This window comes from Marivivens sp. JLT3646, from assembly GCF_001908835.1.
In the GTDB taxonomy this organism is placed as follows: Bacteria; Pseudomonadota; Alphaproteobacteria; order Rhodobacterales; family Rhodobacteraceae; genus Marivivens; species Marivivens geojensis.
On the sequence record NZ_CP018572.1, the window covers coordinates 1,779,909 to 1,835,401 of the forward strand.

At 57.3% G+C, this 55,493-nt stretch carries 59 protein-coding genes (2 of these 59 cut by a window edge); 34 read left to right on the top strand and 25 right to left on the bottom strand.

All coding sequences use genetic code 11. From position 1 onward, the window contains the following. On the bottom strand, positions 1 to 1,201 hold the 5' portion of the coding sequence (locus BSK21_RS08865; RefSeq protein ID WP_067546246.1) for an aspartate aminotransferase family protein. 191 nt of this gene lie to the left of the window's left edge; 1,201 of the gene's 1,392 nt are visible here — the first part of the coding sequence; it begins with the start codon at positions 1,199 to 1,201; its stop codon lies beyond the left edge, outside the window. Positions 1,202 to 1,668: 467 nt separating this feature from the next. Between BSK21_RS08865 and BSK21_RS08870 the strand changes: the two genes are divergently transcribed. From BSK21_RS08870 to BSK21_RS08885, 4 genes are all read left to right on the top strand, one after another. Then, positions 1,669 to 2,754 carry a polyamine ABC transporter substrate-binding protein gene (locus BSK21_RS08870; protein ID WP_067546250.1) on the top strand — a complete coding sequence of 362 codons (1,086 nt, stop codon included), beginning with the start codon at positions 1,669 to 1,671 and terminating at the stop codon, positions 2,752 to 2,754. A gap of 69 nt (positions 2,755 to 2,823) precedes the next feature. Further along, positions 2,824 to 3,975, top strand: a complete 1,152-nt coding sequence (locus tag BSK21_RS08875) for an ABC transporter ATP-binding protein (protein ID WP_067546253.1) — start codon at positions 2,824 to 2,826, stop codon at positions 3,973 to 3,975. Between the two features lie 5 nt (positions 3,976 to 3,980). Then, entirely contained in the window at positions 3,981 to 4,877 is an 897-nt protein-coding gene (locus tag BSK21_RS08880) for an ABC transporter permease subunit (protein ID WP_067546256.1), read from the top strand. Next, positions 4,874 to 5,683: an ABC transporter permease gene (locus BSK21_RS08885; protein ID WP_067546259.1), complete on the top strand. Its 810-nt coding sequence runs from the start codon at positions 4,874 to 4,876 to the stop codon at positions 5,681 to 5,683. Before BSK21_RS08880 ends, BSK21_RS08885 begins: the two co-directional genes overlap by 4 nt. Here BSK21_RS08885 and BSK21_RS08890 read toward each other — a convergent pair. Continuing rightward, positions 5,680 to 6,186, bottom strand: coding sequence for a DUF2478 domain-containing protein (locus BSK21_RS08890; protein ID WP_074039002.1), 507 nt, complete (start codon positions 6,184 to 6,186; stop codon positions 5,680 to 5,682). The genes BSK21_RS08885 and BSK21_RS08890 overlap by 4 nt on opposite strands. A 62-nt stretch (positions 6,187 to 6,248) precedes the next feature. Here BSK21_RS08890 and mobA point away from each other — a divergent pair, with 62 nt between their 5' ends. Next, the gene (gene mobA / locus BSK21_RS08895; RefSeq protein WP_067546265.1) at positions 6,249 to 6,806 is read left to right on the top strand and encodes a molybdenum cofactor guanylyltransferase MobA; all 558 of its coding nucleotides are present in this window, start codon (positions 6,249 to 6,251) and stop codon (positions 6,804 to 6,806) included. On the opposite strand, the gene BSK21_RS08900 is transcribed toward mobA, so the two are convergent. The 3 genes from BSK21_RS08900 to BSK21_RS08910 are packed head-to-tail and all read right to left on the bottom strand — an operon-like array spanning position 6,803 to position 8,360. After that, a complete protein-coding gene (locus tag BSK21_RS08900; protein ID WP_067546268.1) occupies positions 6,803 to 7,027 on the bottom strand; it encodes a sulfurtransferase TusA family protein in 225 nt (74 codons plus the stop codon). The two genes, mobA and BSK21_RS08900, sit on opposite strands and share 4 nt — an antisense overlap. Further along, positions 7,020 to 8,066 carry a DUF475 domain-containing protein gene (locus tag BSK21_RS08905; RefSeq protein WP_067546271.1) on the bottom strand — a complete coding sequence of 349 codons (1,047 nt, stop codon included), beginning with the start codon at positions 8,064 to 8,066 and terminating at the stop codon, positions 7,020 to 7,022. The genes BSK21_RS08900 and BSK21_RS08905 overlap by 8 nt, the downstream gene beginning before the upstream one ends. Before the next feature lie 51 nt (positions 8,067 to 8,117). After that, positions 8,118 to 8,360, bottom strand: a complete 243-nt coding sequence (locus BSK21_RS08910; protein WP_067546274.1) for an accessory factor UbiK family protein — start codon at positions 8,358 to 8,360, stop codon at positions 8,118 to 8,120. 103 nt (positions 8,361 to 8,463) lie between these two features. Here BSK21_RS08910 and lgt point away from each other — a divergent pair, with 103 nt between their 5' ends. The 5 genes from lgt to BSK21_RS08930 all read left to right on the top strand — a co-directional run bounded on the left by lgt (position 8,464) and on the right by BSK21_RS08930 (position 12,552). Continuing rightward, entirely contained in the window at positions 8,464 to 9,345 is an 882-nt protein-coding gene (lgt, locus tag BSK21_RS08915; protein ID WP_067546278.1) for a prolipoprotein diacylglyceryl transferase, read from the top strand. Beyond that, on the top strand, positions 9,342 to 10,397 hold the full coding sequence (locus BSK21_RS08920) for a class I SAM-dependent methyltransferase (protein ID WP_067546281.1): 1,056 nt from the start codon (positions 9,342 to 9,344) through the stop codon (positions 10,395 to 10,397). Before lgt ends, BSK21_RS08920 begins: the two co-directional genes overlap by 4 nt. Next, positions 10,394 to 11,152 (top strand): peptidoglycan editing factor PgeF, encoded by a 759-nt coding sequence (pgeF, locus tag BSK21_RS08925; RefSeq protein WP_067546283.1) that lies wholly within the window; start codon positions 10,394 to 10,396, stop codon positions 11,150 to 11,152. Before BSK21_RS08920 ends, pgeF begins: the two co-directional genes overlap by 4 nt. A 193-nt stretch (positions 11,153 to 11,345) precedes the next feature. Beyond that, positions 11,346 to 11,495 carry a hypothetical protein gene (locus BSK21_RS15905; protein ID WP_156529507.1) on the top strand — a complete coding sequence of 50 codons (150 nt, stop codon included), beginning with the start codon at positions 11,346 to 11,348 and terminating at the stop codon, positions 11,493 to 11,495. Between the two features lie 274 nt (positions 11,496 to 11,769). Beyond that, the gene (locus BSK21_RS08930) at positions 11,770 to 12,552 is read left to right on the top strand and encodes a Hint domain-containing protein (protein ID WP_067546288.1); all 783 of its coding nucleotides are present in this window, start codon (positions 11,770 to 11,772) and stop codon (positions 12,550 to 12,552) included. Here BSK21_RS08930 and BSK21_RS08935 read toward each other — a convergent pair. Continuing rightward, positions 12,549 to 13,049, bottom strand: coding sequence for an Lrp/AsnC family transcriptional regulator (locus BSK21_RS08935; RefSeq protein ID WP_067546291.1), 501 nt, complete (start codon positions 13,047 to 13,049; stop codon positions 12,549 to 12,551). The genes BSK21_RS08930 and BSK21_RS08935 overlap by 4 nt on opposite strands. Before the next feature lie 192 nt (positions 13,050 to 13,241). On the opposite strand from BSK21_RS08935, the gene trxB reads away from it, so the two are divergent. Next, positions 13,242 to 14,183 carry a thioredoxin-disulfide reductase gene (trxB, locus tag BSK21_RS08940; protein ID WP_067546295.1) on the top strand — a complete coding sequence of 314 codons (942 nt, stop codon included), beginning with the start codon at positions 13,242 to 13,244 and terminating at the stop codon, positions 14,181 to 14,183. A gap of 41 nt (positions 14,184 to 14,224) precedes the next feature. On the opposite strand, the gene BSK21_RS08945 is transcribed toward trxB, so the two are convergent. The 3 genes from BSK21_RS08945 to BSK21_RS08955 all read right to left on the bottom strand — a co-directional run bounded on the left by BSK21_RS08945 (position 14,225) and on the right by BSK21_RS08955 (position 15,449). After that, positions 14,225 to 14,704: a cytochrome b gene (locus BSK21_RS08945; protein ID WP_067546298.1), complete on the bottom strand. Its 480-nt coding sequence runs from the start codon at positions 14,702 to 14,704 to the stop codon at positions 14,225 to 14,227. Between the two features lie 101 nt (positions 14,705 to 14,805). Beyond that, the gene (locus BSK21_RS08950; RefSeq protein WP_067546305.1) at positions 14,806 to 15,030 is read right to left on the bottom strand and encodes a DUF1150 family protein; all 225 of its coding nucleotides are present in this window, start codon (positions 15,028 to 15,030) and stop codon (positions 14,806 to 14,808) included. Further along, the gene (locus BSK21_RS08955; RefSeq protein WP_067546308.1) at positions 15,030 to 15,449 is read right to left on the bottom strand and encodes an Hsp20 family protein; all 420 of its coding nucleotides are present in this window, start codon (positions 15,447 to 15,449) and stop codon (positions 15,030 to 15,032) included. The genes BSK21_RS08950 and BSK21_RS08955 overlap by 1 nt, the downstream gene beginning before the upstream one ends. 158 nt (positions 15,450 to 15,607) lie before the next feature. On the opposite strand from BSK21_RS08955, the gene BSK21_RS08960 reads away from it, so the two are divergent. From BSK21_RS08960 to BSK21_RS08970, 3 genes are all read left to right on the top strand, one after another. Further along, entirely contained in the window at positions 15,608 to 15,826 is a 219-nt protein-coding gene (locus BSK21_RS08960; protein ID WP_067546311.1) for a YdcH family protein, read from the top strand. Between the two features lie 73 nt (positions 15,827 to 15,899). Next, entirely contained in the window at positions 15,900 to 16,388 is a 489-nt protein-coding gene (purE, locus tag BSK21_RS08965) for a 5-(carboxyamino)imidazole ribonucleotide mutase (RefSeq protein ID WP_067546314.1), read from the top strand. Further along, entirely contained in the window at positions 16,381 to 17,457 is a 1,077-nt protein-coding gene (locus BSK21_RS08970) for a 5-(carboxyamino)imidazole ribonucleotide synthase (protein ID WP_074039003.1), read from the top strand. Before purE ends, BSK21_RS08970 begins: the two co-directional genes overlap by 8 nt. Here the strand turns inward: BSK21_RS08970 and BSK21_RS08975 are convergent. Then, a complete protein-coding gene (locus BSK21_RS08975) occupies positions 17,435 to 18,169 on the bottom strand; it encodes an alpha/beta fold hydrolase (RefSeq protein WP_067546317.1) in 735 nt (244 codons plus the stop codon). The two genes, BSK21_RS08970 and BSK21_RS08975, sit on opposite strands and share 23 nt — an antisense overlap. A gap of 77 nt (positions 18,170 to 18,246) precedes the next feature. Between BSK21_RS08975 and BSK21_RS08980 the strand changes: the two genes are divergently transcribed. Then, positions 18,247 to 18,693, top strand: a complete 447-nt coding sequence (locus BSK21_RS08980) for an NUDIX hydrolase (RefSeq protein WP_067546320.1) — start codon at positions 18,247 to 18,249, stop codon at positions 18,691 to 18,693. Here BSK21_RS08980 and BSK21_RS08985 read toward each other — a convergent pair. Both BSK21_RS08985 and BSK21_RS08990 read right to left on the bottom strand, forming a co-directional pair. After that, the gene (locus tag BSK21_RS08985) at positions 18,690 to 19,748 is read right to left on the bottom strand and encodes a CaiB/BaiF CoA-transferase family protein (protein ID WP_067546323.1); all 1,059 of its coding nucleotides are present in this window, start codon (positions 19,746 to 19,748) and stop codon (positions 18,690 to 18,692) included. The genes BSK21_RS08980 and BSK21_RS08985 overlap by 4 nt on opposite strands. Continuing rightward, positions 19,748 to 20,959: an acyl-CoA dehydrogenase gene (locus BSK21_RS08990; protein ID WP_067546326.1), complete on the bottom strand. Its 1,212-nt coding sequence runs from the start codon at positions 20,957 to 20,959 to the stop codon at positions 19,748 to 19,750. The genes BSK21_RS08985 and BSK21_RS08990 overlap by 1 nt, the downstream gene beginning before the upstream one ends. A 99-nt stretch (positions 20,960 to 21,058) precedes the next feature. On the opposite strand from BSK21_RS08990, the gene BSK21_RS08995 reads away from it, so the two are divergent. From BSK21_RS08995 to BSK21_RS09010, 4 genes are read left to right on the top strand one after another with little or no spacing between them, the layout of a single operon-like run. After that, positions 21,059 to 21,949 (top strand): LysR substrate-binding domain-containing protein, encoded by an 891-nt coding sequence (locus BSK21_RS08995; RefSeq protein WP_067546328.1) that lies wholly within the window; start codon positions 21,059 to 21,061, stop codon positions 21,947 to 21,949. A 46-nt stretch (positions 21,950 to 21,995) separates the two neighbouring features. Beyond that, entirely contained in the window at positions 21,996 to 22,706 is a 711-nt protein-coding gene (modB, locus tag BSK21_RS09000) for a molybdate ABC transporter permease subunit (protein WP_067546330.1), read from the top strand. Next, the gene (modC, locus tag BSK21_RS09005) at positions 22,703 to 23,761 is read left to right on the top strand and encodes a molybdenum ABC transporter ATP-binding protein (RefSeq protein ID WP_067546332.1); all 1,059 of its coding nucleotides are present in this window, start codon (positions 22,703 to 22,705) and stop codon (positions 23,759 to 23,761) included. Before modB ends, modC begins: the two co-directional genes overlap by 4 nt. A 49-nt stretch (positions 23,762 to 23,810) precedes the next feature. Continuing rightward, entirely contained in the window at positions 23,811 to 25,022 is a 1,212-nt protein-coding gene (locus BSK21_RS09010; protein ID WP_067546334.1) for an AGE family epimerase/isomerase, read from the top strand. 4 nt (positions 25,023 to 25,026) lie between these two features. On the opposite strand, the gene BSK21_RS09015 is transcribed toward BSK21_RS09010, so the two are convergent. The 3 genes from BSK21_RS09015 to BSK21_RS09025 are packed head-to-tail and all read right to left on the bottom strand — an operon-like array spanning position 25,027 to position 27,977. Next, a complete protein-coding gene (locus tag BSK21_RS09015; RefSeq protein ID WP_067546337.1) occupies positions 25,027 to 25,773 on the bottom strand; it encodes an aspartate/glutamate racemase family protein in 747 nt (248 codons plus the stop codon). 1 nt (position 25,774) lies between these two features. Beyond that, complete coding sequence (locus BSK21_RS09020; protein WP_067546340.1) at positions 25,775 to 26,935, bottom strand: Xaa-Pro peptidase family protein; 1,161 nt, start codon at positions 26,933 to 26,935, stop codon at positions 25,775 to 25,777. Beyond that, entirely contained in the window at positions 26,928 to 27,977 is a 1,050-nt protein-coding gene (locus BSK21_RS09025; protein ID WP_067546343.1) for a pyridoxal-phosphate dependent enzyme, read from the bottom strand. The genes BSK21_RS09020 and BSK21_RS09025 overlap by 8 nt, the downstream gene beginning before the upstream one ends. Positions 27,978 to 28,147: 170 nt before the next feature. Between BSK21_RS09025 and BSK21_RS09030 the strand changes: the two genes are divergently transcribed. After that, complete coding sequence (locus tag BSK21_RS09030; protein ID WP_067546346.1) at positions 28,148 to 28,603, top strand: Lrp/AsnC family transcriptional regulator; 456 nt, start codon at positions 28,148 to 28,150, stop codon at positions 28,601 to 28,603. On the opposite strand, the gene hpbA is transcribed toward BSK21_RS09030, so the two are convergent. Continuing rightward, entirely contained in the window at positions 28,600 to 30,636 is a 2,037-nt protein-coding gene (gene hpbA / locus BSK21_RS09035) for an N-methyl-L-proline N-demethylase HpbA (RefSeq protein ID WP_067546349.1), read from the bottom strand. The two genes, BSK21_RS09030 and hpbA, sit on opposite strands and share 4 nt — an antisense overlap. Positions 30,637 to 30,754: 118 nt before the next feature. Here hpbA and BSK21_RS09040 point away from each other — a divergent pair, with 118 nt between their 5' ends. Both BSK21_RS09040 and BSK21_RS09045 read left to right on the top strand, forming a co-directional pair. Beyond that, the gene (locus tag BSK21_RS09040) at positions 30,755 to 31,384 is read left to right on the top strand and encodes a TetR/AcrR family transcriptional regulator (protein ID WP_067546352.1); all 630 of its coding nucleotides are present in this window, start codon (positions 30,755 to 30,757) and stop codon (positions 31,382 to 31,384) included. After that, positions 31,381 to 32,148: a pyrroline-5-carboxylate reductase gene (locus tag BSK21_RS09045; protein ID WP_067546355.1), complete on the top strand. Its 768-nt coding sequence runs from the start codon at positions 31,381 to 31,383 to the stop codon at positions 32,146 to 32,148. The genes BSK21_RS09040 and BSK21_RS09045 overlap by 4 nt, the downstream gene beginning before the upstream one ends. On the opposite strand, the gene BSK21_RS09050 is transcribed toward BSK21_RS09045, so the two are convergent. Together BSK21_RS09050 and BSK21_RS09055 are read right to left on the bottom strand one after the other, a co-directional pair. Further along, positions 32,145 to 33,218, bottom strand: coding sequence for a hybrid-cluster NAD(P)-dependent oxidoreductase (locus tag BSK21_RS09050; RefSeq protein WP_067546358.1), 1,074 nt, complete (start codon positions 33,216 to 33,218; stop codon positions 32,145 to 32,147). The two genes, BSK21_RS09045 and BSK21_RS09050, sit on opposite strands and share 4 nt — an antisense overlap. Further along, on the bottom strand, positions 33,215 to 34,432 hold the full coding sequence (locus BSK21_RS09055; protein WP_067546361.1) for an SRPBCC family protein: 1,218 nt from the start codon (positions 34,430 to 34,432) through the stop codon (positions 33,215 to 33,217). Before BSK21_RS09055 ends, BSK21_RS09050 begins: the two co-directional genes overlap by 4 nt. Before the next feature lie 129 nt (positions 34,433 to 34,561). Between BSK21_RS09055 and BSK21_RS09060 the strand changes: the two genes are divergently transcribed. Both BSK21_RS09060 and BSK21_RS09065 read left to right on the top strand, forming a co-directional pair. Further along, entirely contained in the window at positions 34,562 to 35,443 is an 882-nt protein-coding gene (locus BSK21_RS09060) for a LysR family transcriptional regulator (RefSeq protein WP_067546363.1), read from the top strand. A 105-nt stretch (positions 35,444 to 35,548) separates the two neighbouring features. Continuing rightward, a complete protein-coding gene (locus BSK21_RS09065) occupies positions 35,549 to 36,382 on the top strand; it encodes a bifunctional allantoicase/(S)-ureidoglycine aminohydrolase (protein WP_067546365.1) in 834 nt (277 codons plus the stop codon). Positions 36,383 to 36,461: 79 nt separating this feature from the next. Here the strand turns inward: BSK21_RS09065 and BSK21_RS09070 are convergent, their stop codons facing one another. Genes BSK21_RS09070 through puuE form a run of 3 tightly spaced genes read right to left on the bottom strand, consistent with a single transcriptional unit; the run spans position 36,462 to position 39,813 of the window. Next, positions 36,462 to 37,859 carry a uracil-xanthine permease family protein gene (locus BSK21_RS09070; RefSeq protein WP_067546368.1) on the bottom strand — a complete coding sequence of 466 codons (1,398 nt, stop codon included), beginning with the start codon at positions 37,857 to 37,859 and terminating at the stop codon, positions 36,462 to 36,464. 53 nt (positions 37,860 to 37,912) lie between these two features. Further along, a complete protein-coding gene (locus tag BSK21_RS09075) occupies positions 37,913 to 38,401 on the bottom strand; it encodes an ureidoglycolate lyase (RefSeq protein ID WP_067546371.1) in 489 nt (162 codons plus the stop codon). Then, positions 38,398 to 39,813: an allantoinase PuuE gene (gene puuE, locus BSK21_RS09080; protein ID WP_067546374.1), complete on the bottom strand. Its 1,416-nt coding sequence runs from the start codon at positions 39,811 to 39,813 to the stop codon at positions 38,398 to 38,400. Before puuE ends, BSK21_RS09075 begins: the two co-directional genes overlap by 4 nt. A 138-nt stretch (positions 39,814 to 39,951) precedes the next feature. On the opposite strand from puuE, the gene uraH reads away from it, so the two are divergent. Then, the gene (gene uraH / locus BSK21_RS09085; RefSeq protein ID WP_067546378.1) at positions 39,952 to 40,305 is read left to right on the top strand and encodes a hydroxyisourate hydrolase; all 354 of its coding nucleotides are present in this window, start codon (positions 39,952 to 39,954) and stop codon (positions 40,303 to 40,305) included. Here the strand turns inward: uraH and BSK21_RS09090 are convergent. After that, the gene (locus BSK21_RS09090) at positions 40,302 to 41,207 is read right to left on the bottom strand and encodes a LysR family transcriptional regulator (RefSeq protein WP_067546381.1); all 906 of its coding nucleotides are present in this window, start codon (positions 41,205 to 41,207) and stop codon (positions 40,302 to 40,304) included. The two genes, uraH and BSK21_RS09090, sit on opposite strands and share 4 nt — an antisense overlap. A 101-nt stretch (positions 41,208 to 41,308) precedes the next feature. Between BSK21_RS09090 and BSK21_RS09095 the strand changes: the two genes are divergently transcribed. After that, on the top strand, positions 41,309 to 42,544 hold the full coding sequence (locus tag BSK21_RS09095) for a urate hydroxylase PuuD (RefSeq protein ID WP_067546384.1): 1,236 nt from the start codon (positions 41,309 to 41,311) through the stop codon (positions 42,542 to 42,544). A gap of 153 nt (positions 42,545 to 42,697) precedes the next feature. Then, positions 42,698 to 44,014: a cytochrome-c peroxidase gene (locus tag BSK21_RS09100; RefSeq protein WP_067546387.1), complete on the top strand. Its 1,317-nt coding sequence runs from the start codon at positions 42,698 to 42,700 to the stop codon at positions 44,012 to 44,014. On the opposite strand, the gene BSK21_RS09105 is transcribed toward BSK21_RS09100, so the two are convergent. Both BSK21_RS09105 and BSK21_RS09110 read right to left on the bottom strand, forming a co-directional pair. Further along, on the bottom strand, positions 44,011 to 45,489 hold the full coding sequence (locus tag BSK21_RS09105) for a CRTAC1 family protein (RefSeq protein ID WP_067546390.1): 1,479 nt from the start codon (positions 45,487 to 45,489) through the stop codon (positions 44,011 to 44,013). The genes BSK21_RS09100 and BSK21_RS09105 overlap by 4 nt on opposite strands. Next, on the bottom strand, positions 45,486 to 46,760 hold the full coding sequence (locus tag BSK21_RS09110; RefSeq protein WP_067546393.1) for an ROK family protein: 1,275 nt from the start codon (positions 46,758 to 46,760) through the stop codon (positions 45,486 to 45,488). Before BSK21_RS09110 ends, BSK21_RS09105 begins: the two co-directional genes overlap by 4 nt. Before the next feature lie 214 nt (positions 46,761 to 46,974). Between BSK21_RS09110 and BSK21_RS09115 the strand changes: the two genes are divergently transcribed. The 5 genes from BSK21_RS09115 (at position 46,975) to xylA (ending at position 53,005) form a co-directional block, all read left to right on the top strand. Then, entirely contained in the window at positions 46,975 to 48,003 is a 1,029-nt protein-coding gene (locus BSK21_RS09115; protein WP_067546395.1) for a substrate-binding domain-containing protein, read from the top strand. A 159-nt stretch (positions 48,004 to 48,162) separates the two neighbouring features. Beyond that, positions 48,163 to 49,482, top strand: coding sequence for a sugar ABC transporter permease (locus BSK21_RS09120; RefSeq protein WP_074039004.1), 1,320 nt, complete (start codon positions 48,163 to 48,165; stop codon positions 49,480 to 49,482). A 12-nt stretch (positions 49,483 to 49,494) separates the two neighbouring features. Further along, on the top strand, positions 49,495 to 50,256 hold the full coding sequence (locus BSK21_RS09125) for an ATP-binding cassette domain-containing protein (RefSeq protein ID WP_067546399.1): 762 nt from the start codon (positions 49,495 to 49,497) through the stop codon (positions 50,254 to 50,256). Next, complete coding sequence (gene xylB, locus BSK21_RS09130) at positions 50,256 to 51,695, top strand: xylulokinase (RefSeq protein ID WP_067546402.1); 1,440 nt, start codon at positions 50,256 to 50,258, stop codon at positions 51,693 to 51,695. The genes BSK21_RS09125 and xylB overlap by 1 nt, the downstream gene beginning before the upstream one ends. Before the next feature lie 8 nt (positions 51,696 to 51,703). Further along, entirely contained in the window at positions 51,704 to 53,005 is a 1,302-nt protein-coding gene (gene xylA, locus BSK21_RS09135; RefSeq protein WP_067546405.1) for a xylose isomerase, read from the top strand. A 53-nt stretch (positions 53,006 to 53,058) separates the two neighbouring features. Here xylA and BSK21_RS09140 read toward each other — a convergent pair whose 3' ends face one another. Then, positions 53,059 to 54,069, bottom strand: coding sequence for a LacI family DNA-binding transcriptional regulator (locus tag BSK21_RS09140; protein WP_067546407.1), 1,011 nt, complete (start codon positions 54,067 to 54,069; stop codon positions 53,059 to 53,061). A gap of 87 nt (positions 54,070 to 54,156) precedes the next feature. Between BSK21_RS09140 and BSK21_RS09145 the strand changes: the two genes are divergently transcribed. Both BSK21_RS09145 and BSK21_RS09150 read left to right on the top strand, forming a co-directional pair. Beyond that, entirely contained in the window at positions 54,157 to 55,323 is a 1,167-nt protein-coding gene (locus BSK21_RS09145; RefSeq protein WP_067546411.1) for a phytanoyl-CoA dioxygenase family protein, read from the top strand. A 9-nt stretch (positions 55,324 to 55,332) separates the two neighbouring features. Then, positions 55,333 to 55,493, top strand: the beginning of a protein-coding gene (locus BSK21_RS09150) for an SDR family oxidoreductase (RefSeq protein WP_067546414.1). It continues 655 nt past the right edge of the window; the window shows 161 of its 816 coding nt (coding positions 1–161); it begins with the start codon at positions 55,333 to 55,335; its stop codon lies off the right edge, out of view.

Below are 55,493 nucleotides of genomic sequence, written 5' to 3' on the forward strand. Positions count from 1 at the left end.
CGGTGCCCGGAGCGGACTCGAACGGTTTGCGGCTTCCTTTTTCAGGAACCAGCGCGAGCGACGCCATCATACCAACAATCTTGGTCTCACCAACAAACGGGTGATCGCCGAGGCTGTGCCACTTCTCTGCCAGATACGGTGCGATGTCGTTCTTTACGTAATCAACGAGGTTCAGTTCCTCCATGATACGCAGGTTTTCCAGAGCAACCGCACAGGCCACAGGGTGACCCGAGTAGGTGTAGCCATGGTTGAACTCTACGCTATCAATCGCAGCTGCGACTTTGTCGTTCACAATCGACGCAGCGATCGGAATGTAACCCGAGGACAGGCCTTTTGCGGTGGTGATGATGTCAGGTTTGGTGCCCATTGCTTGGAAGCCGAACCATTCACCTGTGCGACCAAACCCACAAATCACTTCGTCAGAGATGAACAGGATACCGTATTTATCAACGATACGCTGAATTTCCGGCCAGTAGGTTTCAGGCGCAACGATCACGCCGCCAGCGCCTTGCACAGGTTCACCGATAAATGCCGCAACCTTTTCAGGGCCAATTTCAAGGATCGCGTCTTCGAGTTCGCGTGCGCGAGCGAGACCAAATTCTTCGGGCGACATGTCGCCGCCTTCGGTCCACCAGTTCGGCTGGTTGATGTGGTGAATGCCAGGGATCACGCCGCCCTGCTTGTGCATGCCAGCCATACCGCCGAGGCTCATGCCCGCCATGGTCGAGCCGTGGTAGCCGTTCTTACGACCAATCACGACCTGACGGTCTGGTTCGCCCTTCGCTTGCCAGTAAGCACGGACCATACGCAGGTTGGTGTCGTTCGCTTCAGAACCCGAAGATGCAAAGAACACGTGGTTCAGATCACCTGGTGCGATTTCAGCGAGCTTATTGGCAAGCTGGATCACCGGCACGTGCGTGGTCATGAAGAAGGTGTTGTAATACGGCAGTTCCTTCATCTGCTTTGCAGCAACTTCGGCAAGGCTGTCATGGCCGTAGCCGATGTTCACGCACCACAGACCCGACATCGCGTCGAGGATACGGTGGTTTTCGCTGTCGGTCAGCCAAACGCCTTCGGCGCGGGTCACAACGCGGGCGCCGCGCTTTGCCAGAACATCACCATTGGTGAATGGGTGCATGTGGTGAGCGGAATCGAGCGCCTGAAGCTCTGCTGTGGGGGTTTGGGTGCTGATCATATTCATGAGGGCGCTCCTTTCGGCGCGAAACGCGCGCGGGGTTGAAGGCAAAGGTTACACGCAAAATCTGCGTTCTGCAGCAGGATAGAAATACGGTTCCGCCCCGTCAAGCAAGTTTGATCAAATTCCGCGCTCACATCACCCTCTCTGGTCCATAGAATCGTCTTCGGACTCCATCCGAAGTAGCGCCTAATCCCTTGACCACGCACCCAAAGCCCATTCGGACCCCAAGATTCGCACAACTGCTAAGCAACCAGATCAACTGGCCTTTCTTTCTTTGATCAATAAACGCCTTATTTTTGACCAGCGACATTCCACATAGCAAAACATTTACGCAGTCCCGCTTGTTTTTTGCCCTCAGTCGTGGCGGGATGATTTCACCCCCTGCGACACAGAAAGGTTGCACTGTAGGCTACTTTTGATCAAATTGGGGAAAAAGGTCCGAATGGGCCACCAACTCGGGAGAAAGAAATATGACAAAAACCTGGTTGCCGATGACGGCTGCAATTGCGCTCGTCGCTGGCTCTGCGATGGCAGAAGAGGTGCGCGTATACAACTGGTCGGACTACATCGACGAAGCGCTCTTGGAAAAGTTCGAAGCCGAAACTGGCTATGACCTCATCTACGACGTGTTCGACTCGAACGAAGTTCTTGAGACCAAAATGCTGGCTGGTGGTTCGGGCTACGACGTCGTTGTGCCGACAGGCACCTTCCTTCAGCGTCAGATCGTAGCTGGCGCGTTCCAGCCGCTCGACATGTCGAAACTGCCGAACGCTGGCAACCTGTGGGACGTGATCAAAGATCGCACTGCGCAGTATGACCCCGGCAACGCTTATTCGATCAACTACATGTGGGGCACAACCGGTATCGGCGTAAACACCGGCAAGGTGGCTGAGCTTCTGGGCGACGACGCCCCGATCAACAGCCTCGAACTGGTGTTCAACCCTGCCAACATGGAAAAGCTGGCTGAGTGTGGTGTTCACTTCCTCGACGCACCGACCGAGATGGTTCCAGCCGCTTTGGCCTACGCTGGCCTCGACCCAGACGCTAAAGACGCTGACTCGCTCGCCAAAGCCGAAGAAGTGCTGATGGCGGTTCGTCCGTACATCCAAAAATTCCACTCTTCGGAATACATCAACGCTCTGGCAAACGGCGAAATCTGCGTGGCCTTCGGCTGGTCGGGCGACATACTTCAGGCTCGTGACCGCGCAGCAGAAGCTGAAAATGGCGTAGAAGTCGCTTATAACGCTCCGACTGAGGGCGCACTGATGTGGTTCGACCAAATGGCGATCCCCGCGGACGCTCCGAACCCAGAAGGCGCACATGCATTCCTGAACTTTATCATGGATGCGCAGAACATGGCTGATGCGTCGAACTACGTTTACTACGCGAACGGCAATAAAGCGTCCCAAGAGCTGCTGATCGAAGACGTGATCGGCGACACAGCGATCTATCCGGACGAAGCAACGCTGGAAAACCTCTACACCGTGACCCCGTTCGGTCCGGCAGAGCAGCGTCTACTGACCCGTCTGTGGACCCGCGTTAAATCCGGCGTCTAATCGCGCCTGACCTGCCCCGCGCCGTTTTTGTCGGCGCGGGGATTTTCATTTTATGCCGGAGTTCATTTGATGGCTCAGTCCCCTCGCCCGTCCAGTAGTCCAACCAATGTTTTTGCACCTTGGAATGACCCAAACGCCAAACCATTGATCCAGTTTAAGAACGTGACGAAAAGGTTCGGGGATTTCACCGCTGTCGATGATCTGACAATCGACATTTACGAACGCGAATTCTTTGCTCTTCTGGGCCCGTCTGGTTGCGGCAAAACCACGTTGATGCGGATGCTCGCTGGTTTCGAAAGCCCGACGGAGGGCAGCATTCTGCTGGGCGGTCAGGATATCGTTCCTGTGCCCCCGAACAAACGCCCCGTAAACATGATGTTTCAGAGCTACGCGCTCTTCCCGCACCTGACCGTTTGGGACAATATCGCCTTCGGTCTGCGCCGTGATGGGCTGGGCAAAGATGCCATCAATGATCGCGTCAAAGAGATGCTTCGCCTCACGCGCCTCGACAAGTTCGCGAAACGCAAACCGCACCAGATTTCAGGCGGTCAGAGACAGCGTGTGGCCCTTGCCCGCTCCCTGGCGAAAGCACCGAAACTACTGCTGCTCGACGAACCGCTGGGCGCATTGGACAAAAAACTGCGCAACGAGACGCAGTTCGAACTGATGGACATTCAGGAAAAAACTGGCACGACCTTTGTGATCGTGACCCACGACCAAGAAGAGGCGATGACTGTTGCCTCCCGCGTCGCAGTCATGGATCACGGTAAGATGGTTCAGGTCGACACGCCCGCTGGCATTTATGAAGCGCCGAACAGCGTTTACGTCGCGGACTTTATCGGTGACGTGAACCTGATCGAAGGCAATGCAAAGGTCGACGGCAACACCGTCACGATCCATTTTGCAGAGGGCACCGCACCCATCACTGCGGTCTGCGAACGTCCCATCGCGGACGGACAACGCGTGTCTTATGCGATCCGCCCCGAAAAGATTTCGGTGAACCGCGAACCCCTCGACGACCGCGCAAACCACGTTAAAGGCAAGATCGAAGACATCGGCTACCTTGGCAACGTGTCAACCTATCACGTTCGCCTGCCCTCTGGTGAACTGGTCAGCGCCTTGATGACCAACTCTCGTCGCCTTGCCCGCCGTGATTTCACATGGGAAGACGAAGTGTGGCTTAGCTGGACGGACACCGCTGGTGTCGTCCTGACGGAGTGAGCGGCATGAACCTACGCCGCCTTATCGTCATCGGAGTTCCGTTCACGTGGTTGCTTCTGTTCTTCCTCGTGCCCTTCGTGATCGTAATCAAGATCTCGCTCTCTGATCCTGCCATCGCGATCCCGCCCTATTCGCCAACCCTTGAATTGTCTGGCGGCTGGGCGGGGCTAAAGGCGTTCTTTAGCCAGCTGGATTTCGAGAACTTCACCTTCCTGACGCTCGACCCACTCTATTACACGGCCTATCTGTCGTCGCTCAAGATTGCCACGATTTCGACCCTCCTGACGCTCGGCGTGGCCTTCCCGATGGCCTACGGCATGGCCCGAGCACCAGAGGAATGGCGCGCCACGCTGATGATGCTCGTGATCCTGCCGTTTTGGACCTCATTCCTGATCCGCGTATATTCGTGGATGGGAATTTTGGGCAAAGAAGGCTTCTTGAACATGATCCTTCTATGGCTCGGCATTATCGACGAACCACTAACGATCCTGAACACCAACACGGCGGTTTATATCGGTATCGTCTACACTTACCTGCCGTTCATGATCCTGCCGATCTATTCGACGTTGGAAAAACTGGACCTCTCGCTGATCGAAGCGGCAGAGGACCTCGGCTGCACGCGCACCTCCGCCTTCTGGCTCGTCACTGTGCCGCTCTCGGTGCCGGGTGTGGTTGCAGGCTGTTTCCTCGTCTTTATCCCTGCATTGGGCGAATTCGTGATCCCATCCCTCTTGGGCGGATCGGACACGCTGATGATCGGTAAGGTCCTGTGGGAAGAGTTCTTCTCGAACCGCGACTGGCCTGTGGCCTCTGCGGTGGCTGTGATCCTGCTCGCGATCCTCATCATCCCGATCATCCTGTTCCAGCGGAACCAACAAAAGCAGTTGGAGGGCGACCAATGAAAAAGCTGAGCTGGTTCAACCTGACCACCCTCACCCTTGGGTTTGCCTTCCTCTACATCCCGATGATCGTCCTGATCGTCTATTCCTTCAACGGCGGGCGGCTGGTGACAGTTTGGGCGGGATTCTCGACCAAATGGTACGGCACACTGTTCCATAACGAGGCCTTCCTCGATGCCGCTTGGGTGACGATCCGCGTGGCCGTCGCCACTGCAACACTTGCGACGATCCTCGGTACCTTGGCGGGATACGTGCTGGTGCGCGGCGGACGGTTCTGGGGCCGCACGCTGTTTTCAGGCATGGCTTATGCGCCGCTCGTGATGCCTGACGTGATCCTTGGTCTGTCACTATTGCTGTTGTTCAAGGTGATGTTCGGCAGCATGGGCATGACCACGATTATCCTCGCGCATACGACCTTTGCGATGTGCTATGTGTCGGTCGTCGTCTCCTCGCGCCTTCTGTCCTTTGACAAATCACTGGAAGAAGCCGCATCCGACCTCGGTGCGACACCCTTCGATACGTTCATGTCGGTCACGCTGCCGATCATCTTTCCAGCGGTTCTATCGGGCTGGCTTTTGGCCTTTACCCTGTCGCTCGACGATCTGGTGATTGCGTCCTTTGTGACAGGTCCGGGGGCAACGACCCTCCCGATCAAGATCTACTCAGCCGTGCGCTTGGGCGTTTCGCCCGAGATCAACGCGCTCTCGACCATCATGATCGGGATCGTAACGGTCGGCGTTCTGACCGCATCGCTGATCAACAAACGCAAAGTTGTTCAGCGCCTCAAGGACGAGAAAGCCGCGAATTAAGCGAGTTCAGCGACCGTGCGGCGAGCCCAATCAAGGATCGCCGCCGGATCGTTGGGCAGTTCCTCGCCCAAGCCTTCGGTAAAGGCGTGGAACGCCGGCAAGGTTTCATCACGAACGGCCAAGAGCACGGGAATCCCCGCCGCCAATGCCGCACCTATGACTGGACGGAACCCGCGACCTTCGGCCTCTTGCTTGCCGAACTTATTTGCCAACAACAGCTCTGCCCCATCCAGCGAAGCCTCAACCAGCCCCACAGCCTCTTCCAATGCGGTCGGGTCCAAACGACACCCCGATGACAAGGCGCCAAGGTTCTGGCTGATGCGGATCACACGCCCTGACGGGATCATATGCAGGTCCATGTGATAGGGGCTTCCGTCCTGCGGATCATCGTTGATCTGACAGGCGCCTGCGACCACGACGCCCTCGGCCCGCAACTGGCGGATCGCCTCTGTCAGGGTTGGGTTTGCGGTGCTGGTTTTGGTCGCGATTACGTAGCCTAGCATTATGCCCTCTTGTGCAAGTCACACCACGATGACAGCCTGTTGTGCGAAAGAAAAGGGACACAATGCAGCAAACACCAGTCATGATCCTCGCGGGCGGTCGGGCCACCCGAATGGGCGGAGGCGATAAGCCCCTGATGTTGTGGCGGGACCGGCCTTTGATCGAATGGCTGCTAGACGATCTGCGCAAACACTCCCCCAAAATAGCGATCAACGCGAATGGGGACCCACAGCGGTTCGCGAAATACTGGCTATCTGTTGTGCCCGATGATCTGCCCGATTGCGGCCCGCTCTCGGGTATCCTGACTGCGATGGAATGGGCTGCAGCCTCTGGGTTTTCGCATGTTGGGGTCATTGCTGGGGATACCGTTGGGCTGCCCGACGACCTCTTGGAACGATTGGGCGCAGGACCCTCCTACGCCGCTTCACGGGTCGACAGCGAATGGCGCGCCCATCCAACGGTCGGTGTCTGGCCTATCGTTCTAGCAACGGGATTGCGCGACTACCTTCGGTCAGGAGAACGCCGTGTCATGGGCTGGGCAAAATCTGTTGGCGCGACCGAGGTACGGTTTGACGGCGAGGTCTTCCGCAATTTCAACACACCAGCAGACCTAAAGGGCTAGCCCCTGCGGATCAGATAGGCCTGCCCGCGGTCGACCTCTTCCATGCCGAGGAACTCATGCCCCGCCTCGCGGCAAAACACGGGCATGTCGATCTGCGCCATCGCATCGGACGCAAGGATACGGAGCACCTGCCCCACCTTCATCGACGCCAAAACCTTGCGCGCTTTCAACACGGGCAAAGGGCACAAAAGCCCAATTGCATCGACTTCTACGTCAGCCATGGAGTTTGCGATCCCGCAGAGACGCCACAAAGGACGCGCCGATTAGAGCCGCCCCGATCAACCCCGTTACGGCTTCGGGCACGTGGAATTCGACGTGCAAGAACATGACGATAGCCAGAACGAGGATCGACCAGAACGCGCCGTTTTCAAGGTAACGATATTCGTTCAAGGTGCCCTTTTCGACCAGCATGACCGTCATCGAACGCACATACATCGCGCCGATCCCAAGGCCGATCGCGATGATGAACAGATTCTGCGTCAAGGCAAAGGCGCCAATCACACCATCAAAGCTGAACGAGGCATCAAGCACTTCGAGGTACAGGAACGCCCCCAGCCCCGCCTGCCCGACGGCACGACCTGCTTTTTGTGCGTCGAGATAGTGACCCAACACATCGACCAACAGGAACGTCAGCAAACCCCAGATCGCCGATTGCAGAAATGCGCGCCCCGTCGCTGGATCAAAAAGGTTGGACACCAAAGTGATCACGCCAATTACAATCGTGACCACCAATAGCTTTGCCCCAGACATGCGACACATCATCCGTTCAACACCGGGGAGCCAATGGACGGTCTTTTCGGGGTCAAAGAAATATGACAGCGCGACCATCAATAGGAACGTCCCACCAAAGGCGCTGATCGGAACCCGCGCACCGTCCATGATCTGCGCATATCGGTCAGGATGTGCCCAAGCGAGCTCTACCGCCGCCCATGGTCCGATCTTGGCAGCGATACAGACAACGGCCAGCGGAAAAATGATCCGCATGCCAAAGACCGCGATGAGGATACCCCACGTCAGGAACCGCCGCTGCCAGACCGCAGTCATCTCACGCAGTTTGTTCGCGTTCACGATCGCGTTGTCGAATGAAAGCGAAATTTCCAGAACCGAAAGCACGGCAGTGATGAACAGCACGTTCAACATACCTGCCACGGTGCCAAAGATGCTCCACCCCAAAACCAAGCTAAGGATAAGACCGCCAGCGGTCACACCGAATGCCAGCGTGAAATAACGCAGCGCGGGTTTCGAACACGGTTCTGCCAATTCAGACCACCATAAAAAAGGACCGCCGCCCGATGTGGGCGGCGACGGTGATTATTTCTGCGCTTCGAGCGCGTCGAGCCGCGCCTTGAGCGCTTCGTTCTCTTCGCGGGCTTTTTGCGCCATCGCACGAACGGCGTCGAACTCTTCACGGGTGACAAAGTCGCGATCCGCAAGCCAGCGATCCAGCATGGATTTCATCGCATTTTGCGCTTCGTCCTTGGCCCCTTGCGCCACGCCCATAGCGTTGGTCATCAATTGGGAAAAGTCGTCTAGAATTTTATTGCGGGTCTGCATTGTCAGCCTCCGTTCAGTGTTAAGCCCTATATGGGGGGCGAACCTCAAAGGGGCAAGTCGCAACCTGTTGACTCTGACTATTCGTCCCATCAAACCTGCGGCTATGATCGCTCTTTCTGCTCTCGCCTTTCCGAATGTGTCACCGGAAATCTTCACCATCTCGCTCTTCGGGATGGAGTTTGCGCTGCGTTGGTATGCCCTCGCTTACATCACTGGAATCGCTCTGGGCTGGTGGATGATCGCAAAGTCCCTCAAACAGCCAGCGTTTTGGCCCGCGAACAGCGCGCCGATGACCGCTAAACAGCTCGAAGATCTGATGACGTGGATCATCGCGGGTGTGATTTTGGGCGGGCGATTTGGCTATGTGCTGTTCTACCGTTTTAGCTACTACGCCCAAAACCCGCTTGAGGTTCTGCAGGTCTGGGAAGGCGGAATGTCCTTTCACGGTGGGTTCCTTGGTGTGATTGTGGCGACCTACCTCTATTCCCGTCATCAAAAGCTGCCGCTCGGGTCGGTGGCGGATTGTCTGGCGATGGTTGCGCCTTTGGGCCTCTTGCTCGGGCGATTGGCGAATTTCATCAATGGCGAACTTTGGGGCCGTGTGAGCGATGTGCCATGGGCCGTCGTCTTCCCATCTGAAGCGGCCCAACAGTGCCTTTTGACCATCTGCGCCCGCCACCCCTCGCAGCTCTATGAGGCCGCGATGGAGGGCGTGATCCTCGGCCTTATCATGCTCTGGCTTGTGCTGCGTGCAGGCGCGTTGAAACGTCCGTGGACCTTGGCAGGGACTTTTTTCGCAGGCTACGGCGTGTCACGGTTTATCGTTGAATTCTTCCGCCAACCTGACGCGCAGTTCATCAGCGAAGGAAACCCTCTTGGCCTCGCGTTTCATGTGAACGGCTGGGGTCTGACCATGGGACAAACGCTATCGCTGCCGATGATCCTGATCGGCCTCGTTCTGATCGCACGGGCGAAACGCACATGACGACGCTGGCGGACCTCCTCAAGCGCAGGATTGCGACCACAGGGCCGATCACGCTTGCTGATTATATGTCAGAGGCGCTTTTGCACCCAGAGCACGGCTATTACACCACCCGCGATCCGCTGGGGGCGACGGGGGACTTTGTCACCTCGCCCGAGATTTCGCAGATGTTTGGCGAAATGATCGGGTTGTGTTTGGCGCAGGCGTGGATGGATCAAGGTCGCCCGAACGGCGTTCTGGCGGAGCTCGGCCCCGGCCGCGGCACGCTGATGCAAGACATCCTTCGCGCCACCAAAGGCGTCGCAGGGTTCCATGATGCACTCGCCCTGCACCTTGTCGAAGCCTCGCCCGTCCTGCGCGCAGCCCAATCCGCGCGCCTGCCGAACCCAACGTTCCATGCGGATGTATCGACGCTGCCCGATGCGCCCTTGTTCCTTGTCGCAAACGAATTCTTTGACGCCCTCCCCGTGCGTCAATTCCAGCGCGACGGCACAGGCTGGCGTGAACGGATGGTCGGGCTAGACAGCGACACCCTCACCATGGGCCTATCTGCGGCCGCCCCGCTCGCTTTGCTGGAGCACCGCCTCGCGGATACCAAGGACGGCGATATTGTCGAAGTATGCCCAGCCCTCCCCGCTATCATGGGGCAAATCGGCGAACGGATCGGCACACATGGCGGCGCTGCCCTCATCATCGACTATGGCGATTGGCGGTCCCAAGGTGACACGCTCCAAGCCCTGCGCGGACATCAACCTGTTGACCCGCTCCATGCACCGGGAACGGCGGACCTCACCACCCATGTGGATTTTGAGGTCATCACACAATCCGCGGCCCCTGCCCGCTTTACCCGTATCACGCCTCAAGGCGTCTTTCTCGAACGCCTCGGGATCACGCAACGGGCGCAAAGTTTGGCGCAGTCAATGTCGGGCGATGCGTTAGAGTCTCACATCGCAGCACATAGACGCTTGACCCACCCGTCAGAAATGGGTGACCTCTTTAAAGTGGTCGGGATTTACCCCGATGCCCACACACCGCCCGCAGGTCTGGAACCATGACGCTCGAAATTATCACCCATGATGACCTTATGCCGATCCGCCACGGGTTCTTTACCCGAAGGGGCGGTGCATCATCTGGCGTGTTTGCGGGCTTGAACTGTGGTGGTGGCAGCAGCGATCAATCCGATATTGTCGTGATCAACCGTGGCCGTGTGGCCGCCGCAATGGATGTGGCGCCTGAGGCTCTTATTGGTGTGCATCAGGTGCATTCCGCTGATGTTGTGACCGTGTCTGACATCACCACCCCCCGCGCCCAAGCCGACGCATTGGTCACGGACGTTCCCGGCATCGCCTTGTCCATCCTCACCGCCGATTGCCAGCCTGTTCTCTTTGCCGACCATGACGCAGGTGTCATCGGTGCCGCCCACGCGGGCTGGAAAGGTGCACTGAGCGGTATCCTTGAGGAAACGATCGTAGCGATGGAAGACCTCGGCGCGGACCGTGGAAACATGGTTGCTGTCATTGGCCCAACCATCAGCCAACGCGCCTACGAGGTTGGTCAGGAATTCTTTGACGCGTTTCTGGACGAAGACCCCGCCTTTGCCCGCTTCTTTGTGAATGGCAAAGAAGACGGGAAGTTCATGTTCGATCTTCCTGCCTTTGGTCTGTTCCGCCTGCGCACCGCTGGTGTGGGCACCGCAGAATGGACACGACACTGCACCTACTCGGACCCAGACCGATTCTACAGCTACCGTCGGACCTGCCATCAAAAAGAGGCCGATTATGGCCGTCTGATTGCGTCGATCCGCCTTTGACCTGCCACAATCGGGTCACTTCCGCTCAGCGTTAGCCTCTCGCACCCCTTTTTCCAAAAGGGTTTCACCGTTCCAAGACGGTTTCCCCACGAACAGGGCAAAGTTTCACAACTTCGCCCAACTCTTGCCGCCTGTGCCCTTGATAGTGGGATCAACGCCGAAACTGGCACCGACTATCCAAGAGGACAGAGCAATGAAAAATAAACGCTGGCTCACCACTATGATCGAAGACGCCAAAGCCTGTGACACTCAGATGCCTTGGGCGCGTGGCCTGCGGCGCGAGGCAATGATTGCCCGCCGCACAGAAACAACCTCCCCCGAATTAGAGGCCAAGGCGGCCTGATTTCTCCCTCGGAAGCAGACACTTCCAAGACCTCAAGGCGGCCACTGGCCGCCTTTTTCTTTGCGATTCGGGGTGAGGGGCGTGAAATTAAGGCCAGATTAACGCCTTAAAGGTGAACAATCTGAGGTTGCCAACCCCGCTTTGTTACCCGTTACTCCACAATACATTGATTTCTTTGACAAGTCTGGCCAACTTCTGCCACATTCTGGTCAAGTTGAACGACCCGATGTTGTCGGTGGGGGCCGACAGAAGGTCAACCGAAAGGTGGACCAGTATGCATATGCCCCGTTCGGCAGCCGCTCTAGGCGTGTCAAATAACCTACCGGTTTCTCAGGACCGGATCGCTCGGAAAGACGGGCGACTTCAGCGCAACCAGCCTCTCATGCGCAAATACGAAGTCGCCCATCTGACCAAAGATGGCCTTTGCCACGAATTCCAGAAAACAGCGCCCGCGCACCCTCTGTTCGAGGAAGCCTTTTCTGCCTTTGCCCGTGGCCTATTGTTTCAGACCGAAAACGGCCCCATAGCGGTCGAAGATCTCTGGCCTGGGGATCGCATCCGCACAGCCAACGGACGCCTCCGCACGCTCATGTGGAAGGGATCGATGATGATCGTGCCGCATGTGGCGAGTGAAACGACATCCATGATCCGCGTTGGTACAGAGGCGTTGGGCCTTCATCGTCCATCACACGACACGATGTTCGGACCATCAGCACGTGTGTTTCATACGTCCCCCCGCATCAGGGCGTTCAACGGGCAAGATGGCGCCTTTGTTCCGCTGGCCGATCTCGTCGATGGGGATGGCATCATAGAGATCACACCGATGGCACCCGTGCAGGTGTTCCACTTGGGTTTTGCGACCCACGAACGTCTCAGCGTCGCGGGGTTAGAGGTCGAAAGCTACCACCCCGGCGCACCGCATCGGTTCCCCTTGCGCGGCGAACTCCTCGACATGTTCATGCCGCTCTTCCCGCATATGCGGGATCTCGGGGATTTCGGGATGGATTGCCAGCCGCGCTTGCGGATGGCTGATCTTACGGTGTTTGACGTCGCTTAGGCATCGCGAGCAAGGCGTTCCTCAAGAACATCGAACGGCACACCCGGTTCGTCCTTGGCACAGCGGATAACAAGCGATGTTTTCACATGCGCCACGTTGTCCGCAGTGAGCAGTTCACCCGTCAAGAAGCTCTGGAAGCTACGCAAATCAGGGGCCACGCATTTGAGGATAAAGTCGACCTCACCGTTGAGCATGTGACATTCGCGAACGAGCGGCCAGTTGCGGCACCGTTCTTCAAACGCGGAGAGGTCAGCTTCGGCTTGTTTGTGCAGACCGACCATCGCGAACACCTGCACTTCAAAACCCAATTCGCGGCTGTCCACATCAGCGTGATACCCACGGATATAGCCCTGCTCTTCGAGCGTGCGCACACGGCGCAGACACGGCGGCGCGGAAATGCCCACTCGTTTTGCCAATTCGACGTTGGTCATGCGACCATCCGCCTGCAATTCGGCAAGGATCATGCGATCGATTTCATCGAGTTTGCTGCCCGGCATTGGTATCCCCAAAGAAAGTTTCGCGAACCTTACGTCGAATGAACTATATGCGCAACAATATTTCAAAGTTGCGCAATTTCATTTCTCATTCGCATGCATAAAATTCTTGCAATGTTTTAATCCCGCTCGCCTCTTTCCCGCAGCGGGCGGCGTGGCTATATCGGGGGGAATGGATATTGAAAAGAGGCTGACATGTCTGACGCACGCCACACGAAGGTTTTGATCATTGGCTCTGGCCCTGCAGGCTATACCGCAGGCGTTTACGCAAGCCGCGCCATGCTGAACCCGATTCTGGTTCAGGGGATGGAACCGGGCGGTCAGCTGACCACCACGACCGAAGTTGAAAACTGGCCGGGTGAAAAAGAAATCCAAGGCCCGCAACTGATGGTCAACATGGAAGAACACGCCAAGGCGATGGGCTGTGAGATCATCATGGACCTGATTTCCGACCTAGACCTGTCCCAGCGTCCTTTCGTTGCCAAAGGCGACAGCGGAACCACCTATACCGCCGATGCAATCATCCTTGCGACGGGCGCGCGTGCAAAATGGTTGGGTCTGGAGTCGGAAGAGGCCTACAAAGGCTTTGGCGTATCGGCCTGCGCGACCTGTGACGGGTTCTTCTATCGTGGACAGGAAATCGTTGTGATCGGCGGCGGCAACACCGCTGTCGAAGAGGCGCTCTTCCTCACCAACTTTGCGACCAAGGTGACCCTGATCCACCGCCGCGACTCGCTTCGGTCGGAAAAGATCCTGCAAGAACGTCTGTTGAAGCATGAAAAGATCGAAGTGCTCTGGAACCACGAACTAGAAGAAGTCGTTGGCGAAGGCGATCCCAAAGGCGTAACAGGCGTGCGTGCGAAACACGTTGAAACGGGCGAAATCACCGAAGTCCCAGCCAAAGGCGTCTTTATCGCCATCGGCCACGCGCCTGCGAGCGAACTGGTCAAAGACCAGCTGGAACTGCACTCTGGCGGCTACGTAAAGGTGAAACCGGGATCGACCGAGACCTCGATCCCTGGCGTCTTTGCCGCGGGCGACTTGACCGACGCGAAATACCGTCAGGCGGTCACCTCTGCGGGCATGGGCTGCATGGCAGCACTGGACGCCGAACACTGGCTCGCTGCACAAGAGTAAGATTAAAAAAGCCCCGCACTCGCGGGGCTTTTTCTTTGGGGTTAGCGCAGTTTCATCCGCGCCATCAGGTTATCCTTGAACACGAACTGGTGGACCAACGCACCGAGGATATGTAGACCCAGAAGGCCGAGGCCCAAGGTGAACATGACCTCATGCACCTCGCCCGCATCGCGGATGCCACCGAACCACACAGCGATGCCCGACAGCGGGATCGTGATCATCACGACGTAAAGACCGAGCTTCACCGCCTTAGCGAGCAAAGCCTGCGCACCACTGCCCATTTCCGAAGGTGCAGGACGGGTGAAGCGCATCACAATACGCACCACGGCAAGCGCCAAAATCACGATACCGACAATCACATGGATACGCGTTCCTACGCCAATATCGGTCACGCCTTCGCGGACAAAGGCACGGTAGCTATCCTTGATCGCATCATGGCTAAAGAAGCTCGCGAAAAAGAGCAGGAACATCAACCAATGCAGAATAATTTGTGGTTTTGAGAATTTTTCGGGATGTGCCACGACAGGCCTCCATATCTATACATAACAAAATTATAATTTAATCTTAACTGCACATGCAATCGCCAAACAAAAAAGGCGCCCGCTTGGGCGCCTTTGTCACATCAATGCACCGCCATCGGTGTCATGTCGTTTTGCCGGGCCAACACAAAGGCCATCTGACGATCCGCAACCAAAGCGATCTGTTCGCCCTGTTCCGTGTGAACCGAAAACAACTGTTTGCGGCCCCCTGCCTGTTCCTGCAAATCCTCGGGCAGATCAGCGACATCGACCGACTTTACATAAACAATCCGGTCTTGGCCGTTTCGGAAGTCGTATTTTGCATTCATCACTCGGTCCCTTTCCTGATCTTAATGGTCTGGACAACCGTTTCGGGGAGTTTGCGTGTCAAATCGACGTGCAGCAAACCGTTTTCCATCACCGCCTCACCAACATCGACACCATCTGCCAAAACGAACGACCGTTGGAATTGGCGGGCCGCGATACCGCGATGCAAGAAGATACGACCATCACTGTCGTCCGATTGGCGACCACGGATGACAAGGCTACTGTCCTCAACGGTGATCTGCAAATCGTCCTCGGAAAAACCGGCCACCGCCAGCGTGATCCGATACGACCGTTCCGATGTTTGTTCTATATTATAGGGCGGATATCCATCGTTGCCGGATTTCGCCGTGCGTTCAACCAGCCGTTCCAGCTGTTCAAAGCCCAGAAGGTAGGGATGCGCCCCCAGTGTAAGTTTCGTCATACGACACGTCCTCGTCCAAGCGACCGTCAAATTGGCCCCGATCACGGCAGCCACCCCTTGAATATGGTCTTTCAATCCGACCGCTGCAAGGGCTAGGCGGAATCGATCAAACCGCCTATGTTAAGAACTCGCGGCGCGAGAAAGTATCGGGTGAGTCCATGAATAAATCCGCACGGATGGAACAGATTGAGGTCCTTCGTTTCGAACTTGAGGTTCTCAAGCGCGAACACCGTGACTTGGATGAGGCTATTCATGCCCTCGAAGATCGCGGCACCGGCGATATGCTGACCCTGCGTCGCTTGAAAAAGCAGAAACTGAACCTCAAGGATAAAATCGTCGTCCTAGAGGACCGTATTTTCCCCGATATCATCGCCTGAGTGCATCGCGGGCAATTGCACCCTGCCCCATGCTCGCTATAGTGCCGCTTCCTATTCCAAGCGGGGACACATCATGACCACACCGCAAGTCGGTATCATCATGGGCAGCCAGTCCGACTGGCCGACAATGAAACTAGCCGCCGATATTCTCGACGAACTGGGTATCACCTACGAGAAAAAGATCGTCAGTGCGCACCGCACGCCAGATCGCCTGTGGGCTTATGGTAAGGCGGCAGCAGATCGCGGCCTTCAGGTGATTATCGCTGGTGCAGGTGGCGCGGCGCACCTTCCGGGCATGATGGCATCTAAAACCCGCGTTCCTGTGGTTGGCGTTCCTGTTCAGACTAAGGCGCTGTCGGGCGTTGATAGCCTCTACTCCATCGTTCAGATGCCCAAGGGCTACCCCGTTGCCACCATGGCAATCGGTGCGGCGGGTGCGTCGAATGCGGGCCTAATGGCCGCTGGTATCCTCGCCCTCCAAGACGCCGATCTTGCTGCCCGCCTCGATGCGTGGCGCGAGGCGCTTTCTGCTTCTATTCCTGATGAGCCTGTCGATGAGTGATATGTTGAAACCTGGTTCGACGATTGGCATCCTTGGTGGTGGTCAATTGGGGCGTATGCTCTCTGTCGCGGCATCGCGGCTGGGCTTTAAAACCCACATCTATGAACCCAGCGCAAACCCGCCCGCAGGCCATGTTGCGGACCGCGTAACCACTGCGCCCTATGACGACGCAGAGGCGCTCGCTGATTTCGCGGCCTCTGTCGATGTGATCACCTACGAATTTGAAAACATCCCGACCGAAGCGCTGGACCTCCTCGAATCCGTGCGCCCGATCCGCCCGAACCGCAAGGCATTGGCCGTGTCGCAGGACCGTCTTGTCGAAAAAGCGTTCTTGAACGATCTGGGTCTGAAAACCGCTCCCTTTGCGGCGGTCGATGATGAGGTCGATCTGGCCGAAGCGATCGCCGAGATTGGCACCCCTGCCATCCTGAAAACCCGTCGGTTCGGCTATGACGGCAAAGGTCAGGCGCGTCTGAAATCCGCTGATGATGTGAGCCAAGCACTGGCTGACATGAACGGCGCACCCTCAATCCTTGAGGGTTTTGTGAACTTCACCCACGAGGTTTCGGTGATTGCCGCTCGCGGCACCAACGGAGAAGTAGCCTGCTACGATCCGGGTGAAAACGTCCACAAGGACGGCATCCTCGACACCACCACCGTTCCTGCGAACCTGACGGGCATGCAGGGCGTTGATGCGGTTCTCCTCGCGGGGAAAATCCTGAACGCGTTGGATTACGTCGGTGTCATGGGCGTTGAACTGTTCGTCACACCTCAAGGGCTGATCGTCAACGAAATCGCGCCGCGCGTTCATAATTCTGGCCACTGGACCCAGAACGGCTGTGCGGTCGACCAGTTCGAACAGCACATCCGTGCGGTTGCGGGCTGGCCTTTGGGTGACGGGAAACGCCACTCGAACGTTGTTATGGAAAACCTGATCGGTGACGACGTGGATCGCATTCCCGAGATCGCGAAGTCAGGCGATGCCATCCATCTCTACGGTAAAGCTGACGCGAAACCCGGTCGCAAGATGGGTCACGTGAACCGCATCACTGGTCCTGCGGGTCAATAAGCCCTTCGATCACGTCGTAGACGACTTCTCCACTCCGATCGAAGTGGCCGTTTTTCAAAAAGGTGACAACCTCCGCGATGACTTGGGGGTTGTTCATCATAAAGGTGTGGGTCACGGGCAAAACCATGTGATCCGCGCCCTTTAATCGGGTCGACGCGACCGACACTTTGCCATCGTCAGGACCCTCAATCAGCGATGAATAGATCGGGTTAAGGCTCTGATCACCCGCGATAATCCCGACCTCAACGTTCAGATCTCCCAGCGACAATGGAACGCTTCCCGCCCCTGTGCCAAGCTGTTCACCTGCAGGTCCGTTGATCCATTCAAACGGTTCCCAATCGCCGAACACATCGACCAATTCCGATCCTTGGTTCGGTGGGGCCAGCATCACTACACGCCCCATATCAGCGGGCGTATGCCCCTGAAGCCACGCACGGATCAGGATGCCGCCCATCGAATGGGTCACGAAATGAACCTTGCGCGGGCCACAAGCCGCCACATCATCGGTGATCTGACCAACCAGCTCTTCAATCGGTTGTTTGGTCGATGGGTAGCCGCGATTGACGACCTTGTAGCCCTCAGCCTCTAACACCTCCCCCATCACAAACAGAGAGGCAGGCCCACGCGCCAGCCCATGCAGCAGAACAACGCAGTCCTCTGCCTTCGCTGGGGCAGCGGCGAGAAACAAAATTGAGGCGAGTAAAGTTTTCATTCACACCATATAAGCGCAAATACGCATATTCCAATCAACCACCTTGCGCGACGCTGCGGCACAGGCCACTGTAGCGCATGTCCAGATCGATCCGTCTTGCCACACGCGCCATTATTTTACACGAAAACAAATTGTTACTCGTGAACGCTTGGAAAAATCGCGATCACCTATGGTGTGCACCTGGTGGCGGTGCCGAAGCGCATCAGAGCTTGCCTGCGAACCTATCGCGTGAAGTGCACGAAGAAACTGGGCTGATCGTAAAGGTGGGCGAACCCTGCCTGATCAACGAATTCCACGACCCGAGGGGCGATTTCCATCAGGTTGATCTCTATTTCCGCTGTCAGATTATGGCGGGCGATCCTTTTGGCGATTGGACCGATCCTGAAGGTATCGTGAGCCACCGTCGTTGGGTCACGCGTGAAGAAATGTCGAAACTCAGGGTAAAGCCCGATAGCCTCGCGGCGGTAGCATGGGGGGACGCGGACGCCCCGCCCTATGACCCGCTAGAACCGATCCAGCGTTAACGGCGGAGCGGAGTCTCCGATAGACGAATGGGCGTTCGGATTGCAGGAATACCGTTTTCCATAACCTGCATCCCGCGTGCGACGACCTGCGGATCGGCAAAGACCTGATCGACGGAATTGATCGGCCCAGCTGGTACAGTCGCCTTTTCCAGCGATAACAATAGCTCTGCCCGATCCCAACGCGACAGAGCCACGACGATTTTGTCCCGCAAGGCTACCCTATTCGCCACACGCAGCGCATTCGTTGCAAAGCGCGGATCCTCCTCCAGACCCAGCACGTCGCAGAACCGACGGAATTGGCCATCGTTGCCCACGGCCACGATGATATCGCCATTCGACGTAGGTAGAACCTCATAAGGGGCGATGTTCGGATGCGCGTTACCCATACGACGCGGGGCATTTCCCGACACGAGGTAATTCATCCCCTGATTGGCCAATACCCCAACTGCACAGTCCAAGAGTGCCATATCGACATGCTGCCCGCGCCCCGTGGTTTCGCGTGCTTTCAGCGCGGCTTGAATGCCGATCACCGAATAGAGCCCCGTAAAGATATCAGCAAAGGCTACACCAACCTTTTGCGGCTCACCGTCTGGCGCACCCGTAAGGTCCATCCAGCCGGCCATGCCTTGGATCAGGAAATCATAGCCCGCGCGATCCGCATACGGCCCATCCTGTCCGAACCCCGTGATCGAACAATAGACCAGCCGTGGATTGATCGCCGACAGCCCCGCATAGTCGAGCCCGTATTTCGCCAGCCCTCCGACCTTGAAATTCTCAATCACCACATCGGCGTCGCGGATCAGGTCGATCACGATTTGCCGCCCTTCTTCGGTGCGGAAATCGGCAGTCACCACTGTTTTTCCAGCGTTCGTTGCATGATAATAGGCAGCGGTGCCGTCATCCATGAACGGTGGCCCCCACGTGCGGGTATCGTCGCCGTCAGGGCTTTCGACCTTAATGACCTCGGCCCCGAGGTCGGCCAGAACCTGACCGGCCCAAGGTCCAGCCAGAATCCGCGCCAACTCGACGACTTTCACACCGTTCAGGGGTTGCATCAGAAGAACGCCTGCAGACCAGTTTGCGCACGGCCAAGGATCAGCGCGTGGATGTCATGCGTGCCCTCATAGGTGTTTACCGTCTCTAGGTTGACCATGTGGCGGATCACGCCGAATTCAGCCGAAATCCCATTGCCGCCGTGCATGTCGCGTGCATGACGCGCCACATCCAATGCCTTGCCGCAGTTGTTGCGTTTGATCAGGCTGATCATCTCAGGCGCGGCCTCAGCCGTATCCATCAAACGACCGACCTGCAATGCAGCCTGAAGGCCAAGCGTGATCTCAGTCTGCATATCCGCGAGCTTTTTCTGGAACAGCTGGGTCTGTGCGATCGGCTTGTTGAACTGCTTGCGGTCCAGACCGTATTGGCGTGCCGCGTGCCAGCAGAACTCTGCCGCCCCCATAACGCCCCACGCGATGCCATAACGAGCGCGGTTCAGACAGCCGAACGGCCCCTTAAGGCCCGACACATTCGGCAAGAGCGCATCTTCGCCCACTTCAACGCCGTCCATGACGATCTCGCCCGTGATCGACGCCCGAAGGGATACCTTGTTTTCGATCTTCGGCGCCGACAGACCCTTCATCCCCTTTTCAAGGACGAAGCCTTTAATCTTACCGTCATGGGCTTCGGATTTTGCCCACACGACAAAAACATCCGCAATCGGCGAGTTGCTGATCCACATTTTGGAGCCAGTAATTTTATAGCCATTCGCGGTCTTTTCCGCGCGGGTTTTCATGCCGGCAGGGTCAGAGCCCGCATCGGGTTCGGTCAGGCCGAAACAGCCGATCCATTCGCCAGACGCCAGTTTCGGCAGGTATTTCATCCGCTGCTCTTCGGTGCCGTAGGCGTAGATCGGATACATAACGAGCGAGGACTGCACGGACATCATTGAACGGTAGCCGCTGTCCACACGCTCGATTTCCCGCGCGACGAGGCCGTAGGACACATACGACCCGCCGAGCCCGCCGTATTCCTCAGGCACGGTAACACCCAAAAGGCCCATCTCGCCCATCTCGCGGAAAATCGCGGGGTCGGTGTGTTCAGTCAGGAACGCGTCCTTCACCCGAGGCAGCAGTTTTTCGGTCGCATAGGCCCGCGCACTCTCTGCGATCATGCGTTCATCTTCGGTCAACTGACCAGACATACGCAGCGGATCGGTCCAATCAAAGGAACCAAGATCAGGGGCGTCTTTGGGCTTGAGTGCGGGCATAGGGAAAACCTTTCGTCTAAAGTTGCACAAAGAGTGCCCCTATGGGCGCCAAAAAACAAACGATTTAAAAATTGAATTTGATGAGTTATAGTCATCAACATGCGCCAGAGTTACACCCCATCCATTCCCGAACTGCAGTCTTTCACCGCCTGTGCACGGCTCGGCACGACGACGCTCGCGGCAGGGCATTTGAACCTCACGCAAAGCGCGGTATCGCGGTCACTTGCCACGCTTGAGGATCGGTTGGGCGTCGCCCTCTTTAATCGCGTCCGCAAACGGTTGGTACTGTCCCCTGCAGGTCATGCCTTTCTCGACAAGGCCGAAGCAATATTGGCGCAACTTGACGATGCCTCGGTTGGCGTGATGGCCTTTGGCGGGCGAACATCAATCCTACGGATCGCAGCCCTGCCCAGTTTCGTCCGCAGTTGGCTGATCCCTCGGCTTCCTGGATTTACGGCGATTGCGCCTGATATCAGCCTCGACATTTCTGCCCGCCTCGATCCCGTGGATTTCATCCGCGATCCCGTCGATCTGGCGATCATGCGCAAAACGCATCAACCGACAGGATCAACGGCAGAGATCATCTTGCCCGAAAATCTGGTGGTCGTGGCGTCCCCTGCGCTGCTCAAAGGCGCATCGAACCTCTCGGACACGGACCTATTGAACCTACCGCTATTACAGCAATCCACCCGCCCGACCCTTTGGCTTGATTGGTTTCGCGATGGCGATGCGGACCCACGACGGGCGCTGAGGGGCGCACGTCTAGATCACTTTGATATGGTGATTGATGCCGCGATTGCGGGGCTTGGCGTTGGGATCGTGCCGCATGTGATTGCGCGGCAGTCGCTAGATCGCGGCACTCTGGTTCTAGCCAGTGGTCGGAAGTTCGAAACCGGCGATGCATACGCACTGATACTTCCCGACGGTCAAGAGCCCAGCGCCGAGGTTCGGCTCTTTCGCGATTGGCTGCGGGCTGCGGTAAGACGTTGATCTGGCTTGCTCCTCTGCCGCCACTCCGCAATAGTCGGCCCGAGGAATGGAGGCGGACAGCGTGACGGATTGGCTCTCACCAGCGGAATGGCAAGCGGTATCGCTGTCGCTGCGCGTTGCCTTTTGGGCGACCGTGCTAAGCCTCCCCATCGGGATTTTCACCGCCTACGCTTTGGCCCGCTGGTCCTTTGTCGGAAAACAGGTTCTCAACGGAATCGTCCATCTGCCGCTCGTCCTGCCGCCGGTGGTAACGGGCTATCTGCTCTTGCTGACCTTCGGGCGGCGTGGCCCTGTCGGTGCGTTCCTCGAACAAACGTTCGGGATTGTCGTTGCCTTTCGCTGGACGGGCGCCGTCCTCGCAGCCGCTATCATGGCGTTTCCACTAATGGTCCGCGCGATCCGCCTGTCGATCGAAGCCGTCGACCCAAAGCTAGAAGAAGCCGCATCAACTCTCGGCGCATCGCGGGCGTGGGTGTTCATGACTGTGACCCTACCCCTCATCCTCCCCGGTATTTTGGCGGGTTCCATCCTCGCCTTTGCCAAGGCGATGGGTGAATTTGGGGCCACCATCACCTTTGTGTCGAACATCCCCGGCCAGACGCAAACCCTGCCCTCTGCGATCTATGCCTTCCTGCAAGTCCCCGGTGGTGAAGCTTCTGCCCTGAGGCTCGTTATCATTGCAGTGGTCATTGCAATGGGAGCCCTCCTCTTGTCTGAGGTCGTATCGAAACGCATCGCTGCACGGGTGTCAGCATGACGGTGTCGGTTCAGATCACACACAAACAGGGTGATTTCACCCTTGATGTGGCCTTTGATGCACCAGAGGGGCTGACGGTCCTGTTCGGTCGTTCTGGCTCTGGCAAGACGAGCGTGATTAATGCAATTGCGGGGCTACTGCACCCAGATGCGGGGCGTATCGCGATTGGAGGACATGTCCTTCAAGACAGCGCGACGGGCCTTTGGCTCCCGCCTCACAAACGGCGGATCGGCTACGTGTTCCAAGATGCCCGCCTATTCCCACACCTGTCTGTGCGCCAGAACCTCACCTACGGACAGCGGTTCAGCGCAACGAAGGCAGCAATTGATCCCGTGGTCGAAATGCTCGGCCTTGGCGATCTTTTGAACCGTCGCCCTGCCGCCCTCTCTGGCGGAGAAAAGCAGCGGGTTGCGATTGGGCGGGCGCTATTGTCGGGGCCAGAACTGATCCTCGCCGATGAACCTCTGGCAGCGCTGGACGAGGCCCGCAAGGATGACATTCTGCCGTATTTTGAACGGCTCCGCGATGAGGTGGGTATCCCGATTGTCTATGTGAGCCACGCTGCGGGCGAGGTTGCACGCCTTGCTACTACGGTCGTCGTAATGGATCAGGGGCGCGTCAGACAAATGGGGCCAGCGGGCGAGGTCCTCTCTGACCCGTCTGTAACCCCTGTTGGCGTGCGCGAGGCGGGCGCGATGATTGAGGCGCGAGTTGGCGCCCATTCTGACGACGGGTTGAGCGACCTGCTGATCGGCGATCTGGTCGTGACCATCCCAAATTGCGGCCGTCAGATCGGCGATCTGGTTCGCCTGCGCATCGCCGCCCAAGACGTGATGATCGCCACCCAAGCCCCCCAAGGCATCTCTGCCCTCAACGTTCTGCCTGCCACGATCAAATCAATCCGCATGGGCGACGGCCCAGGTGCAATGGTCCAGATGGAGGTCGGCGGCGCGACCCTATTGTCACGCATCACCCGCCGTTCGGTTCAAACCCTCGGGCTTACGGCTGGGCAAAAAGTATTTGCAGTGCTCAAAGCGGTAAGCGTTGCGCGGTAAAGGTCGTTAGCGGTATCAATTCGTGACACATAGCACGAATAGGCACAGCATGACCCAGATCGGCACAGACGGTTTCAATGGCCATTGGATCAACGATCCCGTCCATCGGGCATTTCTGGAAAACGATGCCCACGCGCAATTGGCGTTTTATCGCAAGGCGTTGCGTGCGGATGGGGCCTATGACGTCCTCGCCATCGACGGCACACCTATCGCGGGGTCGGCACAACAGCTCCACAATACCACGCGGATGGTTCATTCCTATGCGCTGGCCTCGCTTTGGGGGGCGAAGAGGCACGACGATATGATCGACGCGGGCATGGCGTTCCTGTGGAACCAGCACCGCGATACGACACATGGCGGATATGTCTACGGCCTAAAGGACGGCGCAATCGTCGATGACAAAAAGCTCGCTTATGGGCATGTCTTTGTCCTCCTTGCTGGGTCGAGCGCAAAGAACATCGGCCACCCAGACGCCGACCGCTTGATCATAGACGCGGCTGAGGTGCTGGACACGCGGTTCTGGGATGACGATGCGGGCCTGTTCTTTGACGAGTTCAATCGCGACTGGTCGCCGTTTTCGACCTACCGTGGGTACAACGCCAATATGCACGGGGTTGAGGCGCTCTTGGCCGCTTATGAGGCAACGGGCGAGTCGCTGTTCCTCATCCGTGCGGGGCGCATCCTGTCGTTCTTTATGGAGACCATCGCGCCCTCGCACGATTGGCGATTGCCAGAGCACTACACGCCGAATTGGACGCCCGACCTGACCTATCAGGGCGACCCAATGTTCCGTCCGCGCGGCACAACACCGGGTCATTCGTTCGAACTTGGTCGGCTTTACCTGCAGTATTGGGATTTGGCGGGCCGCAAGGATGATGGCTCCGTCGATCGTGCACGTTCGTTGATCGAAACCGCGCTGAATGATGCGTGGGTAGAGGGCGGCGGATTCGTCTACACTCTCGACTATTCTGGCGCACCACAGGTCACAGACCGTTACTGGTGGCCGCTGACCGAGGCCATCGGGGCCATGGTATCGCTGATCAAACTCGACGGTCGCGACGATGACGAGGCATGGTATCGCCGTTTATGGCAGGCGGCCTCGGACCTCTTTATCGACCACGAAAACGGCGGTTGGTTCCATGAGGTCGATGCCAACGGGAAACCTGCTGAAAAGCAGTTCATCGGCAAGCCCGACCATTATCACGCTATTCAGGCGGATCTCTTCCCTCTCGACCAGAGGCTGACCCGCCTGTTCACCTGAGCCATCAGAGGCGGAACAATTTCCCCGGCGCATTTGGCCCTGCAGTGCAGCCCGCAAGCTGGGCCATATGCCATGCCAGCGCCTGATTGCTGCTGACAACGGGTTTGCCTAGTTCATCCTCAAGCGCATCGATGATGTCCATCGTGCGTAGGTTGGTGCAGGACAGGAACACGGCGTCGACCTCTGGATCGCGACCGATCTCTAACGCGGCGGCTTGGATCGATTTGGGGTCAATGCGGGCGACGCGGGCCTCTAGCTCTTCGCCAAAGGACAACGTCTTTGGCACCTCAAATCCTCGCGCGACAAAGGCATCTCTGATGGCATCCGCGACGGTCGCGATATAGGGCGATACGACCCCCAAACGCGTAGCCCCCAGAGCCCGAAGCGCCGCGACCGAAGCCGTCAGAGGGTTCGTGACGTTGCGCGTTTTTGCACCTTCCCTGACGAGATCGGCCACGCGATCCTCACCGATCAGCGTCGTGCCAGAGGTGCAAGCATATGAAATCGTATCGAAATCCAGAGACGTCGGAAACAGCGACGCCGCGCCCGTGATATGCCCTGCCATCGTCGCGATTGTATCGGGGTTCAGTTCCGCCCCTGCAGCCACACGACTAATGTAGACCGCCACATCCCTCTGCGGGAACATGTGCCAGAAATCTTGCTCGACCGTTTCGTCGGTGGATAGCGCGATCAGACCAAGGATCGCAGAAGACCCAATCGGGCCAGTCAAATCATAGGGATAAGTCGTCATATCAAACCTCTGGCAAAAATTCTGGTGCGCGGGTGGAGAGGAGCACTGGCCCCTCCTCGCGCAAGACGATGTTTTCCTCGTGAACAAGGATGCGGTTCGGGGCGATCTCAACCCCAGGCTCTAGCGTCAGAACCATCCCTGCCCGCAGTTCAGTCGTGTCGAGCGGGGTAAAGGATGGCCATTCCGTAAGGGTAATCCCCAACCCATGCCCAAGCCGACCACCGCCAGCCACGGCGCCCTTAGCCACTATCGCATCGGTGAGGATACGGTGGACGTCCCTAGCCAGCATCCCCGGTCGCAGGATGTCCAGCGCGACATCAATCGAATGGGTCAACGCAGCTTGGGCGCGTTTGACATCATCGGAGGGCGCACCGACAGCATAATTGCGGTCGAAATCGCAGAAATACCCGTCCTTCACCGCGCCTGTGTCGAGCATGAGGATATCACCCGCCCGCAACGGCTCTGGCCCAGCGGGAGAGATCACATCGCCATACCCGCCCTGCCCTGCGCCGCCTGCGGTATAGCTCACCCAATCCGCGCCCTCGTCCAAGAGGACCTTTTGGAAATCGCGGAACACTTCGTCGAGCGGTCGGCCAACGCCTGCAAAATCTGGCACTCGGGCAAAGGCGCGATCAGCCACGCCGCAGATCGTGCGTATTTTCGCAATCTCTGCCTCGGATTTCACCTCGCGAACCCGCTGAATGGTGTCGGTGCCGTCCACAAATCGACGCGACGCGATGCGATCCGCGATCCGCATAAAGTCACCCAACGGCAAACGGGCCGAGGTTTCCAACCCCATCGGTGTCGCGATCACGCCGCCCTCTGACACCAGATCGCAGAGCGTATCGGCCAACAGCGAAACACCATCATCCACAGGATCAGGGGCGGCCCACGTCCGAATGTCGTTGATCCATGTCCTCCTCATCAGATCGGCCCCAATCGCGGGGATCACGGCAATCGGATCACCCTGCGCAGGCACGACGATGAACCACGGACGCGCGGGGCTTTCCCAGAACCGCGTCAGGAACCCCGTGACGTAGAACACATCCGCGGGCGAGGTCAGCAACAGCGCGTCTTGCCCTGCTGCGGCCATCCGCGCCTGCAATCGTTCGACGCGGGCGCGATATTCGCTGGTTGGAAAAATGAGTGAGCGGTCAGACATCTTCGGGGCCTTCGCTGAGGATACACATCACATGCGCATCAGGCCCGATCCCGTCGATCCCTGCAAAAAGCGCGGCCAATCCCGCACCGCCCGAGGGGGTCGTGGCAAAGCCGTATTCCCCCAAAACCGTGATACCATGAGCCACCTCTTCCTCGGTCAGGGTCAAGAACGTATCGGCATCCCGCGACAGCCCCGCGAGTGCAATCATCGACGGGGTTTTACAATCCAAACGGCCCATCTCTGACACGCCACCCGAAGAGGTCACAACTTCGCCCGCGCCGATGCTATCGAACAAGGCGGGCGCTTGATCAGGTTCAACGACAATGATCTTCGGGCCATCGCCCCATACCGACCGCGCATAGACAGCCGCCGCAGCGGCAAGCCCGCCGACGCCCGCTTGCAACAGGATATGTGTGGGAGGCGTATCGATCTGCACTGCCGCCTCTGCCGCCAACTGTAGATACCCCTCCATCACGTGGAACGGCGGATCGGTGTAGCCGGGCCACGAGCTATCAGAGAGCAGCGTGTAGCCCTTCTCCGCCGCCCAAACCAATGCGGCCTCCATGCTTTCCTCATAGTTCGCACCCGCACGTTCGACCTGTGCCCCTTTGGCTTTGAGCCTTGTGGCAAAGGCTTCAGGCACAGTGTTGGACAAGAAAATCACCGCCTGCGCGCCAAAGAGGTTGGCCCCAGCCGCGACCGACAGACCGTGGTTACCGGCGCTCGCCGTAACGAAAACACGACCTGTGAGGGCACTGCCCCAAGCGTCACCCTGCACGACCTCTGCCGCCTCGCGGGCAATCGCGAATGCCGCGCCGAGTGCTTTGAAACTGCCCAAGCCCATGCGCCCACGTTCATCCTTGATCGTGATGCGGGCCACACCGACGGTCTCGGCCAGTTCGGGTGCCTCGACCAATGGCGTTTGAGCGTGCGCGGGGCACATCGACAACAGTTTACCCACAGCTCCCGCATCTGCGGTCGGATAAAGCGTCATATTCGGCAAGCCAGAGCCACGGAATGGGTTAGAACGTGTGATAGGCATTGGGAATCCTTTTACTGTGCGATGAGAGTAGCGCAGGCGGTCAATCCGATCTCGGCAAAGAAGGGTGCGATTGGGCCGAAAAACCGCGTCAAAAACCATCGAATGCGGATTTTCGGACCCAACCACGAATTTGCCGTGACAACAGGCGTATATTCCGACCAAATCCCCCCATGGACAGCTTTGACACACTCATCCTCGACGCCCTACAGCACAACAACCGCCTGACCGCCGAAGCGCTGTCGGAAAAGGTGGGGCTATCGCCTGACGCCTGCCGCAAACGGCTCGCGAAATTGCGGTCGTCAGACGCGATTGAACAAGAGGTTGCACTTCTCAATCCTCAGACGATGGGACGTGGATTGATCATGATTGTTGAGGTGACACTCCAAAACGAACGGCCTGCGGAATTGGATCGTTTTAAGGATAAGATGAAAGCCGCACCAGAAGTGATGCAGTGCTACTATGTTACTGGAAACGCGGACTTTATCCTGATCCTTTCAGCCAAAGATATGGCCGATTACGAAGACTTCACGCGACGCCACTTCTTTGCAGAAGAAAACGTCGCGCGTTTTAGAACGAGCGCGGTGATGGACCGCGTGAAAGTCGGCTTTACGATGCCGATCGGTTAGAGGTCCTTACCGATCCGCAGGGCATCATAGATCGCCGCGTGGGTGTTGCGGGCCGAAACAGCGTCACCAATGCGGAACAGTCGGAACGTGCCTTCGGGATTGCGAGTCACGGTCTGCGGCGCACCTGTCGACAGCGCGTCGTAATCCACCTCACCTAAGTTCGACGACAGCGGTTTCAGATCAAAATACACGTCATCGAGCGGGCGCGTGCCATGGTTTACCACAACTTGATCCACGATCCGTTCACGCGTCACCCCGCCGTAATCGCTCCCCAAGGTCGCGCGCAGTTGGTTGCCCTCTTTCGCGACCGCCATGAGACGCCACGTGACCGTAAAGGTCGTGTCGCGTTTTTGCAGGTTTCGCATGTAAGGAACGAGGTTCATCGCCATGACTTCGGGGGCAAAACTGCGGTCTGGCGTGACGATTTCGACCTTCGCGCCCGTTTCCGAAATCACGTCAGCGGCCTGTAGACCCGCGTGATCGCCTGCGTCGTCAAACACGAGCACGTTCGCGCCCGGTTTCACATCGCCAGAAAGAATATCCCACGCAGAACAAACCAGTTCATTGCCAGCCTCCAACACCTCAGTGTGCGGAAGGCCACCTGTCGAGATGATAACCTCGTCTGGGTTGGTTTCCAGAACGGTGTCCATGTCGGCAAAGGTGTTGAAATGGAACTGCACGCCGCGTTTGGTGCACTGATCAAAACGCCACGCGATGATCGACGTCATCTCCCGACGGCGTTCTTGCAGTGCGGTCAGACGGATTTGCCCACCGGGTTGGTCTGCGGCCTCGAACACGGTGACAGTGTGACCACGTTCGGCAGCGACACGAGCGGCCTCCATCCCTGCGGGGCCAGCGCCGACGATCGTGACCCGCTTTTTCGTATCCGCAGGGGTAATCGTCTGCGGCACTTCCAATTCGCGGCCCGTTGCGGGGTTGTGCAGGCAGAGTGCCATGCCCCCCTGATAAATGCGGTCGAGGCAATAGTTCGCACCCACGCAGGGACGAATGTCATCCTCACGCCCTTCGATGATTTTGCGCACCAAATGCGGGTCAGCCATGTGGGCGCGGGTCATGCCGACCATGTCCAGCTTACCGCTCGCAATCGCGTGACGGGCCGTGGCGACGTCAGGGATTTTGGCCGCATGGAAGGTGGGGAAATTGGTTGCCGCACGAATTTCGCCCGCAAAATCGAGGTGCGGCGCGTTCCGCATCCCTTGGATCGGGATCAGATCGGTCAAACCAGGATCAGTGTCGATGTGGCCTTTCACGATGTTGAGGAAATCCACAAGGCCACTGTTTTTAAGCATGTGCGAGACCTGAAGTCCCTCATCCTTACCCATGCCGCCCGCCATATCCTGATCGCCCGTGTAGCGTACGCCGACGATAAACTTCTCACCACAACGGTCACGGATCGCTTGCAGAACCTCCATTGTGAACCGCAGACGGTTTTCGAGCGAACCGCCATATGGCGCGTCGAGGTCGTTGGTCAGCGGCGACCAGAATTGTTCGAGGAGGTGGCCGTAGGCTTCGAGCTCGATCCCATCGACACCCGCCGATTGCATGCGTTCAGCGGCGTCGGCGTAGTCCTCGATGATGCGCGTGATATCCCAATCTTCTATGCGTTTTGGGAATGCACGGTGCGATGCCTCACGTTCGTGGCTGGGCGCGACAACGGGCAACCAATCCGCCTTATCCCAGCGTGTGCGGCGACCAAGGTGGGTCAATTGGATCATCACTGCGGCGCCGTGGTCGTGACATTCATCAACCATCTGCTTCATGTAGCCGACAACTTCGTCCTTCCACGCAAGGATATTGTTGAACACGGGCGGGCTGTCGCGCGCAACCGAAGCCGACCCTGCGGTCATCGTCAGCGCCACACCCGCCTTTGCCCGCTCGACATGGTAGGCGCGGTAACGTTCCTTGGGCATGCCGTCTTCGGGATAGGCAGGTTCATGACTTGTAATCATGATCCGGTTTTTCAGAGTGAGGTGTTTTAGCTGATAAGGCTGGAGAAGTGGATCGTTAGACATGGCGCGACTCCGCAATTGGATTTGCCGCAGGATTCCTAAAATGTTCATAACTGTCAAGTTTAGGTTCACCTATGAACATTTACTTGAGCAGCCCGTCATTCGCAGGTAGCCTACCCACATGACACAGGCTGAAGACATCGACACCGGATGGCGCGGATCGCCAGAATTATGGCTGCAAGCGGCCTATGATGCGTTGATCGAAAACGGGATCGATGCGGTAAAGATTTTGCCACTTGCGGCGCAACTGAAATTGTCGCGCACCAGCTTTTATTGGTTTTTTGACAATCGAGGGTCGCTACTCCAAGCGCTGAGAGCCCTGTGGGAGGACCGCACAACAACCCCTCTGATTGCAGCCACAAAGGAATACGCCGAGACCCGAACGGAGGCGATGTTCAACGTCATCAGTTGTTTCCTGCGCGAGGATGCTTTTGACGCACGAATGGAACACGCTGTCCGTAGCTGGGCGATCCAAGACCCCAAGATGCTCATCGAACTACAAGCCGCAGACAAACGGCGGCTCGATGCGCTGCGCGGTATGCTAGAGGGCTGGGGATACGACGCCCAAGATGCCGATGTGCGGGCGCGGACGATTTACCTTGTTCAGATTGGCTACATCTCGATGCAGACGACAGAACCGCTAGCCGAACGACTGGCCCGCGTTGCCAATTATGTTGAGGTCTATACTGGCCAAAAACCCAATGATCGCGAAGTCGCGCGGTTCTATTCACGGTTCGGAGTAACACCATGAAAATCGGGATAATTGGCGGCACGGGATGGCTCGGCTCTGCATTGGGTAAGGCACTTTTGGATCGCAGCCATGCGCCGGACGATCTGATTATCCTGAACCGCAGCGGTCCGCGCGACGATTATTTCGGGCGGCAAGTCGTATGGGCCGCGGATGTGACCGATCTGGTCGACCGTTCTGACGTGATCATCTTATCGGTTCGACCACAGGATTGGCCCGCGCTGAATTTTGACGCCGAAGGAAAACTGGCGATTTCATTTATGGCGGGCGTGAACATCGCGGCCTTGGGCAATCGTGTGATCCGCGCCATTCCGAACGCAGCCGCAGAGATCGGCACATCCTATTCGCCGTGGTTCGCGGGGCCTGAGGTCACTGCGGATGACAAAGCGACCGCAAATGACATTCTGTCTGCCTTTGGCACCTGTGATGAACTGGCGTCAGAGTCAGACATCGATCTGATGACCGCGCTTTCGGGATCAGGACCAGCCTACCCTGCCCTCATGGCTGCAACGATGATGAAATTTCTGACCGACAACGGCGTTAGCCCCGACATTGCCGCACGCGCAACCGAAGCGACCATCTGTGACGCGGCGCAGTTGTTGCGTGGTGAGGCGCAGAACGCGACCGAGTGGGTGAAGGTCTTTGTCGACTATGCAGGCACGACGGCGGCCGGTCTGACCACAGCAGAGGCAAGTGGATTTTCCACCGCGCTCTACTCTGGTCTTTCTGCCGCGACCCAAAAGGCCAAGGATATGGGGGCGGATTAAGCCTCCACCTCCACATTGCCCAAGGGGTGCGAACAACAGGCAAGGATATAACCTGCATCAACCTCGGCATCGGTAATCCCGCCGTTGTGGACCATATGCACGTCGCCCGAGATTTTCTTGATCTTACAGGTTCCGCAAAGACCAAAGCTACATCCAGACGGCAGCGGCACACCGTTGGCCCGCGCCAAAGCTAGAACCGTGTCCGTTTCTTTGCCCATTGCGGTCTTGCCCGATTTTGCAAAGGTAACCTCTGCGGCTGCCGTGGCATCGGCCTCAACATCATTGAATTCAGGCAAGTCTTCGGGGTCGTCAACAGGGGCCGAAAACGCCTCCTGATGATAGCGATCCATGTCATAGCCTAGCGAAATCAGGATTTCGCGCACGCTGTCCATAAAGCTCTCTGGACCACAGCAATAGACATCGCGCTCTAGATAGTCCTGACACATCAGACCCAGCATCAACTGGTTAAACCGACCGCGATAGCCTGTCCAAACCTCGTAGGGATCGTTTTGACCGACGACAAAATGCAGATCGATACCAGCGGTCCGCGAGGTCATCAGTTCCAGCTTTTGGCGGAAAATCAGGTCACGCGGACGTTTGGCGCATTGGATAAAACAGATATCGGGATCGTTACCCAATTCATACAAAGTGGTGGCCATCGACATGAGCGGCGTCACACCAGAACCCGCCGAAATGTAGAGGTATTTGCCATCGGGCTGGTCAGGAAGATGGAAAATACCTGCTGGCCCGTATGCCTTGATCCGCGTGCCGATCGTCAGATGATCGTGCATCCAGCGGCTTCCGACAGAACCCTCTTGGACCTTGACGGTCACGCTGATGTAGCCCGCCGACAGGGGCGAAGAGGACATGGTAAATGTCCGCTGAACATTCCCGCCCGGCACTGGCAGATCGAGCGTGATGAACTGTCCCGCCTTGTAGACGAAGGTCGCACCTGATGGCGCACGGAAGCTAAACGTTTTGACGTTCGGTGCTTCAGGCAGAACGGCCACACACTCTAGCAATTCCGCATCGGTCCAGACGGGCGAGGTTCGGTTCGGCATCGGGATCATGACGAAACCATATGGTTTTGCAGCGTGCGGCAATACCAATCCACGAACTGGTTCACGCCGCCTTCTTGGGCCTTGCTATAAGGACCCGGTTTATAGCCCGGCGAATTGATCCCGCGCTGGTTTTCCTCAACGATTTGGCGATCCTCGTCGTTGGTGTGGATCCAGACCTCGGTCAGGCGGTTCAGGTCGTAATCCACGCCTTCGACCGCATCCTTGTGAACGAGCCACGTCGTTGTGACTTCGGTCCGATCTGGGCCGAGCGGCATGACGCGGAAGGTCAGCACTTGATCCGACAGGAAGTGGTTCCACGAGTTCGGGTAGTGGAAATAGAGGCAGCTGCCCGCATCATCGAAAGGCACAGTGCCGATGCGTTTGGACACTGCAGCCTTACCATCCATCGTGTAGCTGACCGTGTCACGCAGGAACGGAATACGGACGAAACGCCATGTCTCGGTCGGGTCGATCACGTAGCGCGCAGGGAAATTCGCGGCCTCGCATTTCTCAATATGCTCACGCCCCATGTTGCTGGTCGTCGCATCATCCGCACCGACGAGGTTCGGATCATCAGGGAAGGTCACACAGAGCGACGGGTGGTTCGATGCGCAGTGATAGCATTCGCGGTTATTCTCCATCACCAGTTTCCAGTTCGCCTCTTCAACGATGGTGGACTGGTAGGCGACCTTGAGGTTTGCCACATCGTGCGGCCCGAGGTAACGGGCTGCTTGATCGGCGAGGTCGCCACTGTCGGGCGCAACGGCGGCGAGGCAGATGTAGATGAGCCCCTGCACTTCGCGGCAGTGAACGACACCGAGGCCGTGTTCTTTGGGGTTAAAATCGTCACCCATTTCACGCGCCCAGAGGAGCGATCCGTCGAGGTCGTAGGTCCACTGGTGATAGGGGCAAACGAGTTTCGCAGAGGTGCCTTTGGTCGCTGAACAAATGCGGCTGCCACGGTGACGGCAGGAATTGTGGAACGCACGTGCAACGCCATCAGCGCCCCGCACCACGATGATCGACGCATCGCCCAAGGTGACGGTCACATAGTTGCCGGCAGCGGGCAGTTCCGCAGCGCTGGCCGCAAAAATCCATTCACGGTGCCAGAGGTCGCGCATATCCGCGTCATAGGCCGCTTGCGAGGAATAAAGTCCCTGCGGCAGCGAATGCCACGGTTTGCGGGACAGGAGGAGAGAGAGAACATCACTGTTGGAATGCATCGGTCGGTCTTTCGTTGAATCAGCGATACAGAACCGCAAAACGCAGGTCGCTCGCAATCGCAAAAAACCTATCATTGACTTACTTCAATTAAGCCATAAAGGTTTTGGCGCTCACCACAGGATTGCCCCATGCCAGCCCGCTATCATTCGCTTCCCTCCCTCACCGCGATTGCCAGTTTTGAGGCCGCCGCACGGTGTGCGAGTTTCAAAAAGGCAGCCGACGATCTGAATGTCACCCCTGCCGCGATCAGCCATCAGGTCAAATCGCTGGAGGCCGAGCTGGGATTTCAGGTGTTCAACCGCTATCACCGCGGTGTCGAATTGAACGAGGCAGGCGCGTTTCTCTATGTCGCGATCCAACGTGGGTTTGGCGAAATATCCAGCGCAATCGACCAGTTACAGCTTCGTGCGGATGACGACGCAGTGACGATTGAGGCGACGACGGCTGTCTCTGCCTTCTTCCTCACCCCGCGTCTAACTCGGTTTTGGGCGCATCGCGGACACATCCCCGTGTCGCAAAACGTCACCGATTTGCCGGGGACGTCGCCCACCAGTGACCTATGCATTTTCTATGGTGAGGACGCACCGAATTCTGGCGATTGCCGTCTCTTGTTCCGTGACCGCATTTCTATTCTTGCCTCACCAGAGTTCGCAGCGCGTTTTTCTGCCCAAAATTTAACCGATTTGACTAAGATGCCTTTGATCCACTTGACGGCGTCTGATGCGCGATGGACGGGCTGGCAGAGCTTTCTCGAAATGTTGGGTGTAACGATTGATCTGGGTCCCTCACACTACGTGAACAACTACGCCATCGCGCTTCAAGCGGCCCAAGACGGCGTTGGTGCGGTGCTGGGGTGGGAAACGCTGACACGCGGGCTGATCTCATCGGGGTCGCTGGTCAAACTCTTTCCTGACAGCATTGAAGCACCGCACGGGTTCTATATTACGGCTCGGAAAAACGCCCCTGCGCGGGCGATTGAGTTACGGGATTGGCTACTGGCTGCGGATTGAGACGCGATTATCAAAACCAAGCTACGAAACCTTATCGTCAAATCACTGTGGTGCGTTGCGCCAAAGTTGGGTTGAGTGGGGTCGATCTATAAGGTTCGGATTATCATGACAAAATCTCGATACTACTCCCCGACGGGTGGGCTTCCACCGCAGACACAGTTGCTCACGGATCGCGCCGTGTTCAAAGACGCCTATGCCGTCATTCCCAAAGGCACGATGAGTGACATCGTGACCAGCTACCTGCCCTTCTGGGACAACGCCCGTTTTTGGGTTCTGGCGCGCCCTTTGTCTGGGTTTGCAGAGACGTTTTCGCAATACATCGCTGAGGTCGCTGAGGGCGGCGGTTCGGATCGCCCAGAGACTGAGACGGGTGTTGAGGCTGTTCTCTTTGTCGTGGCGGGTGAAATGGCCCTAACGCTGAACGGTGAAACCCATGTGCTGGCTGAGGGCGGATATGCCTTCTTGCCGCCAGACGCGACATGGTCCCTGCGCAATACCAAAGCGGCGCCACTGCGGTTCCATTGGCTGCGTAAACGGTATCAAGCAATCGACGGGCTCGACATGCCGACCGCCTTTGTCACGAACGAAGCGGACGTGGCCCCGAATGCGATGCCAGACACGGATGGCAAATGGGCGACGACGCGGTTCGTTGATCCGACCGACCTGCGCCATGACATGCACGTCAACATCGTGACCTTCCAACCGGGCGGAGTGATCCCCTTTGCGGAAACACATGTGATGGAACACGGGCTCTATGTGCTCGAAGGCAAAGCCGTCTACCGTCTCAACGATGATTGGGTCGAGGTCGAAGCGGGCGACTTCATGTGGCTAAGATCGTTCTGCCCGCAAGCCTGCTATGCTGGGGGGCCGGGGCCGTTCCGATACCTCCTCTACAAGGATGTGAACCGCCACATGCCCTTTGCTCCATTGGCCCGCTAAACGAAAAGCCCCAGAGTTTCCTCTGGGGCTTTTGCTTTGTCATATGCCCTGCCCCGCGACTGCGGAGCAGGGTTTTTGATTACTTCTTGGACCCAGACATGCCGCCCGACACTTCATCTGTCGCTTCGACCGAGAGGTGGGCTGGCAGGACGAGGTTCAGAACAATCGCGATCAGGGCTGCAGGCAGGATGCCCGAAGTCGCCAAGATTTTGATCGTGCCCGGCAGATACTGCAACGCATCAGGTTCGAGCTGGAGACCCAGACCCAGCGACAGAGCGATCGCAAAGATCACCATGTTGCGGGAATTCCATTCAACATCCGACAGCATCGAAATACCCGACGCGACAACCATGCCGAACATGACGATCACGCCGCCGCCCAGAACTTCGATCGGAACGGTGGAGATGATCGCGCCAACTTTGGGCACCAAACCACAGATAATCAGGAACACAGCGCCAAGGGTCACAACGTGACGGCTCATGACGCCAGTGATGGCGATCAAACCGACGTTTTGGCTGAACGAGGTGTTCGGCAGTGCGCCAAAGAGGCCAGACACAGCGGTACCCAGACCGTCTGCATAGGTCGCACCAGCGATCTCTTTGTCGGTTGCTTCGCGCCCAGCGCCACCTTTGGTGATACCAGATACGTCGCCCACGGTTTCAACAGCCGAAACGAACGCCATCGCGCAGAAGCCGATGATCGACGCCGCGGTGAATTCCATGCCAAAGTGGAACGGGTTCGGCAACGAGAAGGTCGCAGCGCGACCCACGTTACCAAAGCTCACCATGCCCATTGCATAAGCAACCACGTAGCCAGCGATCAGACCGACCAGAACAGCCGAGATGGATAGCATCCCACGGGCAAAAAACTTGAGGCCGAGTGTAACCAAGATCACTGTGCCAGCGACCAGCCAGTTCGCGCCAGAACCATATTCAGGCGTACCAATTGCAGGAACACCACCCGCGGCATACTGAATACCAACCTTCACCAGTGCGAGGCCGATCATCATCACCACGAGGCCTGTCACCAACGGCGGCAGAGCAAAGCGGATTTTACCGATGACTGTGCCGAGCAAGGCATGAAACAGACCACCCACAAAGATACCGCCCATGAGGACAGCGATGGCATCAACGCCTTTGCCCGCAACGAGCGGGATCATAATTGGAATAAAAGCAAAGGATGTGCCCTGAACGATCGGCAAGCGTGCGCCCACAGGACCGAAACCAATGGTTTGGAACAATGTCGCAACGCCCGCAAAGAACATCGACATCTGGAGCATATAGACCATCTGCGGGAAATCAGGTGAATTCGAGCCAAAGCCGAACCCTGCAGCACCGCAAACGATGATCGCAGGTGTGACGTTCGATACGAACATCGCCAAAACGTGTTGAATACCCAGCGGGATTGCTTGGGCTATTGGGGGTGTGTAATTCGGGTCCTTTAGCTGTGCAGCTGTCCCAAGTGACGTATCAGCCATAGTAGTTACTCCCTTCTGACTGTTGTTAGTCGCCCCCATTCTGCGGGGAGCGTTTATTGTGGGACGTCAATAATCACTGGCTCTTTGAACCAGTGTTCCACCAGATTATTGCCGTCCCCAATTCGGTCGATCACGATGTATTGGCCATCGCGATCCAATGGCGTGAGAACTCCATGCCATGTGTTTCTGTGTAGGTTGATCGATTGCCCTGGTTGGCTGATGAATGCCTCAATCGGGCCAGGTGTTTCGCCCGCAGCCGCAACCACAACAATCATCGGAACGCCTGTGATCGGCACAAAAGCCTGACTACCCAAGGGGTGACGTTCGACCAATGCAACGGTCATCGGTAGGCTACGCGCCTTTGCGTCAAAGAGACTGATGCCCGCGCGGCCTTCGTCGAAATCAACGTTTGCGCGGTCGTGGTGACGCCCGCACATGCCCTGATTGATGATCATGTCTGGAGCGCCCGAAACTTCGATCACGTCACCATATGGCGCAAAGGCTTCGGCGGTGAGGGGCTTGGGCGTCACGTTCACGGTCATGCGAAGAGGTCCTGCAAGCGGAACTCTGCAATGCGTTCGACCTGACGACAGGCCTCTGCAAACTCGGTATCACGGTCGTTGTTGATGCGACGTTTGAACGCCGCAAGGATCGACGCTTTATCATGGTCGCGCACGGCAATGATAAAGGGGAACCCGTGTTTCGCGACATAGTCCGTGTTCAGCGCGGTAAAGGTTTCGCGCTCTTCATCGGTTAGCATATTGAGGCCCGCGCTCGCCTGTTCTGATGTGCTCTCTGCAGTGAGACGACCAGCCGCGGCCAGCTTCCCAGCCAGATCAGGGTGCGCCAATAGAACGCCAAGCCGTTCATGATCAGTCGCGGAACGGAACATGCGGCAGAGCGCATTATGTACGCCAGCGGCACAGTCATGCGCGGGTCCGAGTTCCAACTCGAACGCACGCTCGGCAATCCATGCGGAATGCTCAAAGATGCCACCATAAAGGCTGACAAAACGGTCTTTGGTCATTGTGCTCGGCCGCTCTATCCGTTTGTGCGGATGATGCGACGCCCAATGCTCTGCCACCTCGATGCGGCGCGGGCACCAGACATCGCTATGCGCCTGAATGTGGTCGATGAATTTCTTGAGGCCTGCGATTTTACCCGGACGTCCAACCAGTCGGCAATGCAGCCCGACGGACATCATTTTCGGCGCACCTGCCTCGCCTTCGGCATATAGCGTATCGAAGGCATCAATAAGGTAGTCGCCAAAGTCCTGCCCGGTGACCCAGCCCGGTGCGCCAGCGAACCGCATGTCGTTTGCTTCGAGCGTGTAAGGGATGATCAACTGATCACGGTCGCCGAATTCCATCCAATGCGGCAGGTCATCGTCATAAGTATCGCTGATGTAGTCGAACCCGCCCTCTTCGGCGACGAGCGCGACTGTATTCATCGAACAACGGCCCGTATACCAACCGCGCGGGCGTTCACCAACGACCTCAGTATGGAGCCGGACGGCCTCCGCGATGGCAGCGCGTTCTTCGTCTTCGGGCATGTCTTTGTGTTCAACCCACTTCAGCCCATGGCTCGCGATTTCCCAGCCTGCAGATTTCATTGCTGCAACCTGTTCTGGGTTACGCGCCAACGCAGAAGCTACACCGTAGATCGTGACAGGAATATCTGCGCCTGTGAACAAACGATGCAAACGCCAGAACCCAGCGCGGGCACCATATTCGTAGATCGACTCCATGTTCCAATGACGCTGCCCCGCCCATGGTGCGGCACCCGGAATATCTGACAAGAACCCCTCGGAGCCCGCATCCCCATGGAGCAAGCAGTTCTCACCGCCTTCTTCGTAGTTCAGAACGAATTGCACAGCCACTTTGGCCCCGTTGGGCCAGTTCGCATTGGGGGCCTGTGGCCCGTATCCGCGCATGTTGCGAGTATATCGACGCAATTGAATTCTCCTGCAGTTCGCAACACTGTATTCTGAGAGCCAGTGAAACGGTTTCAATTTAATCTTGAAAGTCCTTATTGCTGCTCAGGTATCGCTTCATTCTGTAACTGCGGCAAAAAAGGGCAAAAGGAGACTGAAATGTCTGGATATTTGACAACTCACGTTTTGGACACGGCGCGTGGCTGCCCTGCGCAGGGTCTGAAGATTGACCTCTATCGGATTGAGAACGAAACCCGCACGCTCATCCGTAGCCTCGCGACGAACGCAGATGGCCGCACCGATGAACAAATTCTGCCAGCCGCAGAATTTGCGACGGGTGTTTACGAGCTGGTATTCCACGCGGGCGACTACCTCGATGCCTGCGGAACCCCACCTGAAACCCCACGGTTTCTGGATGTGATCCCGCTACGGTTCGGCATGTCAGAGGCATCGCACTATCACGTGCCGCTGCTCCTCTCGCCCTTCGGGTATTCGACCTATCGCGGCAGCTAAACCGATAGCTGTTCGTCGATCCGTTTGACCATAAAATCGATAAAAACCCGTGCCTTAGGGTCTTGCCGTCTGCGATGCATGAACAGGCAACCCATCTGAATGGGCACGGGTGGTTCGTCTGGGAGCACAGGCACCAGACGCCCTGACGCCAAGTGTTCTGAAATCTCGAACACGGATTTCAGAATGATCCCCTGCCCGTCCAAAGCCCAATTTGTCAGCACGTCACCGTGGTCGGTCTCAAACGGCCCTGTCACGGGCACACGGCGCACCCCCTCTGGACCCTGCAGCGGCCAGCGAAACTCTGGCGCGCCGGGGTAACGCAGGTTCAAACAATCATGCGCATCGGTGCAGAGCTCTGCGCTCGTTTTCGGATAGCCCCGCCGTTCGAGGTAATCGGGAGAGGCGCAGAGCACCCTTTGGCAATCCGTGATTTTGCGAATGCGAAGGTTGCTGTCCTCGGGATTACCAAGGAAAAACAACACATCAAGCCCCTCCTCGGCCATATCCAATTTGCGGTCGGAGAGACGCAGCCGAATATCCACAAGCGGATTTTGCGCCCGAAAATCGGGCAACGCGGGCGCAATGACCCGTTGTCCCAGCCCAAGCGGGGCCGCGACATAAAGCGTTCCACGTAACGTGCTGGTCGCGGTACTGATGTCCGCTTCGGCCATATCAACGGCCTCAATGATACGGCAGGCCCCTTCGTAAAACATCCGCCCCTGTTCAGTCGCAGCGAGCTTGCGGGTCGTGCGCTGGAATAGCCGTGTGTTAAGGTGTTCTTCTAACTGCGAGATTCGAGATGATGCAACCGCAGCAGAAATGCGTAAATCTCGTGCAGCCGCCGACATATTTTCAAGTTCATAGACCCGAATGAAGGTTCTGATATTGTCGAGGTAAGCCACGTGATATTTCCGTATTTCTTGAAGCTGCCTTGGGATTTTCAAGAATACTCGAAAAGCTATCACTGGACTAGACTCTTCGCAAATACAGGAGATGGGGAAATATGCAGGACCTTGTAGTATTGTGGGATTGGGCCGCCTTTGCAGTGCGCTGGCTTCACGTGATCACCGCGATGGCGTGGATCGGATCATCCTTTTATTTCATCGCGTTGGACCTCGGTCTTCGCAAGGTGCCTAACCTTCCAGTGGGCGCACATGGCGAAGAATGGCAGGTACACGGCGGTGGGTTTTACCACATCCAGAAATACCTCGTTGCCCCTGAAAACATGCCCGATCACCTGACTTGGTTCAAATGGGAGAGCTATACGACTTGGCTCTCTGGCGCGGCTCTGCTGATGATTATTTACTGGGTCGGTGGTGAGCTATACCTCATCGACCCAGCCAAGGCGGACCTCGCCCTGTGGCAGGGCATCCTAATTTCTGCGGCCTCCCTCAGCATCGGCTGGCTGGTCTACGATTTCCTCTGCAAATCGCCTCTGGGCGAACGCCCCACCGTCTTGATGGTTCTGCTGTTTGTCCTGCTGGTCGTGATGGGCTGGGCCTATAATCAAGTGTTCACAGGTCGCGCGGTCATGCTGCACCTCGGCGCGTTCACCGCGACCATCATGACGGCGAACGTGTTCCTGATCATCATGCCGAACCAGCGTATCGTGGTTAAAGACCTCCAAGAAGGTCGCACACCTGACGCGAAATACGGGAAAATCGCGAAACTGCGTTCGACCCACAACAACTACCTGACCCTTCCCGTCGTGTTCTTGATGTTGTCGAACCACAACCCACTGGCCTTCGGCACAGATTACAACTGGATCATCGCGGCGCTGGTGTTCCTGATGGGCGTGACGATCCGTCATTATTTCAACACCCGCCACGCTCGCAAAGGCAGCCCAAACTGGACATGGGCAGTCACGGCAATCCTGTTCATCCTTATCGCGTGGCTGTCGACCGCGCCGCTGCGCTACGACACTTGGGAAGAATCAGACGCCCGTCCGCTGACCCCGACCGAACAGAAATTCGCAAATGCCGAAGGGTTCGAAGACGTGGCCTCGGTGATCCCTGGCCGCTGCTCTATGTGCCATGCACGCGAGCCGTTCTATGACGGTATCCGCAACGCGCCCAAAGGAATGCTCCTTGAAACGGACCACGACATTGCCCGTGCTGCAACCCAGATTTTCCTGCAGGCTGGCGTCACTCACGCCATGCCACCCGCGAACGTCAGCTACATGGAAGACGACGAACGTCGGATGATTGTCGAGTGGTATCGCAACGCCACAAACAGCTAAACTGCTTCTCCCTGCAAAGAGGCCCTGCCTGAAACATCAGGCGGGGCCTCTTTCTGTTCAAAATCCCGTTTCTATGCGGAAAAACCGCCCTATTTGCCTTTCCAAATCCACCGCCTTGCGACAGTCTATTGCCAAGGGAAGAGGAGAGATCGGATGCGTTCATTAACCTTGTTTTTGGTGTTGGCAGCCCCAATGGTTCAGGCGGCAGGAATACCTGCGCCCTTGACGGATGACGATTTCCTGCCTGTGCGCCAAGACGAGGCCGAACTCGGCCAATTGCTGTTCTATGATCCCATCCTGTCAGGCAACAAAGAAGTTGCCTGCGCGACCTGTCATCATCCGTCCGAGGGAACTGGCGACGGGCTTTCGCTCTCCATCGGCGATGGCGGTCGCGGACTCGGTCCGAACCGTGTTCTGGACATGGCCAACCTGCCTGAACAACGGATTCCCCGTAACGCGCAACCACTCTTTAACCTCGGCGCCAAAGAGTTCCGCGCACTGTTCCACGATGGTCGTGTAGAGCTAGACCCGAACCGTCCGTCTGGCCTACGCACTCCTCTTGAGGACGAAATGGTCGCGGGCTTTGCCTCTATCGTTTCCGCGCAGACAATGTTCCCTGTTTTGTCAGCCGATGAAATGGCAGGCCATTATTCCGAGAACGAGATTTCACAGGCCGTGCGTCTGGGCACACTGACGGGCGAAGGCGGCGCATGGGATTTGATCGCACGCCGCGTCGCCTCCATTCCCGAGTACTCGGATAAATTCAGCGCAGTTTATGACCACATTTCGTCTCCTGACGACATCGCCTTCACTGATGTTTCCAACGCGATTGCCGCGTTTATGGAGTTTGAGTGGCGGTCGGATACATCGCCTTTTGATGCAGCCTTGCGCGGGGTTGCTCCTCTGCCTGAAACCGCCGCTCTAGGGATGGAATTGTTCTATGGCGAAGCTGGCTGTGCGTCCTGCCACGCGGGTAAATTCCTGACCGATCATAGCTTCCACGCGATGGGGCAGCCTCAGGTTGGACCGGGTAAAGGTGCGCGGTTTGAAACCAATGCCCGCGACGAAGGGCGTTTCCGTGTGACGGGCGATCCTGCTGACCTCTATGCCTTCCGCACACCGTCGTTGCGCAACGTGGCACTTACGGGACCGTGGGGGCACGCAGGGGCGTATTCGGACCTGACAGCATTCGTCAAAAGTCACATTGACCCCATTGCGGGTCTCGAATCTTACGACCGCTCGCAGGTCGTGTTGCCCGAGGCTGAGTTCGCGGATTGGCGCATCATGGATGATCCAGCAGAGGTCGCAGCGATCGCCGCAGCAGTCAGCATTGAACCCGTTGAACTGTCCGAGGACGAGATCACAGCGATTGTCGCCTTCCTCAATAGCCTGACCGATACCGCCGCCGAAACGGGTCGTTTGGGTGTTCCAGAAACGGTGCCGAGCGGATTGACGATCCCTAACCCTTAATGGGTTAGGGTCAGCGTTTGGTTCACAAGGGCGGTGGCTGTGGTCACTGCCCCGTTCGGCCATTCCACGGTGATTGTGGCCTCAGTCGCGTCGCCGAGACCAAAATGCAGCGGCACGGCCTGACCGCCAGCGTGACCGCCGCCGATGGTGACTTGCTGCGTTTCTTTGAACGAACCTGCCTCAACTGTGATTTGCGCGCCGATTGCATTACGGTTTCCGCCGTCTTGCTCCAGCGCGACATTGAGCCATGCGCCAGTGTCCGGCGTCACATTGCGATAGATTTCCAAAGGTGCACGACGGTTCAGCACCAGAACATCGAGCCGTCCGTCATTGTCGAAATCAGTCAATGCTGCGCCGCGGGCACGTTCGCCGCTGGCAAGCCCCGCCTCGAGTGCTGCCTCAACAAAGCGGCCGTCAGGCTGCTGCATCAGAAGGTTATTCGGATCATGGATCGCGTTCGACGGCATCTGATCGACGTTGCCTTTCGCGATGAAAAGATCAGCGCGACCATCGTTGTCCACATCGCCAAACTGCGCATGCCACCCTGTCGACGGGCGGCCATCATCGCCGAGATAAGGGCGATGCGCCGATGTGCCCATGTTAAACGGCGCGGCTGTATATAGGCCTTCGTCCGTCGCGATTTGCAGAAGCTGGTCGCCCATAGAGGTCAGCATCACCTCATCGCGGCCATCACCGTTCAGATCGCGGCTTGCGATCCCCATGCCCCAGAGGGACACCTTCGCCCAGCCGTCGTCTTCACCCAAAAACCGCGCCTCGGCGATGTCCCACATCTGCTCGTAACCGCCGCGCACGTAATACTGGCGGTCGTTCGAAATGCGGAGCCGCTGAGTACCCGACGCATCCCGCGCCGCAAGCATGGAGAGCGCACAGAAACCAGGCTCTAGGCTTGTGGCAGTGTATGTGCCGTTGTCTGGCGTCAGCAAAGTATTGCTATCACAGGCGAAAAACGGCCCCTTGGGGTTGCTGCGATCCACGTAGTTGCCAACCGCAATCTGCGGCAACCCATCATCGACCCACCATGCACTAAAGGCCGTGGACCACTGATCGGCCTCTGGCACACCATAGTCAGCCGTCACATCCGTAAAGCTACAATCCGCGCCGCCCTTCAGCACTCTATTCGCGCCGATCCGCAGAACGAAAAGGTCCATGTGGCCGTCGGCATCGATGTCGATCGGATAGGCACCTGTGGTCTCTGTGATTTCGGGAAAGTCACCAGCGTGGAACTTGAAATCACCATCGTTGATGAAAAGCGATGCTGGCCCCGTCCCACCTGCCGCGAACACATCAGGAAGCGTATCCCCGTTGCAATCCATCACCGCAACGCCGCCGCCGACGAAATGGTCCCAGCCGCCGCTATACTCATGGGGCGGCAAATTCTGGGACATATTTTCGAAAACTGGCCCTGCAAAGGCTGGTGCCGCGCTGAAGGCCGCGAGGAGCGTTAGGTATTTCATGCTGGTAACTTCGTCTCTCCAAAGACCCGATTGGTCAATTCACTCAGCGCAAGCGCCGCTGCCCCACGGGCCCAGACTAAGTCATCCCATGTCTGGATTTCAATTTTGCTTCTTGGTCGCGCCTGATTGAGAGTCAGAGAATGCGTCTCTGCCAGCACTTCGGCGGCGTAGAGGTAGTCGAACCGCATCCGTTCGCCCGACAGAATGATCAGTTCGGGATCGAAAAGGTTGATAATATTGGACAGGCCAACCGCCAAATATCGCCCAGCGCGCTGGAAAATCGTCCGCGCACCACGGTTGCCCGATTTTGCTTTCTCGTAGAGCGTTTCGAGCATGACTGGAAGGCTCTGCGGATTATTTCGCGAAATGCCTAAGGCGGTCGACGCCTCTCGGGCCAGAGCGTAGTCAGCAAGGTAAGCTTCGAGACAGCCACGTTGTCCACAGCGGCAGAGTGCACCGTCGAGTTGCACTTTGATATGGCCCAACTCCATGCCCATGCCACGGGTGCCGCGATAGAGTTGGTTGTTGATCACCATGCCCATGCCCACGCCATGTTCGACTGTGACAACGGCAAAGTCCTTACGGCTGCGGCCAGCGCCGAACCAAAGTTCAGCCAGCGTCAGCATATTCGCGTCGTTTTCGAGGTGAGCGGGACAGTTGAACCGATCCGCGATGGCCTGTTCCATCGCAACTTCGGTTTCAACGATGAGCGGCGACCATGTGACGACACCACAGGAGTGATCGACAACACCCGATATCCCGACACTGATTCCCGAGACCGCAGAAAACGGCAGGCCCGCCGTGGTCATCAAACGGCTCACCAACTCTTCGAGTTCATCGAGGATCGTAGCGACAGGCTTTTTCGTGGTCGGAATGTCCAGTGCGGCAGAGGCAACCACCTGCCCCGCGAAATCGGTTAGCACAGCGGTATGACGTTCGTCAGAGATTTTAATCCCGATGACCCGTTTCACCTCTGGCACCACCTGCAACGCGACGGGAGGACGACCACGGCCCGCCTCACGGGCGGCACCCTCAACCTCGCGCAGGTAGCCTTCTGCAATCAATTCGGCCGTAATTGAGGTCACAGACCCCGGAGAAACGTTCAAAGTCCGCGCGATCATGGCCCGCGATACCTGCCCATTTGCCCGCACCTGTTCAAAGACCTGCTGACGGAGAGATTTGGAATCACGCAACCCCACAAGGTTAATCGGCCCGCACCCTTCCTGTGCGTGCTGCGATTCGAGAAGGACCTCCTCCAACCCAGATTCCATAAGTTCACCTCCTGAACTATTTCTGCACCTGCGAGAAGATTTCCTCCGAATTTCCCTCAAGTGAGCGTAATATTCGGGCGAAAATCGCCTGCTGTCCATAAATTTTCCGCAATTTGTGATTTTTTTATTTTGACAATTGAATTTAATCAGTCAAGCTAAGGAGGCCTACGAAGAGAACGATCTTCGTTGATAGAATTCTATGGGAGGAAACACTATGCATAAGGCAATTATCGCAGCTGCCGTAGCGGTTGCTGGCTTCAGCGGCTCTGCTGCTTTGGCTGAAGGAATGAAAATCGGCGTATCCTGGGCGAGCTTCCAGGAAGAGCGTTGGAAAATCGACGAAGCGGCAATGGTTGCAGCTATTGAAGCTGCTGGCGACACCTATGTGTCCGCAGACGCCCAGTCGTCCTCGACCAAACAGCTTGCAGACATCGAAGCACTGATCGCTCAGGGCGTTAACGCACTGATCATCAACGCTTGGGACAAAGACGCAATCGGCCCGGCTATCGAAATGGCAGCGGCTGAGGGCATCCCGGTTGTTGGTTACGACCGTCTGATCGAAGACGACCGCACCTTCTACCTGACCTTTGACAACATCGGCGTTGGCCGCATCATCGCTGAAACCGTTTCGGCAGAAGTTCCGGAAGGCAACTACGCGATCATCAAGGGTGACCCAGGTGACCCGAACGCTGCGTTCCTGCTTCAGGGCATGATGGAAGTTATCGGCGACGACGTTGCAGCTGGTAAGATCAACATCGTTGGCGAAGCGTTCTCGGACAGCTGGAAGCCTGAAAATGCTCAGAAAAACATGGAGCAGATTCTGACCGCAAACAACAACAACGTTGACGCTGTTCTGTCTGAAAACGACGGCATGGCTGGTGGTGTTGTTGCTGCTCTCTCCGCTCAGGGTCTCGTGATCCCGGTTGGCGGTCAGGACGGCGACTTGGCTGCGATCAACCGCGTTGCACGTGGCACCCAGACCGTTTCGGTTTGGAAAGACTCCCGTCAGCTCGGCACTGCAGCAGGTGAAATCGCTTCGGCTCTCGCAGCAGGTACCGCACTTGACGCAATCGACGGCGCTGTGAAGTTCTCGGGCGGCGAAAAAGGCATCGAAATGAACGCGATCCTTCTGTCCCCGACACCGCTGACACGCGCAAACCTCAGCGTTGCAATCGACGCAGGCCACATCTCGAAAGAGCAGGCATGTGAAGGCGCAATCGCAGGCGTTGACGGCTGTAACTAAGCCTTAGACACGGGTGCCAGACTTCGGTTTGGCACCCGACACTCTTTGAATTTTCGACATTCGGACGCTTTGCCGTCCTGAAACGCCCGCAGCAGCTTGCCATGAAGACTAGGCTTGAGCTCTGCACCCTGCGTACCAAGCAGATATTTGGAAGGTTCCATGACCGACACCTCAAATAAACCCACCGGCTCCGCGTCGAAGACTGGGCCGATCGCGCGTTTCCTGCGTGCAACCGAGATTGATACCCGCCTCCTCGGCATGGTCGGCGCTTTGCTGGCGATCTGGATCGGGTTTCATATGTATGGCGTAATCTTTAACGATTTTGGCGCCTTCCTCACACCACGCAACCTGTGGAACTTGTCCGTTCAGATGTGCTCCATCGGGATCATGGCAACGGGCATGGTTCTGGTCATCATCACGCGCAACATCGACCTGTCGGTGGGCTCGCTTGTTGGTGTGACAGGTATGATCATGGGTATTTTGCAGGTTGAGATCCTTCCGCAATACCTCGGCCTCGGAAACCCGACAATCTGGATCATCACCGCCGTCGTTGGCATCCTGTGCGGCGCGATCATTGGCGCGTTCCACGGCTGGCTCATCGCCTATCGCGGCATTCCTGCGTTCATCGTAACCCTCGGCGGTCTGATGATCTGGCGCGGCGCTGCGTTCCTGTCGAACAACGGCAAAACCATTTCCCCCGTTGACGCGACCTTCCAGCTTTTGGGCGGCGGACCTTACGGCACCGTGGGCGCAACGGGCAGCTGGATCGTCGGCGGTCTGGCCTGTGCAGGCATCATCTGGCTGATCTACGCAGGTCGCCGCAATCGGATCGAGCACGATTTCCCGCTCCGTCCGATGTGGGCAGAGCTGTTCGTCGGCGGTCTGGGCTGCGCGATTGTGGTCGGTGCTGTTCTTCTTGTGAACTCCTACCCTTGGCCCAAAGGCATCGTGAACCAATGGGCTGCGAAGAACGGCGTTGAGGTTCCTGCCGAAGGCCTCTTTATCAGCCATGGCTTTGCTATCCCTGTGATCATCCTGATGGTGGTCGGCATCCTGATGACAATCCTGATGACCCGCACCCGCTTTGGCCGCTACGTCTTTGCTATCGGTGGTAACCCCGAAGCTGCGGCTCTGGCAGGTATCAACGTTCGTTGGATGACCCTGCGCATCTTCGCGCTGATGGGTGCTCTGGCTGGCCTCTCGGCTGTTGTTGCCTCCGCCCGTCTGAACAGCGCGACCAACGCCCTCGGCCTTCTGGACGAACTTTACGTGATCGCGGCAGCCGTGATCGGCGGCACGTCACTCGCGGGTGGTGTTGGCACGATCTATGGTGCGATCCTCGGTGCGCTGGTGATGCAGAGCCTTCAGACCGGCATGGTTCTGATCGGCTTTGACACCGCAGTCCAACAGATCGTCGTCGGTAGCGTCCTCGTGGTCGCTGTGTACCTCGATAACCTTTACCGCAGCCGTTCAAAGTAAGGAGACGTGACAATGACCAACACGCAAAACCCTCTTGTCGAATTGCGGAACATCGAAATCGCATTCGGCGGTATCAAGGCCGTGGATGATGTCAGCGTTGACCTCTATCCGGGCGAAGTTGTCGGTCTCTTGGGCCACAACGGTGCAGGCAAATCGACACTGATCAAATGTCTGTCGGGTGCATATAAGAAGGACGCAGGCGAAGTGCTGATCAACGGCAAATCCGTTGAAATCAACAACCCGCGCGACGCCCGTTCCTACAACATCGAAACCATCTACCAGACGCTCGCGCTGGCGGATAACCTCGATGCTGCGTCGAACCTGTTCTTGGGCCGTGAGATCGTGACCAAATCGGGCATGCTCGACGAAGCAAAGATGGAAGCTGAGACTCGCAAGATCATGGCGCGCCTCAACCCCAACTTCCGCAAGTTCAACGAACCCGTCAGCGCGCTTTCGGGCGGTCAGCGTCAGTCGGTTGCGATTGCTCGTGCGGTATATTTCAACGCCAAAATCCTGATCATGGATGAACCGACAGCGGCGCTTGGCCCACATGAAACACAGATGGTGGCAGAGCTGATCCAAGAGCTGAAAAAACAAGGCCTTGGTATCTTCTTGATCGACCACGATGTGCATGCGGTGAAACAGCTCTGTGACCGCGCGGCCGTTATGAAAAACGGTCAGTTGGTTGGCGTTGTGAAAGTGGATGAAGTGACCGAGGACGATCTCCTCGCGATGATCATCCTTGGACGTAAACCGGAACATCTGGCAGCATAATGTACATCGGACTTGATCTAGGCACTTCGGGCCTAAAGGGGATCGTCATTGACGATTCCCAAACCATCCTCGCCGAAGCAACGGCCCCACTTACTGTAAGCCGAAAGGCAGATGGTTGGTCAGAACAGGACCCCGCGGATTGGATTACGGCCGCGCAGACTGTTCTGGGTGCTCTCAAGTCCAAACTTTCGCTCGACGGTGTGCGTGCCATTGGCCTGTCGGGTCATATGCATGGCGCCACACTGCTAGATGCCTCGGATGCAGTGCTACGGCCTTGCATCCTTTGGAACGATACGCGGTCCTCAGCCGAAGCCGCAGCACTGGATGCTGACCCGCGTTTCCGTGCACTGACTGGCAACATCGTATTTCCTGGTTTTACTGCACCGAAAATCGATTGGGTTCGCCACAATGAACCCGAAATTTTTGCTAAACTCGCTAAGGTTCTACTGCCAAAGGACTACCTGCGCCTCTGGCTCACAGGTGAACATGTGGCAGAGATGTCGGATGCGGCAGGGACATCATGGCTCGATACGGGGGCACGGGCTTGGTCCGATGACCTTCTCGAAGCAACCCACCTGACCCGCGATCACATGCCGCGTCTCGTCGAAGGGTCCGATGTTTCGGGCACTCTACGGGCCGACATCGCAGCGCAATTTGGCCTGCCCGCCAATGTCGTCGTGGCTGGCGGTGGCGGCGACAACGCGGCGAGCGCTGTGGGCGTGGGCGTTGTAAAGTCTGGCGATGCGTTTATCAGCCTCGGCACATCTGGCGTGCTCTTTGCGGCTTGCGACGCCTATTCCCCCGATGCGGCGAGCGCGGTCCACACCTTCTGTCACGCGCTGCCCGACACATGGCACCAGATGGGCGTGATCCTTGCGGCTGCGGACGCGATGAACTGGTTTAGTCGCGTGATGGGTGCCGCACCTGCGGAACTCACAGGCGCCCTAGGTCCACTTACGGCCCCTGCCCGCACGTTGTTCCTGCCATACTTGGGTGGTGAGCGGACACCGCACAATGATGCGACCATCCGCGCCTCGTTCCTGCACCTTGACCACGCGACCGACAGTGCGGCCATGACACGAGCAGTGCTTGAGGGCGTCACTTTTGCGGTGCGTGACAGCTATGACGCGCTGACCTCGACTGGCACGCCGATCGAACGGTTGATCGCCGTTGGTGGCGGGTCCAAGTCGGACTACTGGGTTCAAGCGATTGCAACCATGCTCGACATGCCGATCGGCTTGCCTGTGGCTGGCGACTACGGTGGCGCGTTTGGCGCGGCCCGTTTGGGCTTGATGGCGGCAACAGGTGAGACCGCCGCCGCAGCAAGCGCCCCACAAATCGCACGCACCATTGATCCTGTTCCCGCGTTGCAAGAGGCATTCCTTGCCCGCCACGCTGATTATCAAGCGGCCTATAAGGCGCTTAAGACACTTAACTAGAGGTTCCTATGACCGATTTTTTCAAAGGCATTCAGGCCATCAAATACGAAGGCCCCGAAACTGAAAACGAGTTCGCATTCCGTTACTACAACCCCGACGAAGTCGTCATGGGCAAACGGATGGAAGATCACCTGCGCTTTGCCGTCGCCTATTGGCACAGCTTTGCATACGAAGGCGGCGACCCGTTCGGCGGTCGTACGTTTGACCGCCCATGGTTCGGCGACTCTATGGATGCTGCTAAACTGAAGGCTGATGTGGCGTTCGAGATGTTCGACATCCTCGGCGCACCATACTTCTGCTTCCACGATCTCGACGTGCGTCCCGAGGGCAAGACCTTTGCGGAAAACAAACGCAACCTCGAAGAGGTTGTCGACTACTTTGCGCAGAAGATGGAAACCTCAAAGACGAAATTGCTTTGGGGCACGGCGAACCTCTTTACCCACCGCCGCTTTATGGCGGGAGCGGCGACTAACCCTGACCCTGATGTCTTTGCCTACTCTGCTGCGACCATCAAATCCTGCATGGACGCAACGATGAAACTGGGCGGTGAGAACTACGTTCTGTGGGGCGGCCGTGAGGGCTATGAAACCCTTCTGAACACCGACCTCACCAAAGAGGCAGAGCATGCGGCACGGATGCTCGAAATGGTGGTCGAGTATAAGCACAAGATGGGATGGGATGGTCAGATCCTGATCGAGCCGAAACCCCAAGAGCCATCGAAGCACCAGTATGACTTTGACGTTGCGACCGTTTATGGCTTCCTCAAACGCTTCGGCCTTGAGAATGAAGTGAAGATGAACATCGAACAAGGCCACGCGATCCTTGCGGGTCACAGCTTTGAGCACGAACTGGCGTTGGCTGGGTCGCTGGGCATGCTGGGTTCGATCGACATGAACCGCAACGACTACCAGTCTGGCTGGGACACCGACCAATTCCCGAACAACGTTCCCGAGATGGCATTGGCCTACTACGAAGTTCTCAAGGCGGGCGGCTTTACCAAAGGCGGCACCAACTTTGATGCGCGTATCCGTCGTCAGTCCCTCGACGCAGAGGATCTTATCCTTAGCCACATCGGTGGCATGGACTGCTGTGCACGCGGCCTCAAGGCGGCGGCTGCAATGCTCGAAGATGGTAAACTCGAAGCAGCGCGTGATGCACGTTACGCCGGCTGGGATACCGATGGCGCGAAGGCGATGCTCGGCAGCGATTTGGCCTCGATCCAAGAGCGCGTTCTGGCTGACAACATCAATCCTGAACCCCGTTCGGGCCGTCAGGAACGTCTGGAAAATCTGGTTAACCGCTACCTCTAATCGAGGGCGAAACGACCAAAGAGAGGGGTGCCATCGGCGCCCCTTTTTGCATGTCAGGGCAGAGGACAGGCGATACTGATGTCGGTCTGTTCTATCTCGACCGATTGCGGGACGAGCTTGTGATATTTCAGGAAATGCAATGACACCCGCCGCGCGTCCTGTCGGAAATCGTGGTGCAGGACAAAACTTAACTGCCCGCTATCGAGCAGTTTTCGGTTCGTCTGATCGAGGTCATGCGCGGCAAATATATCAACCGTCCGCCCTGCCTCGGCGAAGGCCTCGAGCACCGCACGATTGCCGCCACCGATGGAATAGACGCAGTCGATATCGCTATGGGCTGCGAGCGCCTCCATCACGATCTTCTTGGTGGTGCGGTTGACGCCTAACCCCTCGGACACTGTAAGGATCGCAGGGGGATCGGGCAGTTTCGATAGGTAATCGGCAAAACCGATCCGTCGCTGTTCTTCACCTTGAAACATCTGGCTCGACAAGGTGACCAACACCCGTCCGCCCGTATTCCGACGCATCCGAGCCATCAAATAGGCTGCCGTTGCCCCTGCCCGTCTGTTTTCCATCCCGACATAGGCCAACCGAAGTGGTTCGGGCACGTCCGTCACATATGTAACCACCGGAATGCCGCGATCGGTGATAACCTGAAGGCAGGCCTCAATCGCGGGGGTGGCAGGCACCTTGAGCACGATGCCATGCGTTCCGCGCCGCGCAATGGCGTAGAGTTTGCTGACAATGGCCTTATCATCCATGACCTCTGCCAAATGAAAGCGTGCCCGAAAGGCCGCAGGTTTGACCAAAGGCAGTTCGGCCTCAAGCGCAGCACGTACGGCTGACGAAAACCGTTTGGGCGATTGGATCAACACATCGATCGTGAATTTGCGGCCCTCTGACAGCGTCGCACCGTATTGACGGTCCAGTTCTGCGATCGCAGCCGCAACCCTATCGCGCGTGACCTGACGCACGTGTTCGCGCGCATGCAAGGCACGGTCCACCGTCGCGGGACTCAGCCCCGCCTGAAACGCGATTTCCTTGACGGTGAATTTCCGATCCATTGCAATATTTGAGGTGATTTTGAGGTGAAAGGCAACTACCGAAGTGCCGTGGACTAGGTCAATTTCATCCTCAAGGGAGGACTACATATGACCACAAAGACCACGCGAAAGCCCGTTTGGATCACCGCTGACAGCGGCAACTTCGAGACGTTCAAATCCGTCGTGAGCCAACAAACAAATCCCGCTGACGTGCCTCATTCGGCGGAGGTTGTGCGCAACATTCCAATCTATGACGGCGCCGTTGTTGATGCTGCCGCCGCAGACGCCGCGAAACGCAAAGACCTAACCGCCGAATGGGCGCATGTGTTCAGCGATGGCGCGGGGATCATCGTTATCAAACAAGCGCTAAACGATCACGGCGCAATCGACCGTGCCTCGGCGATTTTCGAACAGATCATCGACGACGAAAAGACCAAGGCAATCGGCGGCGGCGATCACTTTGCGAAACCTGGTGCCAATGACCGCATCTGGAATTCACTAGAAAAACACTGCCTCGCCGATCCCGAGAATTTCGCCGCCTACTACGGCTGCAACACGCTCGCCCTTGCGGCTGAGGCATGGTTGGGGCCAGCTTATCAAATGACCGCGCAGGTCAACCGCGTGAATCCGGGTGGTGCCGCGCAGAAGCCGCACCGCGATTACCACCTCGGCTTTATGTCTGCGGATCGCATGGCCCAGTATCCTGCGCATATCCACGGCATTTCGCCTGTTCTAACGCTGCAAGGTGCACTGGCGCATTGCGACATGCCTGTTGAGACAGGGCCGACATTGCTACTGCCGTTCTCGCAGCAGTTCTTTGAAGGATACCTCGCCTTTAACCGCCCAGAGTATCAGGACTATTTCGCCGAGAACTATGTGCAGTTGCCTTTGGAAAAAGGGGATGCTGTGTTCTTTAACCCTGCGGTGATGCACGGTGCGGGCACGAACCACACCACGGATCGGTTCCGATTAGTGAACCTGTTCCAAGTCTCGTCAGCCTTTGGTCGCGCGATGGAAAGCGTCAATCGCACTGCGATGTGCCGCGCGTTATTCCCTGCTCTGCTGAATGCCTCGCCGTCGATCAACGTTGCGAATGTGATTGCGGCGAGCGCGGAGGGCTATCCCTTCCCCACGAACCTCGACCGCAACCCGCCTGTCGGTGGCCTCGCCCCGAAAACGCAAGCCGCCTATTTGGAAGAAGCGCTGCGTGATAAATGGAGCGTCGAACAGTTCAACACGGTACTGGATGACCTCCAGTTCAAGAACGAAACATAAGGCGGGACAATGAACCGTATCGACGGAAAGATAGCCATCGTCACAGGTGGCACGCAGGGGCTTGGCGCGGCGATTGCGTTGCAATTTGCGCAAGCTGGCGTGGCAGGTATCGCGATTGTCGGCCGCACCAAGTCCAAGGGCGAGGCCATGGCAGCAAAGATCACCGCAGA

Coding starts and splice junctions, on each gene's coding strand:
- BSK21_RS08870 (WP_067546250.1), top strand. CDS start 1,669: ATGACAAAAACCTGGTTGCCGATGACGGCTGCAATTGCGCTCGTCGCT.
- BSK21_RS08875 (WP_067546253.1), top strand. CDS start 2,824: ATGGCTCAGTCCCCTCGCCCGTCCAGTAGTCCAACCAATGTTTTTGCA.
- BSK21_RS08880 (WP_067546256.1), top strand. CDS start 3,981: ATGAACCTACGCCGCCTTATCGTCATCGGAGTTCCGTTCACGTGGTTG.
- BSK21_RS08885 (WP_067546259.1), top strand. CDS start 4,874: ATGAAAAAGCTGAGCTGGTTCAACCTGACCACCCTCACCCTTGGGTTT.
- BSK21_RS08890 (WP_074039002.1), bottom strand. CDS start 6,186: ATGCTAGGCTACGTAATCGCGACCAAAACCAGCACCGCAAACCCAACC.
- mobA (WP_067546265.1), top strand. CDS start 6,249: ATGCAGCAAACACCAGTCATGATCCTCGCGGGCGGTCGGGCCACCCGA.
- BSK21_RS08900 (WP_067546268.1), bottom strand. CDS start 7,027: ATGGCTGACGTAGAAGTCGATGCAATTGGGCTTTTGTGCCCTTTGCCC.
- BSK21_RS08910 (WP_067546274.1), bottom strand. CDS start 8,360: ATGCAGACCCGCAATAAAATTCTAGACGACTTTTCCCAATTGATGACC.
- lgt (WP_067546278.1), top strand. CDS start 8,464: ATGATCGCTCTTTCTGCTCTCGCCTTTCCGAATGTGTCACCGGAAATC.
- BSK21_RS08920 (WP_067546281.1), top strand. CDS start 9,342: ATGACGACGCTGGCGGACCTCCTCAAGCGCAGGATTGCGACCACAGGG.
- pgeF (WP_067546283.1), top strand. CDS start 10,394: ATGACGCTCGAAATTATCACCCATGATGACCTTATGCCGATCCGCCAC.
- BSK21_RS15905 (WP_156529507.1), top strand. CDS start 11,346: ATGAAAAATAAACGCTGGCTCACCACTATGATCGAAGACGCCAAAGCC.
- BSK21_RS08930 (WP_067546288.1), top strand. CDS start 11,770: ATGCATATGCCCCGTTCGGCAGCCGCTCTAGGCGTGTCAAATAACCTA.
- BSK21_RS08935 (WP_067546291.1), bottom strand. CDS start 13,049: ATGCCGGGCAGCAAACTCGATGAAATCGATCGCATGATCCTTGCCGAA.
- trxB (WP_067546295.1), top strand. CDS start 13,242: ATGTCTGACGCACGCCACACGAAGGTTTTGATCATTGGCTCTGGCCCT.
- BSK21_RS08950 (WP_067546305.1), bottom strand. CDS start 15,030: ATGAATGCAAAATACGACTTCCGAAACGGCCAAGACCGGATTGTTTAT.
- BSK21_RS08955 (WP_067546308.1), bottom strand. CDS start 15,449: ATGACGAAACTTACACTGGGGGCGCATCCCTACCTTCTGGGCTTTGAA.
- BSK21_RS08960 (WP_067546311.1), top strand. CDS start 15,608: ATGAATAAATCCGCACGGATGGAACAGATTGAGGTCCTTCGTTTCGAA.
- purE (WP_067546314.1), top strand. CDS start 15,900: ATGACCACACCGCAAGTCGGTATCATCATGGGCAGCCAGTCCGACTGG.
- BSK21_RS08970 (WP_074039003.1), top strand. CDS start 16,381: ATGAGTGATATGTTGAAACCTGGTTCGACGATTGGCATCCTTGGTGGT.
- BSK21_RS08975 (WP_067546317.1), bottom strand. CDS start 18,169: ATGAAAACTTTACTCGCCTCAATTTTGTTTCTCGCCGCTGCCCCAGCG.
- BSK21_RS08980 (WP_067546320.1), top strand. CDS start 18,247: ATGTCCAGATCGATCCGTCTTGCCACACGCGCCATTATTTTACACGAA.
- BSK21_RS08985 (WP_067546323.1), bottom strand. CDS start 19,748: ATGCAACCCCTGAACGGTGTGAAAGTCGTCGAGTTGGCGCGGATTCTG.
- BSK21_RS08990 (WP_067546326.1), bottom strand. CDS start 20,959: ATGCCCGCACTCAAGCCCAAAGACGCCCCTGATCTTGGTTCCTTTGAT.
- BSK21_RS08995 (WP_067546328.1), top strand. CDS start 21,059: ATGCGCCAGAGTTACACCCCATCCATTCCCGAACTGCAGTCTTTCACC.
- modB (WP_067546330.1), top strand. CDS start 21,996: ATGGAGGCGGACAGCGTGACGGATTGGCTCTCACCAGCGGAATGGCAA.
- modC (WP_067546332.1), top strand. CDS start 22,703: ATGACGGTGTCGGTTCAGATCACACACAAACAGGGTGATTTCACCCTT.
- BSK21_RS09010 (WP_067546334.1), top strand. CDS start 23,811: ATGACCCAGATCGGCACAGACGGTTTCAATGGCCATTGGATCAACGAT.
- BSK21_RS09015 (WP_067546337.1), bottom strand. CDS start 25,773: ATGACGACTTATCCCTATGATTTGACTGGCCCGATTGGGTCTTCTGCG.
- BSK21_RS09020 (WP_067546340.1), bottom strand. CDS start 26,935: ATGTCTGACCGCTCACTCATTTTTCCAACCAGCGAATATCGCGCCCGC.
- BSK21_RS09025 (WP_067546343.1), bottom strand. CDS start 27,977: ATGCCTATCACACGTTCTAACCCATTCCGTGGCTCTGGCTTGCCGAAT.
- BSK21_RS09030 (WP_067546346.1), top strand. CDS start 28,148: ATGGACAGCTTTGACACACTCATCCTCGACGCCCTACAGCACAACAAC.
- hpbA (WP_067546349.1), bottom strand. CDS start 30,636: ATGTCTAACGATCCACTTCTCCAGCCTTATCAGCTAAAACACCTCACT.
- BSK21_RS09040 (WP_067546352.1), top strand. CDS start 30,755: ATGACACAGGCTGAAGACATCGACACCGGATGGCGCGGATCGCCAGAA.
- BSK21_RS09045 (WP_067546355.1), top strand. CDS start 31,381: ATGAAAATCGGGATAATTGGCGGCACGGGATGGCTCGGCTCTGCATTG.
- BSK21_RS09050 (WP_067546358.1), bottom strand. CDS start 33,218: ATGATCCCGATGCCGAACCGAACCTCGCCCGTCTGGACCGATGCGGAA.
- BSK21_RS09055 (WP_067546361.1), bottom strand. CDS start 34,432: ATGCATTCCAACAGTGATGTTCTCTCTCTCCTCCTGTCCCGCAAACCG.
- BSK21_RS09060 (WP_067546363.1), top strand. CDS start 34,562: ATGCCAGCCCGCTATCATTCGCTTCCCTCCCTCACCGCGATTGCCAGT.
- BSK21_RS09065 (WP_067546365.1), top strand. CDS start 35,549: ATGACAAAATCTCGATACTACTCCCCGACGGGTGGGCTTCCACCGCAG.
- BSK21_RS09070 (WP_067546368.1), bottom strand. CDS start 37,859: ATGGCTGATACGTCACTTGGGACAGCTGCACAGCTAAAGGACCCGAAT.
- BSK21_RS09075 (WP_067546371.1), bottom strand. CDS start 38,401: ATGACCGTGAACGTGACGCCCAAGCCCCTCACCGCCGAAGCCTTTGCG.
- uraH (WP_067546378.1), top strand. CDS start 39,952: ATGTCTGGATATTTGACAACTCACGTTTTGGACACGGCGCGTGGCTGC.
- BSK21_RS09095 (WP_067546384.1), top strand. CDS start 41,309: ATGCAGGACCTTGTAGTATTGTGGGATTGGGCCGCCTTTGCAGTGCGC.
- BSK21_RS09100 (WP_067546387.1), top strand. CDS start 42,698: ATGCGTTCATTAACCTTGTTTTTGGTGTTGGCAGCCCCAATGGTTCAG.
- BSK21_RS09105 (WP_067546390.1), bottom strand. CDS start 45,489: ATGAAATACCTAACGCTCCTCGCGGCCTTCAGCGCGGCACCAGCCTTT.
- BSK21_RS09110 (WP_067546393.1), bottom strand. CDS start 46,760: ATGGAATCTGGGTTGGAGGAGGTCCTTCTCGAATCGCAGCACGCACAG.
- BSK21_RS09115 (WP_067546395.1), top strand. CDS start 46,975: ATGCATAAGGCAATTATCGCAGCTGCCGTAGCGGTTGCTGGCTTCAGC.
- BSK21_RS09120 (WP_074039004.1), top strand. CDS start 48,163: ATGACCGACACCTCAAATAAACCCACCGGCTCCGCGTCGAAGACTGGG.
- BSK21_RS09125 (WP_067546399.1), top strand. CDS start 49,495: ATGACCAACACGCAAAACCCTCTTGTCGAATTGCGGAACATCGAAATC.
- xylB (WP_067546402.1), top strand. CDS start 50,256: ATGTACATCGGACTTGATCTAGGCACTTCGGGCCTAAAGGGGATCGTC.
- xylA (WP_067546405.1), top strand. CDS start 51,704: ATGACCGATTTTTTCAAAGGCATTCAGGCCATCAAATACGAAGGCCCC.
- BSK21_RS09140 (WP_067546407.1), bottom strand. CDS start 54,069: ATGGATCGGAAATTCACCGTCAAGGAAATCGCGTTTCAGGCGGGGCTG.
- BSK21_RS09145 (WP_067546411.1), top strand. CDS start 54,157: ATGACCACAAAGACCACGCGAAAGCCCGTTTGGATCACCGCTGACAGC.